The following is a 55175-nucleotide window of genomic DNA, read 5'->3' on the forward strand; positions in this document are numbered from 1 at the left end:
GCGGCGGATCCGAATCCGCATCACCTTGGCGCACGAAAGCGCACCGCGATCAGGGTTCTTTCAAACTCCGGTTGCCTGAAGGCGGTAGGCCGCCACCCTTTACTCAGGGAATGAGGCCGAGAACGACTGCCCCGGTGAACACGAACGCAAGAGCGAAAACGAGATAGGCGAAGGCGCCCGCATAGGCCGGGCGAAAGGCCTGGCCATTGGCCAGCCTCTGGCCGTTGCGATCAGTCTGAGCGTTCTGGATATAGGACATATCGACCTCCGTCTCGCCGGTTAATCTATAAAATCAGTAGACTTTGTCGAGTGCTATTTTTTTGCGATTGTTGGAACGATTTTCTCCAATCGACGGGAAAATTGGTTCCGCTTCGCTGAGCGCGGCGTAATCTGGTTTGATCGGCCAAAGCGTCGACATGCGTCTCTGCGCTTGAATGGCCCTATATCCTCGCCTTTCTGGCCGGTTTCAGGCATTGGCCATGCAATGCTTGACGGGATAGCATCATCGCAATCGGCAATGTGAAACGACCAAACTAGGGCATGGGAGAAAAAGCATGGGCGAAAGACTGGCGGGCAAGGTCGCGATCGTTTCAGGCGGCGCGACGGGAATGGGCGGGGCGGCCTCGGAGCTGTTCGCGGCAGAAGGCGCCAAGGTGGCGATCATCGACCGCAACGGCGAGGCGGCAGCAGCCACCGCCGCCGCGATCCGGGCGCGTGGCCACGTCGCCGAGCATTTCGTCGCCGATGTTTCAGACGAAGCGCAGGTCGAGGCCGCGGTGAAGGGTGCTGGCGAAAAATTCGGCCCGGTCACCGTGCTGTTCAACCATGCCGGAACCATCGTGATAAAGCCCTTCCTGGAGACGACGGTTAAGGAATGGGACTGGCTGCATGCCGTCAATGTGCGCTCGATGTTCCTGATGACGCGCGCCGTGCTGCCCGGCATGATATCAACCGGCGGCGGCTCGATCGTCTGCACCTCGTCGATCTCGGCGGTGGCGGCGACACCGATGGAAGTGCTCTACGACACCACCAAGGGCGCCTGCCACATGTTCGCGCGTGCGATTGCCGTCGAGTTCCGCGACCGCAACATCCGCTGCAACGCGGTCTGCCCCGGCTTCATCCGCACGCCGCACGGGATGCGCGAGGTCGCCGATCTGGGAAAACTCGGCGTCGATGTTTCCGATGCGGCACTCGCCGCGCAGCAGGGCCGCATCGGCGAGCCGGAAGAGGTGGCCAAGGCCGCGCTGTATCTGGCCAGCGACGAGTCGAGCTTCGTCACCGGCGCCCATCTGTTCGTCGACAACGGCTTTACCGCGATGTGAGGTTTCCTAGGTCCAGGTTCTTCGTCCCGGGGACAGCTTGGCGCCCTTCCTCTACCCCGTCGATCGGGGGAGAGGTGTCGAGCGCAGCTCGACGGAGTGGGGGTCGACCCTTGGCGCGGTGCAGGAAGTTTCTTGCGGCTTGGCCCCTTCAACATCCGTTAGCGACGGTTGCCACGTGGTTCCCCACTCCGTCGCTGCTTCGCAGCGCCACCTCTCCCCCCTCCGGAGGGAGAGGAAAGGAACCCAAGCTTTGCTACCGCTCTTCCCGTCGAAACGGCTTGAGCAGCGCTGAAGGCGCCACTGCATTGCGGGACATCACCGCCATTGCGACGATGGTGAAGATGAAGGGCAGCATCAGGAACGCTTCATAGGGGATATGGCCGAGCCCGCTCGCCTGCATGCGCAGTTGCAGGGCGTCGACGAAGGCGAACAGCAGCGCGGCGCCCGCCGAGCGCCACGGGTCCCAGCGGCCGAACACCACCAGCGCGATCGCCACCCAGCCACGCCCGGAGACGACGCCGAAGGTGAAGGCGTTGAACTGCGCCATCGACAGGAAGGCCCCGGCCAGGCCCATCAAGGCGCCGCCGAGAATGACGGCCTGGAAACGCGTGGCAATGACGCCGACGCCGGCCGAATCGGCAGCGCGCGGATTTTCGCCGACCATGCGCACTGACAGGCCCCATGGCGTGCGGTAAAGCACGAAGGCGGCAAGCGGGATGGCGATGATCGCCATGTAGACCAGCGAGAACTGGTTGAACACCGCCGGTCCGAGCACCGGGATGTCCGAGAGAACCGGGATCGGCAGCGTCTGAAAACCCTTGATGCTCGGCGGCACCGACTGCTGGCCGAAGATCAGCCGGTAGAGGAAGTACGCCAAGCCAGAAGAGAACAGCGTCACGCCGATGCCGCAGACATGTTGGCTGAGGCCGAGCGCCACGGTGAACAGCGCATGCAGCGCGCCCATCAGCATGCCTGTCAGCACGGCGACGAGCACGCCGAGCCACAGGCTGCCGCTGAGACTCGTGGCGGTGAAGCCGGTCATCGCCGACAACAGCATGATGCCCTCGATGCCGAGATTGAGCACACCGGCGCGCTCGGAAAACATTTCGCCGAGCGTCGCGAAGGCCAGCGGCGTGGCGATGCGGATGATGGCGGCGAGAAAGCCGACCTGAAAGATCTGTTCGAACAGCGCGCTCATCGGGCAGCTCCGACGCGGCGGAGCCGATAGGCGGTGAACAGCAGCGCCACCAGCATGGCAAGCAGTGCCGTACCCTGGATGACATCGCTGAGGAAGGCCGGCACGCCGGTCGCCCGCGACATCGCCTCGGCCCCGGTCATGACGGCGGCAAGGAAGATCGCCGCCGGCACCACGCCGAGCGGATTGAGTCTCGCCAGCATGGCAACGACGATGCCGGAATAGCCGTAGCCCGGCGAGATGTCGCTCATCACCTGGAAATGCACGCCGCCGACCTCGCCGACCCCGGCCAGCCCGGCCAGCGCACCGGACAGCAGCGCCGTCGAGATCAGCACGCGCTCGACATGGATGCCGCCATAGCGCGCCGCTTCAGGGTTTTCACCGGTAACCCTGATCCGGAAGCCGAGCGTCGTGCGCGCGATCAGGAACCAGATCAAGGGTGCCGCGATCAGCGCCGCCACCACGCCGAGGTGCAGCCGCGTGCCTTCAAGCAGCACCGGGAAGTTCGCCGAATCCTCGATCGGCGGCGAGATCGGATAGCCGCTGAAGCTATCCTTCCACGGCCCTTCGATCAGCGCCATCAAGGCGTAGAAGATGACCGAGTTGAGCAGCAGCGAGCTGACCACATCGTCGACCTTGAATTTCACCCTGAGCGTCGCCGGCACCAGCGCCACCGCGGCGCCGGCAGCGGCCCCTGCCAGCGCCATCAGGAACATGGCGAGCAGCCCCGGCATCGGGATGGCACCGACGGCGCAGCTTGCCACCGCACCGGCCAGTAGTTGCCCTTCAGCACCGATGTTCCAGAATTTTGCGCGGAAGGCGACCGCCACGGCAAGTCCGGTGAAGATCATCGGTGTTGCCCGAACCAGCGTTTCGGTGATGGCATAGCTGTCGCCGAGCGAGGCCGAAAACATCACCCCATAGGCTTCGGCGACGCCGGCGCCGGCCAGCGCAATGAGGCCGCTGCACAGGATGAGTGTCGCCCCGATCGCCAGCAGCGGCAGCGCCAGATTGAACCAGGCGGGCGTCGAGGTGCGGGCTTCGAGGCGAACCATCAGGCCGCCTCCCCTGCCTGCCCGGCCCCGGTCATCAGCAGGCCGAGCCGCGCCACCGTGGCGTCCGCACTGTCCAGCGTGCCGGCGAGGCGGCCCTCATACATCACCGCGATGCGGTCGCAGAGCATCAGCAGTTCCTCGAGATCCTCGCCGATGACAATGATGCCGCAGCCCTTGGCGCGCATGTCCAGGAACTTTTCGTGGATGAAACGGGCGGCACCGATGTCGAGGCCGCGTGTCGGCTGCGACACGATCAGCACTTTCGGATCGAAGGCAAGCTCGCGCGCCAACAGCGCCTTCTGCAGATTGCCGCCGGACAGCGCCCCGGCGCGCGTCATCGGCCCAGGGCAACGAATGTCATACGCTTTGATCTGTTCCTCAGCGAAGGCGCGGATCGCATCGGGCTTAAGCAGCCCCTTGCGGCTGAAGGCCTCGGTGCCGATGCGCGGCAGCACCATCGAATCGGCGAGCGGCAGATTGGTGACCAGCCCGGTCGTCATGCGGTCCTCCGGGATGCGCCCGAGACCGAGCGCCTGCACCTCGCGCGGCGAGAACCGCGTCACTGCTTTGCCGGCTATCGTCATCCGGCCGGTGTCCGGTGCGAGCACGCCTGAGATCACTTCGGCCAGCGCCCGCTGGCCGTTGCCGGAGACACCGGCAATGCCGAGGATCTCGCCTGCGCGGACCGCGAGCGAGACATCGCGCAGCGCCATTCCCGAATGATGCGACGTGGAGACGCCCTGAAGCGTCAGCACCGCCGCACCCGGTGTCGACGGTCCCCGCGCCGGCGGCACGATCTCGTGGCCGCACATAAGCCGCGCCATCTCGGACGACGTCGTGCTGGCCGGTGTATCGACACGCCCCGCGACGCGGCCATGCCGCAGCACCACGCAGCGATGCGTCAGCGCCCGCACCTCGTTGAGCTTGTGCGAGATGAAAATGATGCCGAGCCCTTGCGCGGCCATCGAACGCAGAGCCGCAAACAGCCCGTCGACCTCCGTCGGCGCCAGCACCGCCGTCGGCTCGTCGAGGATCAAGAGCCGCGCGCCACGAAACAGCGCCTTGACGATTTCCAGCCGTTGCTGCTCGCCCACCGACAAAGCCGACACCGGGAGACCGGGATCAAGCGTCAGCCCGTGCTCACGTCCGATTTCGGCCAGCCGCGCCAGCCCGCCGGCGCGATCGATGCGGCCGGACTTGCCGGGAATGCCGATCAACAGGTTCTCCAGCACCGACAACCGCGGCGCCAGGTGAAAATGCTGGTGCACCATGCCGATGCCGGCGGCCAAAGCATCGGCCGAGCTGTTGATCCGCACCGGTTGGCCCTGGATCAGTATCTCGCCGGCATCCGGCGCATAGGCGCCGAACAGCACATTCATCAGTGTCGTCTTGCCGGCACCGTTCTCGCCCAGCAAGCCGAGGATTTCGCCCGGCGCCACACTGAGATCCACGGCCTCGTTCGCCTTAACGGCGCCGAAGCTCTTGGAGATGCCGCGCATTTCGATGAGAGGGGCGGACAAGGGTGCTCCTGAACTGTGGGGGCGTGCCCGTCACGCCCCCCTCTGGCCTGCCGGCCATCTCCCCCTCAAGGGGGGAGATCGGATGTCACGTCGGCTTTCGCCAATCTTAAACCGCGAACAATGTTAGCCAGCGGCGAAGCTGCCAATCTCCCCCCTTGAGGGGGAGATGCCCGGCAGGGCAGAGGGGGGTGCCCAGGCACCAACCCTCAAAGCAAGCACTCAATCCGAAACCGGCGTGTTCTCATCCACGTCGACGCGGAAATTGCCTTCCAGAATCTCGGTCTTCTTCTTTTCGACCAGATCCTTGACCTCCGCCGGCAGCGTCTTGTCGAATTTGTGGTACGGCGCCAAAGAGGAACCGCCCTTGGCCATGCGCGAGAAATCACCATAGTCCTGCGCGGTGAAGACGCCGGCCTTGACCAGCTTGATCGCCTGTTCGACGGTCGGATACATGTTCCAGACCGGCCCGGTGATCACCGTGTCGGGGCCGAGGCTCGACTGGTCGGACATGTTGGAGATGGCGAGGATCTTCTTCTCCACCGCCGCTTCGATGACGCCGAAGCGCTCGGCATAGATCACGTCGACGCCGGCATCGATCTGGGCGATCGCGGCTTCCTTCGCCTTCGGCGGATCGAAGAAGGAACCGATGAAGGCAACCTTCTTCTTGACGTTTGGATTGACCTCCCTGGCGCCGGCAAAGAAGGCGTTGACCAGCCGGTTCACTTCCGGAATGCCCATCGCCGCCACGGCGCCGATCGTGCCCGATTTCGACATCTTGCCGGCAATCAGGCCGGAGAGATAGGCCGGCTCATGGATCCAGTTGTCGAAGACGCCGAAATTGGGTTCCGCCGGCCCGGCGCCCGAGCCGAACAGCCAGGCGGTCTTCGGAAACTGCTTGGCGGTGCGGCGCGATTCACGTTCGGCGGCGAAGGCATCGCCCAGCACCAGCTGGTAGCCGCCTTGCGCATATTCGCGCATGACTCGGCTGAAGTCGGCGGTCTGCACCTTTTCCGACCATTTGTACTCGATGCCGAGCTCTTTCTCGGCTCTCTGCAAGGCGACGTGGATCTGGTTGTCCCATGGCTCCTCGATCGGCGTGGCGAAGATCGCCGCCACCTTCAGCTTCTTGTCCTCGGCGAAGGCTGCACCCGGCAGCATGGCCGCCGCCAGGCCGAGTGCGCCGAGTTCCAGCACGTTACGGCGCGAAAGTCCTTGGATTTTGCTGTTGTCGTCTTTCATGGAAGTGCCCCTCTGGCTGACAGCCGTGTCGAGCCGGCTGTTCTCAGGAATGTCCGACGGGGAACTATGGAACGGTGCCCGACCTTTGTCCACATGGTCAAATTTGCAACGCTGGGTCTGTGGTACCGCCGGGAACCGTTGGCGTGACAGTGCCAGCGTGATCGCACTATCTGGCGGCAGCCTCCCACGAACCGGTCTCGGCAAAGCGCCTCAGCAGCGGCGCCGGCTTGAACACTTCCTTGCCGGTTTGCCCATGCCAATACTCAAGCCGCTCGACGATCTTCCCAGCCCCCTCCAGCCCAGCCCAGAACATCGGCCCGCCCTTGCCGATCGGAAAACCGTAGCCGTTGACCCAGACGACATCGATGTCGGACGCGCGGTCGGCGATCTTTTCCTCGAGGATCTTGGCGCCTTCGTTGACCAGCGGATAGAGCGTGCGTTCGATGATCTCGTCTGCGTCGATCGCGCGCGCCGCGATGCCTTTTTCGGCCGCCTTGGCGCGGATCAGATTCTCGACCTCGGGATCAGGCGACGGGTCACGCGAACCATCCTCATAACGATACCAGCCGCTGCCAGTCTTCTGGCCGAAACGTCCCTGTTCGCAGAGCGTGTCAGCGATAACGGCCGTCAGCCCGCGCGCCTTGCGGTTGCGCCAACCTATGTCGAGGCCGGCGAGATCGCCCATCTGGAACGGGCCTATCGGCCAGCCGAAATCGGTGAACACGCGGTCGATCTGGCTGGGCGTCGCGCCTTCGAGCAGCAGCGCCTCGGATTCCGCGCCCCGCGCCGCCAGCATGCGGTTGCCGACGAAACCATGGCAGACGCCAACGACCACAGGCACCTTGCCGATGCCACGTGCCAATTCGACGACGGTCGCCAGCGCGTCCGGCGCGGTCTTTTCGGCGCGCACGATTTCCAGGAGCTTCATGACATTGGCCGGCGAGAAGAAATGCAGGCCGACGACGTCCTGGGGCCGCGACGTCGAGGCGGCGATGGCATTGACGTCGAGATAGGAAGTGTTGGTGGCCAGGATCGCGCCGGGCTTGGCCACCGCGTCGAGCTTGCCGAACACCTCCTGCTTGACCGCCATCTCCTCGAACACCGCCTCGACGATCAGGTCGCAATCGGCAAGGTCGGCATAGTCGGTGCTGCCCTTGAACAGGCCGAGCCGCTGTTGTCTCGCGGCTTCGGTCAGCGAGCCACGGCCGACCGAAACAGCATAGTTCTTGTCGATGGTCGCCAGGCCGCGTTGCAATGCCTCCTCGTTGGTTTCGAGCAAGGTGACCGGAAAGCCGCCATTGGCGAAGGCCATGGCGATGCCGCCGCCCATCGTGCCGGCGCCGATGATCCCGATGCGGGTGATCTTGCGCCTGGCAACATCCTTGCCGGGACCCCTTGCCGCCTCACGTTCGGCAAAGAACAGATGCCGCTGCGCGCGCGATTGATCACCGGCAACGAGTTTCAGGAACAGTTCGCGCTCCGCCGCCAGCGCTTCGTCGAAGGAGAGCGAAATCGCGTTGCGGACCGCCTGCGCGCAGGCGATCGGGGCTTCGAGGCCCCGCGCCTTCTTGGCAAGCTCGGCCGCTTGTCTGTCGAAGGCGGCGAGATCGGTCTTTCCCAGACGATCGTTGCGGTCGCGCACGGGCAGGAACCGTCCACCTTTAGCGACCATTTCGCTGGCGAAACGAACCGCTTGCGCGACAAGCTCTCCATCGAAGACCGCGTCGACAAGGCCCGCCTCGAGCGCCTCGACAGCACCGATCGGCGCCCCCGAGACGATCATGCCGAGCGCCTTCTCCGCGCCGACGAGGCGCGGCAGCCGCACCGTGCCGCCGCCGCCCGGCAACAGGCCGAGTTTTACTTCCGGCAGGCCGAGTTTCGCCTTGCTGTCGGCAACGCGGAAATGGCAACCGAGCGCCAGTTCCAGCCCGCCGCCGAGCGCGGTGCCGTGAATGGCAGCGACCGTCGGCTTGGCGATGGTCTCCAGCAGCGCGATAACGGCGCGCAACTCCGGTTGCTGCACCGGCTTGCCGAATTCGGTGATGTCGGCGCCGGCGACAAAAGTCCGCCCGGCGCAGGCAATCACGATGGCCGCGACGGAAGGATCGTCGCGCAGTGCGGCCAGCGCCTGGTGAAGAGGCTCGCGCACGTGGAAGCTCATGGCGTTGACCGGCGGATTGTCGATGGTGACGACCGCGACATCGCCGTCGCTTGCAACGCTGACGAAATCGGACAAGACGAACCTCCCGCAAATGCGAACCGCGCCCGCGGGGTTTACAGGGCCGATATCCGGATGGGAACCGGATTTCCGGCAGGGCCGGTATTCTCCCGGCGCTGGATCAGTGGAACCCGCCTGTCCTCAGCGCAGCGCCTTCTGCCCGCCCGCAACCGTGATGACACCGACTATGATCAGTCCGGTCAGCAGCAGGCGGACGCCGGCGCTGACGCCGAAAGTGTTGAGCATGGTGAGCAATAACACCAGGAACAGGGCCGCACCCCACACGCCCGGCACGTTGGCCTTGCCGCCTGCCACCGACGTACCACCGATGACGACGACGGCGATCGAGGCCAAAAGGTACTCATTGCCGATATCGACATTGGCGCCGCGGAAGTAGCCGGCGAGCAGTGCGCCGTCGAGGCCGCCGAGCATGCCCGACAGCGTGTAGGTGAGGAAGCGGACGCGCCCGACATTGACGCCCGCCAGCCAGGCGGCGCGGATGTTCTGGCCGATCGCCAGCACCGAACGGCCATAGATCATGCGCTGCAGCGCGATCGCCGCCCCGACGGTGAACAGTACGGTGAGGATCGCCAGCACCGGGATGCCCAGGATCTGCCAGTTGGTGAAATCGGCGAAGCCTGGCGGCGGCTTGATCTGCAGCCCGCGCCCGTAGCTGATGTCGATCGACTGGATGATGAAGCTGGCCGACAGCGTGGCGATGATCGGCGGAATGCGCAGCGCCCAGATCAAGAGATAGTTGGCGGCACCGACAGCCATGCCGCAGGCGAGCGCCGCCAGCAGCCCGACGACGATCATCGCATCATTGCCGTCCATCACCTTCATGGCCACCGCGCTGGCAAGGCCGATATTGGCCGGCAGCGACAGGTCGACATTGCCTGGCCCGAGCGTGATGACGAACATCTGGCCGACGCCGACGATGACGGTGAAGACGGCGAGCGACAGGGCGGCCGTGATCATGCCGCCGCCGCCATAACCGCCAGTGAAGGCGACCGTCGCCAGCCACACCAGCAACGCCCCGAGGAAGGACCATATCCAGGGCTTGGCGATGAGCGTCTGCAACGAGGCCATGGCTCATTTCTCCCGACGGCTGATCAGCACGCGGGCCGCCAGCACGATGATGAGGATGGCGCCATTGGCGGCCACCTGCCAGTCGGGCGGGATGTGCATGAAGGTGAGCAGCGGCGAGGCGGCGAGCGCCAGCGTCAGCGCGCCGAGCACCGCGCCGATCGGCGACACCCGGCCGCCGACGAACTCGCCGCCGCCGAGGATGACGCCGGCGATCGCAAGCAGCGTATAGCCATTGCCGATATTGGCATCGGCCGATGTTGTGATGCCGATCAGCGCCATGCCGGACAGCACGCCGAACAGGCCGGTCAGCGCGAACAGCACGATCTTGGTTTTGAGCAGCGACCATCCGGCGCGCTTGAGTGCTGCCGCGTTGCCGCCCGAGCCACGCAGGATGACGCCGTAGGAGGTGCGCATCAGGCCGAAATGCACGACCGCCGCGATCAGCAGCGCGGCGATGATCGGGAAGGGGATAAAAGGCGGCTTGAACGCCATGAGCGACAGCAGCCAGTCGGGCGCCTTGCCGCCGGGCTTGGGCAGGATGAGGATGGCAAGCCCCTGCCAGACGAAGCTCATGCCGAGCGTCACCACGATCGACGGCAGATTGCGCAGATGGATCAGTGCGCCGAGCAGCGCGTAGACGCCGATCGAGCCGGCAAGCACGACGATTCCGAGCAATGGCGCATCCTTCAGCCATGTCGCGGTGACGCAGCCGACGAAGCCGACAAAGGTGCCGATCGACAGATCAAGCTCGTTGCCGGCGATGACGAACATCTGCGCGATCGTCGCCAGGGTGATCGGGATCGCCAGGTTCAGCATCAGGCTGAAGCCGAAATAGCTGATGGCGCGCGGGTTGAGCCAGGCGATGGCCAAAAGCACAAGCGCCAGCGACAGCGCCGGCAAAAGGCTGCGCAGCATGCGCGCCCGCGCCGCCGCGTTGCGCGTCGAAGCGCCCTTGAGCTGGTTTTCGATGGCCGCCGCTGTCATCTCAGGCCGCATCACCGAACGAGGACTGGATGATCTTTTCCTCCGTCAGCTCGTCGCGCCTCAGATTGGCGACGATCCGGCCGTTCTTGAACACATAGACATGGTCGCAATTGTCGAGCTCTTCGGTTTCTGTTGTGTACCAGAGGAAGGTGCGGCCCTTGCGCGCTTCCTCGCGCACGAGGTCGTAGACTTCGAGCTTGGTGCCGATGTCGACGCCGCGCATCGGATCGTCCATGAGCACGATTCTTGCGTCGGAGCCCAGCGCCCGCGCGAACAGAGCCTTCTGCTGGTTGCCGCCGGACAGCGAGAAGATGTTGTTGGTCATGTCGGGCGTGCGGATGCCGATCTTCTTTTGCCAGAAATCGGCGAGTTCGGCCTCGCGTTGCGGCGAGATCAAGAACCCGCTGCGCAGCCGCGCCAGCGAACGGATGCCGATGTTCTCCGAAATCGACCATTGCGGAAAGATGCCGTCCGACTGGCGGTCGCCGGCCACCAGCGCCACCGGCGCGGTCACCTCGATGCCGGCCTTGGCGCGCCCCGCGGCGTTGAAGATCGCCAGCAGCAGATCCGTCTGCCCATGACCGGCAAGCCCAGCCAGGCCGATGATCTCGCCGGCATGCGCGACAAGCTCCTTGCCGTCCTGCTGCCGCGTGGGGCGTGCGCGGACCCGCAATGGGCCGGCCACGGTCTTAGCGGTCTCGGTCGCTGCCTTCTGATGTCCCTCGGCGCCGCCCATGGCGGTGACCAGCCTGTCGCGGTCGAAGGACTTTGCCGCGTCTGCGGCGACGACCTTGCCGTCGCGCATCACCACGATGCGGTCGGCATTCTGCAGCACCTCGCCCAGCACATGCGAGATCAGGATGCAGCTGCCGCCGCCGGCAACGAAGCGCCGCACGAAGGCAAGCAACTGCCCGGCCGTATGCGCGTCGAGCGAGGAGGTCGGCTCGTCGAGGATGACCAGGTCGAGCGGATCCTGCGTCAGCGTGAAGGCACGCGCCACCTCCACCATCTGCCGCCGCCCGATGGAAAGGTCGCCGGCGATGTCGAAGGCGGATATGCCATGGTCCGGGAAAATCTCATCCAATTTGGCGGCGATCAGGTCGGCCGCCTTGCGTCGCCAGCCGAAGCCGGTGAGCGACGAGTGGTTGATGCGCGTGTTCTCGGCAACGCTGAGGTTCGGACAGAGCGACAGCTCCTGGAACACGCAGCGTATGCCGAGTTGCTGCGCGCGCGGCACCGAAAAGTTGTCCTCGGTGACCCCGCGCACCACGATCTTGCCGCTGTCGGGCACCAGCGTGCCCGCCACCATATGCATGAGCGTCGACTTGCCGGCGCCGTTGTGGCCGACGAGACCGACGCATTCGCCGGCGCCGACATGGAAGTCGACGCCGCTGAGTGCCCGGACGGCGCCGAAATGCTTTTCGGCACCGTCCAGTCTGATGATGTCCACATTGACGGCGCCGAAATGTTTTTCGGCGCCGTCCAGTCTGATGATGTCCGCGTTTGCCTGAGGCATCCTCAACGATATCCGGTTGGCGATGCGGCTGGCAACAATCGCAACAGACTCACTTTATGTTGGCTTTGATCGCGGCAATGGCGTCTTCCTGGGTGTATTCGTGGGTAGCGACCCCGCCCTCCTTGATCTTCGGCAGCGCCGCTTCGAAATCGTCCTGGGTAAAGGCCAGATAGGGCACCAGCAGGTCGTGCGGGATGTCGGTGCGGCCGTCGAGCACCTGCTGCGCCACCCAGAAGGCGAGCGAGGAGACACCGGGCGCGATCGAAGCCGACCAGGTCTGGTAGCCGTCCTTGTCCTTCTGTTCCTTCCACCACTTCAGCTCATCCTGGCGGTTGCCCATGATGATGGTCGGACGTGGCTTGCCGGCGGCGGCGAAGGCTTGGGCTGCGCCATAGCCGTCACCGCCCTGGTCGACGATGCCGACGATGTCGGGCAGCGACGGCAGGATGGTCGCGACGGCCTTCTGCGCCGTGGTCTGGTCCCAGTCGCCGGTAACCGAGCCGACGATCTTGAACTCGGGATGGGCGGCGACGCCCTCCAGAATACCGGCATGGATGGCATCGTCGATCGACGTGCCGGCCAGGCCGCGGATTTCCAGCAGATTGCCGCCCTTGGGCTGGAATTTGGCCATCTGCTCGACTTCCTGCCTGCCCATGTCCTTGAAGTCGACGACGACGCGGTAGGCGCAGGGTTCGGTGACGATGCCATCGAAGGACACGACGACGATGCCGGCGTCGCAGGCCTGCTTGATGGCGCCGTTGAGCGCATCTGGCGAGGCGGAATTGATGACGATGGCGTCATAACCCTGCAGGATCAGGTTCTGCACCTGGGCGGCTTGGGTCGGCACTTCCTTGTCGGCCGTGGTGAAGATGTCTGCGGCTGCGACCACCTTGTCCTCGACCGCCTTCTTGGTGACGATGCCGTAGCTGTCGAGCATCGCCTGGCGCCACGAATTGCCGGCATAGTTGTTGGAGAAGGCGATCTTCTTGCCGCTTGTGTCGGCCAGCGCCGTGCTCGAGGCGAGCATTGCCGCCAGAACGCTCAGGACGAGTAGTTTCTTCATCTCAAAAATCCTCCCAGATGTTGTTGACTGCTGCAATTCCTGCCGGATCGCGTCCGGCACACCTCCATGTCACGATGCCTCGGCATCGCTGCCGCCGGACCTTGGATCGGCGGCCATCCCGAATTGAGCGCCAACGCGCTCAAAACAGCCTCAGTCCCGGCACGCGAACCCTTAGCCGGTAAAGCGAAGTCGACGCGGCGATGTAGAGGCTCCTCAGATCCTCGTCGCCGAAAGTGAAGTTGGCGCAGTATTCCGGCGTGCGTATGACACCCAGAAGGTCGCCCGACGCATCGAAGACATGGATGCCGCCCGGGCCTGTGCAATAGAGATTGCCGCGGCTGTCGATCTTCATCCCGTCTGGCGAACCGGGCTCGCTGCCCTCGGTCACGGCCCAAACGGCGCCGCCATTCAGGTCGCCATTCGCTTCCACGCCGAACACCCTGATATGGCCGCGCTCGGTATCGTTGATGAACAGGCGCGACTCGTCCAGCGAAAAGCACAGCCCGTTCGGCTGCACGAAATCGTCGGCAAGCAGCGTCAGCCGGGCGCCGTCGCCGTCGATGCGGTAGACGCCCTGGAAGGCCAGCTCCTGGCGGCGCGGCACGCCGTAGAATTCCACCCGCCCGAAGCTCGGATCGGTGAAGTAGATCGCCCCGCCCGTGGCGACGACAACATCGTTCGGGCTGTTGAGCTCCCTGTCGCCATGATGCGTTGCCAGCACGCTCACGCCGCCATTCGGCTCGGCGCGGGTGACGCGGCTTGTCGCATGCTCGCAGGTGACCAGCCGCCCCTGGCGATCGAGCGTATTGCCGTTGGCCTTGTGGCTCGGATCGCGGAACGGCTCGATCTCACCCGAGGCCAGACGCCGGTACATGCGGCTTTCCGGAATGTCGGAAAACACCAGCCATTTCTCATAGGGATGCCATACCGGCCCCTCGGTGAAGCTGAAACCGGTCGCCAGCCGTTCCATGGCGGCGTTGCCGACGACATCGCCGAAGCCGGAATGGCGGGCTTTCGCCGATATCGGCATTATTGGCTCTTCGGCTTTCCGACGGCCGTGCCGCCGACGAACCAGTCGCTGGCCGCGACGTCCTCGAACACCACCCAGATCGCTTCCCTGGGCAGTTCCACGACCTCGCTGATTGCATCGGTGACGCGGCGCGAGATCTCGTCCTTGCGCTTTTGCGAATGGCCCTCGAGTATCCGTATGTTGACGAACGGCATGAGCGCTTCCCGATATTTTCTTCTTGTGGGGCGAGCCTAGTCACGGCCTTGGTGGCGCGATACCGGTCAAAGCGCAACACTGACTGTGCGTTTGCACAGTCGCCTACTCCTGCGGCGGCGGCGCATGCGCCAGCCAGGCGTCGAGTCGGTCCTGCTCGCGGCGCAGCGCGTCGATGTTGATCAGGCCGCGCGCCATGGCAAGATAGATCGCCCGCGTGCGCGAGTTGAAGACGGAGGCCTCGCTGGCGCCCTCCTCCGGCGGCAGGATGCCGAGCTTGTCGTAGACGTGCTTGATGCGGCTCTGCGCGCCACGGATCGACAGGCCCCGCCGCGCCGCAATGGCCCGATCGGTGAGACCCAGCGCGATGTCGATCAGGCTTTCATACTCACCATCGGTGATGCCCTCGAAGCGGTCCTGCACGCGGTGCTGGATGCCGCGGATCTCGCGGTCGATGATGCAGTGGCCTTCGCGGAACACGCCGCGCAGCGCTGAGCGCATGCCCTCTTCCGTCGCCGATTTCAGCACATAGCCATAGACCGAACCCGGCGGCACGATACGCGCCACGCCCCTGACATAGGCCTCGTCGGCGAAGTTCGACCAGAACAGGATGTGCGTGCCGGCGCGGCGGCTCCAGATCGCACGCGCCACCTCGATGCCTGTGGCCTTCGGCAGCTGTAGATCGAGCACGACATGCGGCGGCTCGCGCTCGGCCGCAAGGCTGATTGCGTCCGCGCCGTCGCCGGCTTCGATCACTTCGACGTCGCCCGGCCATAGCTGCTCGACGGTGCGGCGCGCGAAGGTGCGGTGAAGCCCGTCATTCTCGGCAATCATCACCAGCATCACACCACCTCCGGCACGGCCTGTTCCCCGGGCATTGCGGCAGGCGTTGCCTGGGCTTTGCCCAAGGCGGGCTCGCGGTCGACCTCGATGACCACCCGCGTTCCGCCCTTGCGGCTCGCCGGCTCAAAACGCAGCTGCGCCCCGACAAGGGCGGCGCGCGTATGCATGTGGCCGATGCCGCCCTGGGCGGCCGGATCGACCGCGCCGCAGCCATGGCCATCGTCGGTGACGATGACCCGAAACACGCTTTCGGTCGATGTCAAAAGCACCTCGATGCGGCCAGGGGCTGCATGGCGCACCGCATTGTTGATCGCTTCCTGGACGATCCGGTAGAGCGCCGTGCGCATCGTTTCCGACAGGCCGTCGGCGCTGCCGTCGCTGGTGTCGGCGATGCGCACCGCGATCGGCGGCTTGGCCCTGGCGACACTGCGATTGAGATGCGCCTCGACGGCGTCGCGCAGACCGAACAGCTCGAGCACGCTCGGCCGCATGTCGTCGACGATGTGGCGCAGTTCGGTCAGGCAGCTTGCGATCTCCTGCTCGAGATCGGCAAGCTGGGCGGTTCGCGCCACGCCCTGGCTGCGAAACGCCGAGACCTGGCGCGCGATGCGGGCAAGGTCGCCAAGCGTCTGGTCGTGCAGGTCCATGGCCATGCGGCGGCGCTCGCGCTCCATGCCCTCGGTGAGCTGCGAGGCACCGACCCGCAAAAGCTCGGCACGGTTGCGCGCCTCGCTCTCGGCCAGCATGGCGCGCCGCGCCTCGTCGGTCTGGATCAGCGCGAAGATGTAGGGCGCGATCAGATCAGCGCATTGCTGGGCGACCGCGACGTCCGCCAGCGTGTAGCAGCCGACCTCGTGCCGGCTGATATTGAGGGCGCCGATGATGCTGCCTCGCGCCCTGAGTGGCACGATGATGCGGCTGCGCAGCTCGGCGGCGAAGATCGGCTCGTCGAACGCGCCAGCGAAGTGGAAGCGTGGGTCGACAACCGCGTTGTCCGACAACAGGTAGGGCGTCTCGCCCCACAGCACGCGCCGGATCGGGCTGCCTTCCACCGGATGCTGCGCCAGTTCGCTCCAGCTGGTGTGAAAGCCGGCTTCGTAGCAGGCATGCAGGCGCCCGCCCTGCAACAGCACCGCCAGATCGATGTGATCGTGCGGAATGAGCGTACCGATTTCGATGGCTGTTGCCCGAAACGCCGAACCGGTATCGATATGGCCGGCCAGCGCCCGCGAAATGGCCACCAACCGGTCGATCAACTGGGGAGATACGTCCGACATGGTTCCTCCCTGCCATCACTGCAAATCGACCGGGCGCCGCGACGCCATTGCCAGCGCACGGCCGATACCTGGTTTGCCTGCAGTCCTCCCTGCAGCGAAATAGTGGACGCTTGCCGATGCCGCTGTCAACGACGCCTCCCGTTGCGGCAGGCGATCAACTTCAGGTGCGACGATTGAAAAAGCTTCGGCTCCTGGTTTAGGAACGGCGGCAGGAGACCAATGCATGGCAGCGACGCCGACTGTTGCTCAGGGCGCCCCGGGGATACCGGCGCGTTGGACGTCAAGCGCCAAGAGCGGCGTCGGCACCGCACTTTCAGCGGCCAGCCGCGTCTGGTTCACCATCAGCCACGGCATTTTGAACGAGATCTACTATCCGCGCCTCGACAGTGCCTGCACCCGCGACTTCGGTCTGATCGTCACCGGCCCCGACGGCGCTTTCTCCGAAGAAAAGCGCGATGCCAGGCATGAGATCGCGCCGTTCGAGGATGGCGTGGCCGGCTACAGCCTGATCAACACCGCCGCCGACGGAACATGGCGGGTCGAAAAGCGCATCGTTACGGACCCGAAATGCCCTGCTCTGCTGCAGGAGATAACCTTCACGCCGCTGAAAGGTTCGGCTGCCGATTGCCGCGTCTACGCGCTGCTGGCGCCGCATTTGGTCAATGCCGGCATGGGCAATACCGCCTGGGTGGGCGAGCACAAGGGCAAGCCTGTCCTGTTCGCCTCCGGGCGCGGCGTCTCGCTGGCGCTCGCCTCCTCGCTGCCCTGGGGCTCCTGTTCGGCCGGCTATGTCGGCTTTTCCGACGGCTGGCAGCAACTCCGGAGGGATGGCCGCCTCGACCCGGCCTGCCAAAGGGCCGAAGACGGCAACGTGGCGCTGACCGGCGAGATCGGCTTTTCCGCCAAGGCAACCAAGGCCCTGCTGGCGCTCGGCTTCGGCGCGACGCCGGAGGAAGCGGCCGACAATGCTTATGCCGGCCTGAAGCGAGGCTTCGAGCCGGTGGCGAATTCTTATCTCCAGAGATGGCGCCAATGGCAGGACGGCCTGCTGCCGCTGGACCGCCATGCGGCGTCCGGCCTCAACACCTACCGCGTCAGCACCGCGGTCCTGGCCACGCACCGTTCGTTCGCCGTGCCTGGCGCGGCGGTTGCCAGCCTGTCGATCCCCTGGGGGTTCAGCAAGGGCGACGACGATCTCGGCGGCTACCATCTCGTCTGGCCGCGCGACCTGGTCGAGACGGCGGGCGGCTTTCTGGCCGCAGGCGACGCCGGTGAGGCGCTGCGCATCCTCGCCTATCTCCGCTCGATCCAGCAGCCGGACGGCCATTGGCCGCAGAACGTTTGGCTCGACGGCTCGGCCTACTGGCCGGGCATCCAGATGGATGAATGCGCCTTTCCGCTGCTGCTCGCCGACGCGCTGCGCCGCGCCGGCCACCTCTCGGGCACCGCGCTGTCCGCCTTCATGCCGATGATCGAGAGCGCGGCGTCCTATGTCGTGCGCAATGGCCCGGTCACCGGTGAGGACCGGTGGGAGGAAGATGCCGGCTATAGCCCGTTCACGCTTGCCGTCGAGATATCAGCTTTGCTCGCGGCGGCGGACATGTTCGACGTCTCGGGAAAAACGGAGCCGGCAAACTATCTGCGCGAAACCGCCGATTGCTGGAACGACCAGATCGAGCGCTGGACCTATGTTACTGGCACGAACCTATGCACGGACGCCGGCGTCAAAGGCTACTATGTCCGCATCGCGCCGCCGGACGCTTCAGGGGTAGCGTCGCCGAAGGACGGCTTTGTCCCCATCAAGAACCGGCCGCCCGGCGATACGAACCGTCCGGCCGAAGCGATCGTCAGCCCTGATGCTCTGGCATTGGTCCGCTTCGGACTTAGGGCGGCGGACGATCCGCGCATCCTCGATACGCTGAAGGTGATCGACGCCACGCTGTGCTGCGACCTGCCGCAAGGGCCGCTCTGGTATCGCTATACGGGCGACGGCTATGGCGAACATGAGGACGGCGCGCCCTTCGACGGAACCGGCCAAGGCCGGCCCTGGCCGCTGCTGGCAGGTGAACGCGCCCATTACGAACTGGCGGCTGGGCGAAAGGACAAAGCGGAAGAGCTGCTCGAAACCTTCGAAGCCTCGGCCGGAGAGGGCGGCCTGCTGCCCGAGCAGGTCTGGGATGGCCCCGACGTGCCGGAGCGCGAATTGCGGCGTGGCGCACCGTCGGGCAGTGCCATGCCGCTGGTCTGGGCGCATTCCGAGCACATAAAACTGCTGCGTTCGCTGCGCGACGGCGCCGTGTTCGACATGCCGCCGCAAGGCGCAAAACGCTACATCGAGCACAAGACCGTCTCGCCGCTCAGGATATGGCGCTTCAACAACAAGATCCGCACAGTCCCGGCCGGCAAGGTGCTGCGCGTGGAACTCTCGGCACGTGGCGTGGTGCACTGGACGACAGACAAATGGCTGACCGTGCAGGACAGCAAGACTGCAGAGAATGCCTTCGGCGTCCATCTGGTGGACCTGCCGGTTAACGAGATGCCGCCGGGCAACACCATCGTCTTCACTTTTTTCTGGCCCGACACCGCCCGTTGGGAGAATGTCGACTTCTCCGTCGGCATCGATGAGCCGGACTAGAGCATGATCCCGAACCGAAGGTCAGCGCAGCAAAAAGTGGAAACCGTTTTTCGGAAAAGATCATGCTTAACTAGCAGAGCCAGTAGAATTTCGATTCCTCAAACGACCAGGACAAGACCATGCAGATCGGAATGATGGGACTGGGCAGGATGGGCGCCAACATGGTGCGCCGCCTCATGCGCGACGGCCACCAATGCGTCGTCTACGACATCAACCCGGCGAGCGTCGCCGCCTTGGTCAAGGACGGCGCCATCGGGGCCGCCTCCATGGAGGAGTTCGTCGGCAAGCTCACCAAGCCGCGCAGCGCCTGGCTGATGCTGCCGGCGGCGATCACCGGCAAGATCGCCGACCAGGTGGCGGCACTGATGGAGCCCGGCGACATCGTCATCGACGGCGGCAATTCCTACTACCACGACGCCGTCGACCAGGCCGCGGAGCTCGCGGCCAAGGGCATCAATTACGTCGATGTCGGCACCAGCGGCGGCGTCTGGGGCCTGGAGCGCGGCTACTGCCTGATGATCGGCGGCCCCGACGAGGCGGTGCGCCATCTCGATCCGATCTTCGCCACGCTGGCGCCCGGCGCCGACGCCGGCGCCAATCCGGCCAAGGACGGCGGGACCGCCCCCTTCGGCTATCTGCATTGCGGGCCGAGCGGCGCAGGCCATTTCGTCAAGATGGTCCATAACGGCATCGAATACGGCGTCATGGCAGCCTATGCCGAAGGCATGAACATCCTGAAGTCGGCCAATGCCGGCAAGCGGCAGCGCACGGCGGACGCCGAGACCAGCCCGCTGGAAAACCCTCAATATTACCAGTTCGACATCGACCTGGCCCAGGTCGCCGAAGTCTGGCGCCACGGCAGCGTCATCGGTTCCTGGCTGCTCGACCTGACCGCCGGCGCCCTGAAGTCCGATTCGGCACTGACCCAGTTCGGCGGCCGGGTTTCGGATTCCGGCGAAGGACGCTGGACGCTGAAAGCGGCGATCGACACCGGCGTGCCGGCGCCGGTGCTGTCCTCGGCGCTATTCGACCGCTTCTCCTCGCAAGGCGAGTCCGAGTTCGCCGACAAGCTCTTGTCCGCCATGCGCTATGCCTTCGGCGGCCATGTCGAGAAGCCGAAGGCCGGCTCGTGACGGGCGAAGTGAGGAGACACCGATGAGCCAGGAACGGTCCGACACGCTGGTGCTCTTCGGGGCGACCGGCGACCTCGCCCACAAGAAGATATTTCCCGCCCTCTACCAGATGGTCGCCAAGGGGACGCTGACCGAGCCGGTAATCGGCGTCGCCTTCGACCCCTGGGACATCGGCAAGCTGCAGACGCGCGCCCACGACGGCATCCTCAATGCGCTGGGTAGCATCGACGAAGAGGTCTTCGCCAGGCTCGCCTCGCAATTGCGCTATGTCAGCGGCGATTATCGCGATGGGGCGACCTTCGAGAAGCTGAAGACGGCACTCGGATCGGCACAGCGGCCGCTGCACTACATGGCGGTGCCGCCGACCATGTTCGAAACCGTGGTCCAGGGGCTGGAACAGTCGGGCACCGCGCATGGCGCGCGGCTGATGGTGGAAAAGCCGTTCGGCCACGATCTGCAATCGGCGCGCTGGCTGAACCGCGTGCTTCACTTGGTGTTCGACGAACAGTCGATCTTCCGCATCGACCACTATCTCGGCAAGGAAGCGATACAGAACCTGCTCTATTTCCGTTTCGCCAATTCCTTCCTCGAGCCGATCTGGAACCGCAACTTCGTCGAGAGCGTGCAGATCACCATGGCTGAGGATTTCGGCATCGAGGGGCGCGGCCGCTTCTATGACGATGTCGGCTGCATCCGCGACGTCATCGAAAACCATCTGCTCAACATATTGCTGCTGCTCGCCATGGAGCCGCCGGTCGGCCGCTCCGCCGACGATCTGATCGACGAGAAGGTGCAGGTGCTGAGGGCAATCCGCACGCTGACCAAGGACGACGTCGTGCGCGGCCAGTTCACGGGTTATCTCACCGAGCCCGGCGTGGCGCCGAACTCGCCGGTCGAGACCTTCGCCGCGGTGCGCTTTTTCGTCGACACATGGCGCTGGCAGGACGTGCCCTTCTTCATTCGTGCCGGCAAGAACATGCCGGTGCACGCCACCGAGGTGATCGTGCGGCTGAAACGGCCGCCGCTCGACGTCTTCGATCCGATCGAGCCGGGCGACGCCAACCACGTGCGCTTCCGCATCAATCCGCAAGTGGCGATCTCGATCGGGGCACAGCGCAAACAGGCCGGCGACGACATGGTCGGCGAGCAGGTCGAACTCACCGCCCTCGACGACAGCAAGGACGAGATGCCGCCCTATGAGCGGTTGATCGGCGATGCCATGAACGGCAATCGCCAGCTGTTCACCCGCCAGGACGCCAGCGAACTCGCCTGGCGCATCGTCGGGCCGGTGCTTGGCAACACCACGCCGCCGCATATCTACGAGCCGAAAACCTGGGGCCCCGCCGAAGCGATGAACGGCTTCGGCCCGCCGAACGGCTGGATCAATCCGTCGAAATAATCTCCCGGAGGCAAAGCGATGGCCAAGACGGCAAAACCGGCCGCGGCAGACAGCGAGCAGATCGTGCTCTCGATCGACATCGGCGGCTCGCACGTCAAGATCCTGACCAGCGCCGGCGGCAAGGAGCGCCGCGCCGATTCCGGACCTGGGCTCACGCCGCAGCAAATGATCGCGGCGGTGAAGACGCTGACCGAGGGCCTGCCCTATGACGTGGTCGCGATGGGTTATCCCGGCCCGGTGACCCACAACCGGCCGATGATCGACCCCGCCAATCTCGGCAAAGGCTGGGCCGGCTATGATTTCGCCGCCGCCTTCGGCAAGCCGGTGAAAGTCGTCAACGACGCGCTGATGCAGGCCATCGGCAGCTACGAGGGCGGCCGCATGCTTTTCCTTGGCCTGGGAACCGGCCTGGGTGCCGCGATGATCGTCGACAATGTCGCCCAGCCGATGGAGTTGGCGCACCTTCCTTACAAGAAGGGCGGCAGCTTCGAGGATTATGTCGGCGAGCGCGGCCTTGAAAAACGCGGCAAGAAGAAATGGCGCAAATACGTCTTCGATATTGTCGACCGGCTTCGCGCCGCCATGCAGCCCGACTATGTGGTCATCGGTGGCGGCAATGTCGACAAGCTCGACGAATTGCCTGCCGATTCGCGGCGCGGCGACAATACGCGCGCCTTCGAAGGCGGATTTCGACTGTGGCGCGACAAGGCGCTGATCGTCTGATAGTATTACGATTCAGTATAGTTGTTCAAAATTACGTGTGATGTGGCACGAAGTCATTGCGCCGGGCAGATTTGCCGACTAGGGAGTGCCACCACCCCCCACCGACGGAGAGATAAATTGGCCGACGACAGCAATAACGCTCGCAAAGACATCGACCTGCTCGAGCTCACCGCCCACATCGTGTCCGCCTACGTCGAGAAGAACCGCTTGCCCGCTTCCGGCCTCAGCGACCTCATCGCCAGCGTCAGCGCCTCGATCAGCGGCCTCGGCCAACCGGTCGTTCCCGAGGCAGCGCCGCTGGTACCCGCGGTCAATCCCAGACGGTCGGTAACGCCGGACTACATCATCTGCCTCGAGGACGGCAAGAAGTTCAAATCGCTGAAGCGCCATCTCGGCGTTCATTTCGGCCTGAGCCCGGAGGCCTATCGCACCAAATGGGGCCTGCCGTCCGACTATCCGATGGTCGCTCCCAACTACGCGGCCTCGCGCTCCGAGCTGGCGAAGTCGATCGGCCTTGGCCGCAAGGCCGCCGCGCCGGAGCCGGTCAAGGCGAAGGGCAGGAAAGCCAAAGCCGCGGCTTGAACAACCGATGCTCGGCGCGGTCGGCGCTGAGCCAATTGTTTAAACGACTGGAACAGAAGCCTGCCGGCGAATCCGCCTTGGCAGGCTTCATGCTTTTATGGCTTGGATACACCAAACAGGCCGTTTGGGGGGAAGCCATGAACTACGCCAGGATGGTGATCGAGAAAGAGGCGCCGGAGGAATACGGCTACGATCGTATCCGCTACAATCTTTCCGAAAGCTCGATCGCCGACCAGAAGCTCTCCGATATCGGCCTGTCGCTGCCCGACCTGACGCTGTTCTATGGCGAGCATCGCGGCGACAAGGAATTGCGGGCGCTGATCGCCATGCAGGATAAGGGGATTTCGCCCGACGACGTGCTGGTCACGGCGGGCGCCGCCGGCGCGCTGTTCATCATCTCGACCTCGCTCCTGTCCGGGCGCGACCATCTCGTCGTCGTCAGGCCGAACTACGCCACCAACATCGAGACGCCCAAGGCAATCGGCTGCACCATCGCCTATGTCGATCTCGATTTCGATGAAGGCTTCGCCATCGATGTCGCCCGCGTGGCCGCGGCGATCCGACCTGACACCCGTTTGATCAGCGTCACCTGCCCGCACAACCCGACCGGGACGATGATGAGCCAAGCCGATCTCGATGCGCTTGTGGCGCTCGCCGAACGCAGCAGCTGCCACCTGCCTGTCGACGAGACCTACCGCGACCTTTCCTACGGAAAGCGCCTGCCGTCGGCGGCATCATTGAGCCCCAGGGCGATCAGTGTTTCGTCGCTGTCGAAAGCCTTCGGCATTCCCGGCATCCGCATCGGCTGGCTGGTCACCCGCGACGCCGCGCTGCAGGAAAAATTCCTCGCCGCCAAGGAGCAGATCGGCATTTGCGGCAGCGTCATCGACGAAGGCATCGCGCGCGGCATGCTCGAGCGGCGCAACGCCTTCCTGTCGGCGCTGCTGCCGGAGATGGCAAAGCGCCGCGACATCGTCCAGGCCTGGATCGACCGCGAACCGCTGGTCGACTGGGTGCGGCCCGAGGGCGGCGTTGTCGGCTTTCCCAGACTGAATGTTGGCCCCGAATTCGATCTCGACCGGTTCTATGTGAACCTACTGGAGAACCACGGTACCTATGTCGGGCCGGGCCACTGGTTCGACATGCCGAAGCGCTTCTTCCGCGTCGGCTTCGGTTGGCCGAAGGAGGCCGACTTGCGCGGCGGCCTCGACGCCATCTCCGCCGCGCTGAGGGCGTAACTCCGGCCCTATCTGGCGGACAGGCCGGAAATCCCTTGATCCAGCGCCAATTCTGGCGCACATGCCGCAGCGAACTTTGCTAAAAGTTCCTTGGCCGGAACAGCGCCCACCGTGGAAGTGCCCCGCCGGCCGATGTCTTCGCAACGGGGCCCTAACTCCATGACTGCAGAACAGATATCGCCGGACCAGCGCTATGCCGCCTTCCGGCACAAAGCCTTCCTCAGCTACTGGACGGCGCGCTTCCTCGGCACATTCGCGACCATGATCGTCTCCGTCGCGGTCGGCTGGCAGATCTACGACCTGACGCGCGATCCGTTCGATCTTGGCATTGTCGGCATCGTCCAGTTCCTGCCGTCGCTGCTCCTGGTGCTGGTAACCGGCGCCGTTGCCGATCGCTTTGGCCGCCGTCTGATCATGGCGCTGTCCACCCTGATCGAGGCAGGTTGTGCACTCGCTCTCCTGGCCTTGACGTTGCACGGTCTCGTCAGCCCGCTGCCGATCTTCGCGGTGCTCGCGCTGTTCGGCGTCGCGCGCGCCTTTTTCGGGCCGGCTTCGTCCTCGCTGTTCGCCAATCTGGTGCCGCCGGAGGATTTCGCCAACGCGATCGCCTGGAACTCATCCGCCTGGCAGACAGCGACCATCGTCGGCCCGGTCGCCGGCGGCCTGCTCTATGGCCTCTCGGCGGAGATTGCCTACGCCACCGCCGCCATCCTTATGGCGGTGGCCGCCCTGCTGATCTTCACCATTCCGAAGCCGGCCCAACAGAGCGCCACCGACAAGCCGACCATGGAGACGCTGTTTGGCGGCTTCCGCTACATCTGGAGCGAGAAGATCGTGCTCGGCGCCATCTCGCTCGACCTGTTTGCCGTGCTCCTGTCCGGCGCCTCGGCACTGCTGCCGGTCTATGCGCGCGATATTCTGGAGCTCGGTCCCTGGGGGCTTGGCCTGCTGCGCTCGGCGCCCAGCGTCGGCGCCATTTGCGTCGCCATCTGGCTGGCCGGCCATCCAATCCGCAACCACGCCGGCGTGATCATGCTCGGCGCGGCCGCGTCATTCGGCGCCTGCACCGTGCTGTTCGGCCTGTCGACCATCACCTGGCTGTCGATCGTGGCTCTCGCCTTGCTCGGCGCCACCGACATGTTCAGTGTCTACATCAGGGAGACGCTGATCCAGCTGTGGACGCCGGACGATTTGCGCGGCCGCGTCAACGCCGTCAACCAGGTGTTCGTCGGTGCCTCCAACGAGGTCGGCGAGTTCCGCGCCGGCACCATGGCGGCGCTGATCGGCACCGTACCGGCGGTGGTGGTCGGCGGTGTCGGCGCCATCGCGGTTGTCGGCCTGTGGGCCTACCTGTTTCCGGCGCTGCGGAAGGTCCGCCACCTGAACGGACGGAACTGAAATCTACCGAACAGCCGGCCTGCCGAAAATCAGTTGCAAAAATTCGCCGAGCCAGCGCTTCAGGTGCATGTCCCAGATCAGCCGGCCGCCGAGATGGTCGCGGCCGGGCTGGGCGCCGGGCAATTCGAAGCGATGCGCGCCGCGCACCACCCAGCGCTGCATCATCACTCGGGTCAATTCGCCATGGAACTGGATGCCCCAGGCATTGACGCCATAGCGGAAGGCCTGGTTCGGGTAGGTCTCTGAGGTTGCCAGCAGCGTCGCATCCCTGGGCAGGGAAAACCCCTCGCGGTGAAACTGGTAGACCATCTCCGGCCAGTGCATCAGCTTCTTGCCGGCTTCGGTGGCTTTCAGCGGATACCAGCCGATCTCGACCAATCCCTCGCCATGACCCTCGACCTTGCCGCCGAGATGGTTGACCAGCATCTGCGCGCCGAGGCAGATGCCGAGCAAAGGCCGGTTCTCCTTCAGCGGAACGTTGAGCCAGTTGGTCTCGCGGCGGACGAACTCGTCCTCGTCATTGGCACTCATCGGCCCGCCGAACACCACCGCCCCGGCATGGAAGTCCAGCGTGCCGGGCAATTCATCGCCGAGCGGCGGCCGGCGAATGTCGAGCTCGAACCCCTCTTCCAGCAGCATATGGCCGACGCGGCCGGGGCTCGAATTCTCCTGATGCAGCACGATCAGGATTCTTGGCTTCGAACTCTGCTTGGGCGGCATCGGCGGGCAGGACCCTATTCGTCGCTTGAGGTTCCGCTGGCGCCCGGCGCTTGTGCCGCCGCCTTGCGGCGCGCCTCGACACGGTCGCGGCGCTCGACGCCGATCAGTTCGGCGACGCGCCAGACCGTGTTGTCCTCCAGCTCGTGCAGCTCGCCGTCGGCATAGACGATCTCCCACATCAGGCCGATGAAGGCCTTGCGCGCCTCGGCGTCGAGATGGCGCTTCAGCACGCTGGTGAAGGCATAGAGATCGATCGCCTCATTGTCGGCGTGCTCGCCGGCGGCGGCCAGTGCGTCGAGTTCTTTGCCGCTGATCGAATAACTTTGCGCCAGCACCTGCTTGAACCGCTCCCACTCGATGTCCTGGCGCACGCCGTCGGCACTCATGACATGGTAGAGCAGCGCCGACGCGGCAATGCGCGGATCATCCGCGTTGGCGCGGGTTCCGGTACCGCCCGGCAAATCCTTAAGAAACGACAAGACGCGTTCGAACATCACTTCATTCCCAATCGGCCAAAGCCTGGCAGAGCCCTCAAAACAAACGGAACCGGCGCGGCGACTTTTCCGCTTCCTCATCGGGGTCAACGCCAGGATCGTCGGGCAGCCTGGCCAGCTCCTCCGCCGGATCGACCGCCTCGGAATCGGCCGGCACGGCGGCAAAGGCGGCGGCGGTGACCGGCGTGACCCGGTCCTCGTCGCTTTCCGCCACGGCCCCGGCCGCGGCCGTCGTCTTGCCGGCGGAAACAGCCGGGTGATCGATCACGTCGGCAGGCTTTTCCTTGACCGACACGACTGGCGCGGAAATAGCCGGCACGACAGCCTCCGGCAAATCCTCGTGGCTGTCGATCAGTTGGCCAAGCCGCTCCATCGGTGCGCGCCATTCGAAGGCGTCAAGTTTGCCGGTGACCGGCGACACCGGCGCCCAACGTTCCGAGATGACGCCGTCGGCGACCCATGCCGGATCGCGCGGTGCCCTGACCGCCTTGGACAGCAATTGCCGCACCTTGCCCTGGTCACCCGTCTCGGCTTCCTCGATGTCGGCGAGCAGCAGATAGGCACCTTCGCGGCGATCCATGCGGATCGCGGCCTCGGCCTCGCGCCGCGCCGTGGCGAAATCCTGCGCGTCGAGCGCGGCGCGCGCCACCGTCAGCGAGGATTCGGCATGGTTCTTCTTCATCTCCTGCAGCTTCTTTGCCCGGTTCAGCCGGTCGAGCACCGCGTCGCCCGGCCTGGCATGGGTGTAGAGCCCGGCGATCTCCGGATGCGGCTCGGCACGCCAGGCCGTCTCAAGGATTTTTGAACCCTTGCGCACATCGTTCTGCTTCAACAAAAGGCTTGCCGCGACGACCGCGGCCGGTGCGAAGTCCGGCTGCAATTTGTTGGCCTCGAGCGCAGCGGTCCTCGCGGCATTGGGGTCGCTGTCGATCAGCGCTTGCGCCTTGGCGGTGAGCAACACGGCGCGGCGCCGGTTGGCGGCATCACGCTCGATCTGCCGCGTCGATTTCTGCGCCTCGACCAGCTTCAGCGCGCCGTCCCAGTCGCCGCGCCCGGTCAATTCTTCCAGCGTCGATTCGGCGGCCCAGGCGAGTTGCGGCGCCATCACCGCGGCGCGGCCGGCATAATGCCTGGCGGCGTTGCGGTCGCCGAGGCGCTCGGCTTCGAGATAGAGCCCGCGCAGGCCGAGCAGCCGCATTTCCGGATCGTCGAGCATGCTCTCGAATTTCTCGCGCGCCCCCTCATGATCGCCTTCGAGCAGCGAAGCTTGCGCCTCCAGCAGATGGATCAGCGGCTCCTGGTCGGAGCGGATCAGCTTCGCCGCTTCCTTGGTCTTCTTGCGGGCCAGCGCGCCATCGCCGGCGCCGGCGGCGATCATGCCGGTCGACAGCGCCTGGTAGCCGCGGTCGCGACGGCGCACGCGGAAATAGCGCGAGATGGTATAGGGGCTGTTCCACAGCGACTTGATCAGCCACCAGAAGATCATCACCGCGGCGACCACGGCAACCACCGCCACCGCCGCCACCATCAGCGTGACCTGGTACTGGTAGCCATTGAAGGTGATGAGCATCTCGCCGGGCCGATCGGCCAGCCAGGCGAAGCCGAGGCCGAGCGCGAAGACGACGGCGAGGAAAAACAGGATGCGGATCATCGGATTTTCCTCACGCCTTCATCGCACCGGCAATCAGCGAATCGATCTGCTTTTCGACCTCGAGTCGCGCCTTCAGTTTGCCGGCAAACGCGGCACCGGCCGTTTTCACCGCTGCGGGCAAGGTCTCGTATTCGGTGAGCGCCTTGGCGTAGTCGCCCTGGTTGACCGCGACCTCCATGCGGGCCACCGTCTCGGGGGCGCCTGCGCCTTCGACGGCGCCGATCGGCCTGACCTTGACCAGCGATTCGGCGCTCGTCATCAGGTTCTGCAGGAAGCTCGCATTCTGGTCGACGGGCGTGGCGGCGGCAACCATGGCGCTGGCCGCGGCGTCGGCCTCGGCCGCGATCTCGGTTCGGGTCGAAACCCCCTTCTCGGCATAGGCGCGCAGCGTCGCGATCTCCGGCGCGTCGGGCGAAATCGCCGCGAAGGTCTCGAGTTCGGCGGCGAACGGCGCACCACGGTCGAGTGCCGCCTTCAGCGCCGAGGCGGCGATGGCCAAAGCGATCTTCGGCTGAGAAGCCTGCGCCTCGACCTTGCCGGAAAGCTGCGACACCGACTGTTCCAGCGCGGCGAGCCGGCCTTCCTGAGTCGTCGCCGCCTCGCCGGCCGATTTCACCAGCGCGTCGAGCCCGGCGAGCTTTTCATTGAGCGGCCCGAGATCGACCGGCGCCGTGTTGCCCGCCTTGCCGAGTTCGGCAACCGCCGTCTCGACCTGCTTGACCTTGTCGCCAAGCGCCGCCAGCCCGGCATTGTCACCGGCACCGCCCTGCTCGACCGCCGATTTCAGCGCCGCGACATCGGTCTTGACCTGATCCAGGGCCGTCGACAGGCCGTCGACCTTGGCTGAGGCGTCGCCGTTGCCGCCCGCTTCCTTCAAGCCGGCAATCTCGCTTTTCAGCGTGGCAATCTCGCCATTGACGCCATCGAGCGACACGTTGCCGGCGCCCGACCCGGGCGCGCCGAGCAGGCCGGCGAACTGCAGCCCGCCGGCGCCGGCCAGCGCGATGACGCCGCCGATGATGCCGGCGGCAATGCCGTTGATGCCGCTGCGCTTCGGTGGCGCCACGTACTCGTTCCGGGCCTGGCTCGTCCCCGGCTTCTCTTCGGTTGGCTTGGCCGATGCGTCCTCGAAATTGTAGTCGGAGGTTTTTGGCTGTTCCGGCACTGCCTGCGTGGATCCGGGATAGGCGGCTTCCGGTTCGCCGGACCCCTTCATGGAAGCATCCGCCTTCTGTTCCGTGCCGGACTGCGCCGCGCCGTCGGTGTGCTCCCACGGCTCGAGGTCGGTCTGGTCGGCATGGACGGGCTCTTCCGGTGTCTTCGGCGGTGTCTCCGGCGGTGCCTCCGGCTGCGACGCGTCGACGGCATCCTCCGCTTTCGCCTCGGCCGCGGCCTTCGCCGCATCCTCGTCGACGATGCGCGACACGGCGCCGGGCTCGAGCTCGATCGTCACCGGCTCGCGGCGGCTTTTCGAATGTCGCATCTTCGGCGTCTTGACCATGCTTGGGCTCCGCAAAATTGGCTTGGGATGGTTCAAAGGGTGTCGAGCTAAGGATGCTCTAGCACATCACCAAGCGGTGAAAAGGGGCGGTGTGATGACGCGGGTTCAGCGCCAAGCTCGCAACAGCTCGAGCAACGCCTCCTCCTGCGGTTCCGGCGCGATCTCGATCCTTGACCCGGCGATGCTTTCGCAGGCTGCGGCGATACGTCCCGACAGAGCGAAAAATGTGGTCTTTTCAAAAAGATCACGCAAAGCGGGCCGCCGGATCAGGGTCTCCGTCGCCGCTGCCGCCTTGGCCGAATAGAGCAGAACGGCTTCGACCGGCCGGCCGGACAGGCGCACAAGCAGGTCCGTGTCGGAATAATCCAGCGCAAGCGTGTCGTAGGTCTCGATGGCGCGGACCCTGACGCCAGCTGCCATGAGCCGCTCCTCAAAGGTCGGAAAGCGCACGCGCCCGGTGAGATAGGCGATCGTCCCTGCCGAGTAGCCGGCAACGATCGCGTCGGCCAGTGCGGCAGCATCGCCCGGACCTTCGCCGACCGACAGGAAACCCGCCTTGCGCGCCGCTTCCGCCGTCCTGTTGCCGACGGCATGACAGGGCAACCCGGCGAGCGCCGCGATGAGTTCCTTTGGCGCATGACGCACAGCGTTGGCGCTGGTGACCGCGACGGCCGCCGCATCCATTGCGGCGCCGGCGGCGACCGGCAGCGGCACGGTCTCGGTCAATGGCAGCAGGATCGGCTGAAAACCCATGTCCTCCAGCCGCCGCATCGTGCGCGAGGCGCCCGGTTCCGGCCTCGTTACCAGGACGCGGACCATGTCAGGCCCAGCCGTCGAAGAATGTTTCGCCGGCCTTGGTCCGCACCGTCCTGGCGGCGTCCGCGCCGATCCGCGCAGCGTCTTTCGCCGGTCCGTCCAGCTCGACCTCATGCGAGGTGGTGCCGTCAGGCGAGATGATCAGTCCGGCGAAGGAGAGCGTTTCGCCTGATATCGTCGCATGGCCGGCGATCGGCGTGCGGCAGGAGCCGTCGAGCGCCGCGAGAAAGGCGCGCTCGCAGGCCAGCGCCTGTCCGGTCGGCACATCATGGATGGCCATCAGCATCTTTTCCACGTCACGGTCGCCGATGCGGCTTTCGATGCAGATCGCGCCTTGCCCCGGCGCCGGCCGGAAGATGTCCAGCGGCATCAAATCGGTGACGACGTGTTCGAGCCCGAGCCGTTTCAGCCCGGCATAGGCCAGAATGGTGCCGTCGGCGACGCCCTCGTCCAGCTTGCGAAGCCGCGTCTGCACGTTGCCGCGGAACATCACCACGTCGAGATCAGGCCGCATGCGGCGGATCAGCGCCTGACGCCGGAGCGAGGACGACCCAACCTTCGCGCCTTGCGGCAGGTCGGCAATCCTCTTCGCCGCCTTGCCGACAAAGGCATCGCGCGCGTCCTCGCGCGGCAGGAAGGCGGACAGCTCCAGCCCCTCCGGCAACAGCGTCGGCATGTCCTTCGACGAATGCACGGCGATGTCGATGCGGCGCGCCAAAAGCGCTTCCTCGATCTCTTTGGTGAACAGGCCCTTGCCGCCAGCTTCCGACAGCGGCCGGTCCTGGATGCGGTCGCCGCTGGTCGAAATGACGACCACCTCGAACGCTGCCTCCTGCAGGCCGTGCGCCGCCATCAGCCGCGCCCGCGTTTCATGCGCCTGGGCCAGCGCCAGCGGGCTGCCGCGTGTTCCGATTTTCAAGGTTGTTTGCATGGCGCGCGGTCCGTGATAACCCCCCGGCAAGCGAGGTCTTGCCGGGTTTTCTCCTAACGGGGAACGCCTGGCGATACAATCTTCGAGGACCGTGACGAATTGATCCGCGTTCTGGGCATTGAGACGAGTTGCGACGAGACCGCCGCCAGCGTGGTGGCGCTCGACGGCACGTCCGCGCCCGAAATCCTGTCCAACATCGTGCTCAGCCAGATCGAGGAGCATGCCGCCTTCGGCGGCGTCGTCCCGGAGATCGCCGCGCGTGCCCATGTCGAGGCCCTCGACGGCATCATCGAGGCCGCCCTTGCCGATTCGGGCATGGCGCTCGGCGATATCGATGCGATCGCTGCCACCGCCGGCCCCGGCCTCGTCGGCGGGCTGATCGTCGGTTTGATGACCGCCAAGGCGATTGCCGCAGCCGGGAACAAGCCGCTGATTGCCATCAACCATCTCGAGGGCCATGCGCTGACGGCACGGCTGACCGACGGGCTCGACTTTCCCTATCTGCTGTTGCTGGTTTCCGGCGGCCATACGCAGATCGTCGCCGTGCGCGGCGTCGGCGACTACCAGCGCTGGGCGACGACCATCGACGATGCGCTGGGCGAGGCCTTCGACAAGACCGCCAAGATGCTCGGCCTGCCCTATCCCGGCGGCCCCAATGTCGAGAAGGCGGCGGCGTCAGGCAATGCCGCACGCTTTGCCTTTCCGCGCCCGATGAAAGGCTCGGCGCAGCCCGACTTTTCCTTCTCCGGCCTCAAGACCGCCGTGCGCCAGGCGGCGACGGCCATTGCACCGCTGAGCGATGAGGATGTCGCCGACATCTGCGCCTCGTTCCAGGCAGCGGTGGCGGACGCACTGGGCGATCGTGTTGGTCGGGCACTGAACCGGTTCCGGCAGGAATTCCCGGGCAAGGCGGACCCGGCGCTGGTCGTTGCCGGCGGCGTCGCCGCCAACCGCACGATCAAGGCGACGCTGGAGGCCCTATGCGTACAAGCCGGCTTCACCTTTGTCGCGCCGCCGCTGAAGCTTTGCACGGATAATGCGGCAATGATCGCCTGGGCCGGCATCGAACGGCTGCGCGCCGGCATGGCTGAGGAAAACGCCGCCGATTTCGTGCCACGCTCGCGCTGGCCGCTGGACAGCATCTCGGCGCCGATGGTCGGCTCGGGCCGGCGCGGGGCAAAGGCATGATCGAGGGGGGGCATGACCGGCGGCGAGGATAGGGCGCCAAGCGGCTGGCGCGTTGCCGTGCTCGGCGGCGGTGCCTGGGGTACCGCGCTGGCGCTGGCAATGCTGCGCGCCGGCCATTTCGTCCGCCTTTATGCGCGCGACCCGGAGACCGTCGCCGCGATCGACCATGGCGAAAATCCGCGCTATCTGCCGGGTATTGCGATCGAGCCCGGCATCGTGGCGACCAGCGACATCAGGGCCGCGCTCGACGGCGCCGACTGCGTGCTGGCGGTGGCCCCGGCTCAGGCGCTGCGCAGCATGCTCGCTGCCGCAAAGGACCATGTGCCGAAGAGCATCCCGTTGGTTCTCTGCGCCAAGGGCATCGAACGCGACACCGGTGCGCTGCTGTCGACGATCGTCGAGAACATCCTTCCTGAGAATCCGGTTGCCGCTCTTTCCGGCCCGAGTTTTGCCACTGACGTCGCGCGTGGACTGCCAACGGCCGTGGTGGTCGCGGCCCGCGACGCTGATTTGGCCGCCGACCTTGCCGCCCGCTTTTCGGCCGAGAACCTGCGCTGCTATTCGAGCGACGACCTTGTCGGCGTCGAGATCGGCGGCGCACTGAAGAATGTCTTTGCCATTGCCGCCGGCGCTGTCACCGGCGCCAAACTGGGCGCCAGCGCCCAGGCCGCCATGGTGACGCGCGGCTTCGTCGAACTGCGCCGCATCGGTGCCGCCTTCGGCGCCAGGCCGGAGACGCTGATGGGACTATCCGGCCTCGGCGACCTCTTGCTGACCTGCTCATCGGCGCAGTCGCGCAATTTCGCCTATGGGCTGGCGCTCGGCCAAGGCAAGCCGCTTGCCGGCCTGCCGCTGGCCGAGGGCGTGCCGACAGCGGCGATTGCCGCCCGCATCGCCATCGAGCGCCAGATCGATGCGCCGATCATCACCGCCATCGCCGCCATACTGGAAGGCACGGTTACAGTCCGACAGGCTGTGTCGGCGCTGATGACGCGGCCGCTGAAGACCGAAACCGACTTATAAGTCTCGAACAAACCGGAGCTGAAAAAGATGCTGTTTGCGTTGATTTGCAAGGACAAGCCGGGCAGCCTGCAGGTGCGCCTCGATACGCGGCCCGAACATATCGCCTTCCTGGAAGGGCTGAACGGCGACAAGAAGCTCGCCTTCGCCGGCCCGTTCCTCGATGCCGACGGCAAGCCGAACGGCAGCCTCGTCGTCGTCGAAGCCACGGATCTGGCCGGCGCCGAGAAGCTGTCGGCGGCGGACCCCTATGCCAAGGCCGGCCTGTTCGAGAGCGTCGAAATCCACCAGTGGAACTGGACCTTCAACAAGCCGGCGGCTAGTTGATTGCAGGCCGAACGGAGGAGCAAAAGCATGAACTACTGGCTGTTCAAATCCGAGCCCTCGGTGTTCTCCTTCGAGGCGCTGAAGGCCAAGGGCAAGGCCGGCACGCAGTGGGACGGCGTGCGCAACTACGCGGCGCGCAACAACATGAAGGCGATGCAGATCGGCGATCTCGGCTTCTTCTACCATTCCAATGAGGGGCTCAACATCGTTGGCATCGCCGAGGTCTGCGCCTTGGCACATCCGGACAGCACCACCGACGATCCGCGTTGGGAATGCGTCGACATCCGCGCCGTCAGGGACGTGCCGAACCCGCCGACGCTGGAAGAGGTCAAGGCCAATCCCAAGCTCGCCGAAATGGCGCTGGTCCGGCTCGGGCGGCTTTCCGTGCAGCCGGTGACGCCGGCCGAATGGAAAGAGGTCTGCCGCATGGGCGGGCTGACGCCCGCTCCGTGACGATACTCACGCCGAACAGCGCCACAAGATTCATCCTCGACAATACGGCGCTGATGGCGCCGCCGCATGTGCCCGAAGTCTTGTTGCATCTGGCCGACGAAGCGCATGATCTGTGGCTACGCACCGAGGACGAGCTTGCCGCGATCGGCCTGCCGCCACCCTTCTGGGCCTTCGCCTGGGCCGGCGGCCAGGGTCTCGCCCGCTACGTGCTTGACCATCCGGCCACGGTACGCGGCAAGCGCGTGCTCGATTTCGCCTCCGGCTCCGGCCTTGTCGCTATCGCGGCTGCGAAGGCCGGCGCGACCGAGGTGATCGCCGCCGACGTCGACCCGTTCTGCGCGACGGCGATTGCCCTCAATACAGAAGCCAATCAGGTCGAGGTGGAATTCTTCGGCACGGACTGCATCGGCACTGATGAAGGCTGGGATGTGGTTGTTGCCGGCGACGTCTTCTACGACAAGCCCTTCGCCGACAGGCTGATGCCATGGTTCGCGGCGCTGAAGGCGCGCGGCGCGGAAATCCTGATCGGTGATCCCGGCCGCTCCTATCTGCCGAAGGCGGGACTGGAGCCGCTCGGCGTCTACGAAGTGCCGGTGACGCGCGCGCTGGAGGATGCCGAGGTCAAGCGCACGACCGTCTGGCGCCTTGCTTGACGCCGCCGCCGAACAGGCGTTCCATCGCGCATCAAAGAATATGCATGTCGTTGTCCCGAAGCAGCTGCGCACTTTTGGGCGACCTGCATACGGAGGGGGAACCATGGATTTTTCGGCAGTGAACTGGCTGGCGGTGATCGTCGCCGCCGTGGTGGCGTGGCTGTTCGGCGCGGCCTGGTACATGGGCTTGAGCAAGCCGTGGCTGAAGGCTGCCAAGCTCGACCCGGCGACGATGAATCGCTCGCTGCTGCCCTTCATCATCTCCTTCATCGCCGAACTGATCATGGCTCTGGTCATGGCACTGGTCGTCGGCGCGATGACCGGCGGCGAACCGACCCTGGTCGCTGGGCTGGTCTTCGGCTTCGTCCTGTGGCTGGGCTTCGTCGCAACGACGCTGTCGGTCAACCACCGCTATGAAGGATTTGGCTGGGACCTGACCCTCATCGACACCGGTCACTGGCTCGGCGTGCTGCTTCTCATCGGCGCGGTGATCGGCTGGTTCGGTGCGCCGGTCGTTGCCGGCTGAGTGCACCCCGCCGACCGCATGGCGGCTAAAGCTCGTCCCAACTCCGGCGTGTCGGGTCCGGCTGCGGCTTGTGGACCTCGTTCAGGATCCAGTCCTTGAAGGCCACGATCCTGGCGTCATTCGCGGATCCGACCGGATAGACCAGGAAGTAGGCGAATTCGGGCGCGACCTTGATGCCCAGTGCGAACGGCCGCACCAGCCGGCCTTCCGACAGATCATTGGCCACCATGGCGAAATCGGCGAGCGCCACCGCATTGCCGTCGAGCGCTGCCTGCACCGCATCCGATGAGCTGCCGAAAACGATGGTCCGGCTGTCGTCGAAATCATCGACGCCCGCCGCCGCCATCCACATGCGCCAGTTCGGCCAGGTGACGCCCTGGCGCGACCATACGATATGGGCGAGCGTGTGCTGGAACAGGTCGCGCGGCTCCTTGAGCGGCGGCCCGGAGCGCAGCAGGGCCGGGCTGCAGACCGGAGTGATGATGTTGTCGAACAGGCGGTCGGCGCATAGCCCCGGATATTTGCCGGTGCCGAAGCGGATGCCGATATCGACGTCGTCGCGGTCGAAGTCGCGCACTTCATAGGAGATGTCGAAGCGCAGCTCGATGCCAGGCCGCTGCCGGCGAAAATCATCGACGCGCCGCATCAGCCATTTCGTCGCGAATTGCGCGTCCAGCGTAATCTTCAGCAGCGCCGTTCCGCGCGCCGTCTTCTGCGCCCGCGAAACCGCCCGGCCCAGCAGGTCGAGCGCGTCGGTCGCGGCGTCGGAAAGCACCGTACCTGCTTCCGTCAGCCGGATGGTGCGGCTGGTGCGCGTGAACAGGACCAGTCCGAGCTGGTCCTCGATCTCCTTTATCTGATGGCTGACCGCGGCCGGCGTCAGCCCGAGCTCATCGGCGGCGCGGGTGAAATTGAGGTGCCTTGCCGCCGCCTCCAGCGTTCTCAAGGCACGAGTTCCCGGCAGCAGGCGGGCCATCAGGGCGAGACCTGGTCAAATGGGATTATGGCGCTTCGATCCTCAAAGAAAACTTGATGATGAGACAAGAACTACTCGTTTCCCCCCTAGATTTCAATCCGGCATGATGTGACCACCGAAACACCATCAAACCGGATTTGACATTCCGAGAATGGATCACACCATGTCACACATCGCCTTGAGATCACCAGCCGCCCGGCCGACCTGGCTCGGTGCCACGCTTGACTGGTTCCGCCATGCCAGGATTGCCATACGCCTCGCCCACCAGGAAATCGCCCACCAGGATGTCGAGGATCTCTCCGATCGCCAGCTGCGCGACATCGGCGCCGAACGCAAGGACGTCGCCCGCGCCATGGACCGCGAACTCGGCCGCCTCGGCCTGCTCGACACAGGCTGGCAGCCGCCACGCCGTCCGAACCATTGATACGCTCGAAGGGCTGTTGAGATTCAGGTCGGGCCGAGTCGGAGTCGAAGACGGACGCGAAGCGGCCAAACAAGATGGCTTCCGAGAACCGGAGCGGAGCGTACTAAAGTACCTGAGCACCGGAAGCGCGGGAAACCATCGTTTGCAGGCCGGCTGAATATCAATGGCCCTTAACGAACCACCCTCACCACCGTCCTATCCGACAGCAGCGGCAAAAGTCGCGCCATGGTTTGCGCCGTCACCGCCACGCAGCCTTGCGTCGGCGTGAAGCCGGGCCGTGCCAGATGGAAGAAGATGGCGCTGCCGCGCCCGCGGCGGCGTGGGGCAATGTTCCAGTCGAGCACCAGACAGGCATCATAGAGCCTATCGGAACGCCGCATCCGCTCGTGGCTGGCGCCATAGGGGATTTTCACCGGGCGATTGTAGTTGCGGTCGTCCGGCACCTCGCACCAGCCGAGATCGGGGCCGATCGGCGTCATCGCCAGCCGCGTCCTGCGGCCATTGGAAAACTGATCCCCACGAAAATACCCCGACAGGATCCGCATCGCTGCGAGCGGCGTGGCGCCATCGCCTTCGCGCTTGTTGGCCGAAATGCCGCCGCGCCCCAGGGCGCAGGCAAACACCAGGCGGCCGGCCTGCAAAAACCCCTGGCTGGGGTTGCCTGGCCTGGCGCGCACGCTGAGCACGCGCAACCCTTTTGGCAAAAATGCGCCGGCTGCATTGCATGGACGTTTTTTCTTGTATGATCGTGTCACGGAACAAATCACTGTGATCGGCTGTTCTGTCGGTCAGCTTCAGCATAAACGGGGGGCGGTCAACTGAATTTTCTTTTCAAAACAACGGATTGATCCATGACCTCACGCACAATTCTGATCGTTGACGACGATGACGACCTGCGCGGCACGCTCGTCGAGCAACTGGCCCTCTACGAGGAATTCGACGTCCAGCAGGAAGCAACGGCCGCAAAAGGCGTCGCTGCGGCCCGCGGCGGCCTTGTCGACCTGCTCATTATGGATGTCGGCCTGCCCGACATGGACGGCCGCGAGGCCGTGAAAATCCTGCGCAAGGGCGGCTACAAGGCGCCCATCATCATGCTGACCGGGCATGATACCGATTCCGACACGATTCTTGGACTCGAGGCTGGCGCCAACGACTATGTGACCAAGCCGTTCCGCTTCGCGGTGCTGCTTGCCCGCGTCCGTGCCCAGCTGCGCCAGCACGAGCAGAGCGAGGACGCCACCTTCTCGGTCGGCCCCTACACTTTCAAGCCGAGCCAGAAGCTCCTGATCGACCAGCGCGGCGCCAAGGTGCGGCTGACCGAAAAGGAGGCCTCGATCATCAAATATCTCTACCGCGCCGACCAGAAGGTGGTAACGCGCGACGTGCTGCTGGAAGAGGTCTGGGGCTACAATTCCGGCGTCACCACGCACACGCTGGAAACCCATGTCTACCGTCTGCGTCAGAAGATCGAGCGCGATCCTTCCAATGCCGAAATTCTTGTGACAGAAAGCGGCGGCTACAAGCTGGTTCCTTAAACTTTTCATGATCCAATGAGCGGTCGGGCGGGGCCGCTTTCGGGTGCGATCCTGATACTGGAGGGTGGTAGGATCGACTCCGAAACGCATCGGCCAAAGATCGGAATCGATTTTTGGAAAGCATGGTGCGTAGATTCAGGATGTTAGAGCATCCTTTGCGCATCCAATGGGATGCGGCGCTCTAAGGGAGGGATTGGACTGACCGCTCGGGGACATAGCTAGATGGCGCTGGATGACGACATCCGCATCCTGTCCGCCGTGAGGCTCTTCGAGGGCTTCACGCAGGAACAGCTGCGCCTGCTCGCCTTCGGCGCCGAAACCACTCTGCTGCAGGCGAACCACAAGCTCTACCGCGAGGACGACGTGGCCGATTCGGCCTACATCGTCGTCAGCGGCCGCATCGTGCTCTATCGCGAGCAGAATGGCGACCGCATCCCCATCAACACGGTCGGTCCGGGCACCATCTTGAGCGAGCTGGCGCTGATTGCCGACACCAACCGGTTGACCAGCGCCTCCGCCGAGATCGATTCGGAGGTGCTGCGCTTGAGCCGCAAGATGTTCCGCCGCATCCTGGAAGAATATCCCGAGATCGCGGTGAACCTGCACCAGCGCATCCTGGAGGATTTTCAGGCGTTGATCCGTCGCATCGAGGAGCTGGCGCCGCGCTTTACGGGGTAGGTTCGACTACGCGCCGACCACGCCTACTCTAAATCAAATCGCGCAATGACCGGCACATGGTCCGACGGCCGTTCCCAGCCGCGCGCCGGGCGCAGAATTTCATAGCCGGCAAAATTCGTGACCAGGTTCGGCGACGACCAGACATGGTCGAGCCGGCGGCCGCGGTCCGAGGCCTCCCAGTCCTGCGCGCGATAGCTCCACCAAGTGTAGAGTTTCTGTTCCTGCGGCACGTTGAGCCGCATCAAGTCGACCCAGTTGCCGGCGCGCCGCATCGCCTCGAAGCTTTCCGTCTCGACCGGCGTGTGGCTGACGACTTTGAGCAACTGCTTGTGCGACCAGACATCGTGCTCGAGCGGCGCGATATTGAGGTCGCCGACCAGGATCGAGCCGGACACCTCGTCGTGCTCGGCGCGGATGGCGTTCATCTCGGCGACAAAATCGAGCTTGTGCCTGAACTTGCGGTTGATCTCCGGGTCGGGTTCGTCACCGCCGGCAGGCACATAGAAATTGTGCAGCAGGATCGCCTTGCCGCCGGCCCGCACCGTGACCGACAGATGCCGGCTGTCATCGATCTCGCAGAAGCGCCGCTTCTCGACCACTTCGATCGGCCGCCGCGCCACCGTCGCGACGCCGTGGTAGCCCTTCTGGCCGTGGAAAGCGATGTGCTCGTAGCCAAGCTTGCGGAAGGCCTTCTCGGGAAACAACTCGTCGGGAACTTTCGTCTCCTGCAGGCAGAGCACGTCGGGGGCCTGCTCAATAAGCAGGCGCTCGACGATCGGCATGCGCAAGCGAACGGAGTTGATGTTCCAGGTGGCGACGGAAAAGGGCATGCGACAGGGTCCGGCAAAAGATCACCGATCTACTGCCAGTCGCACGCCGCAAAAACAAGCTGGGTGATAATCGGCAAGGTCGGCGCTGCCCCTCATTGCCCTGCCGGGCATTTCTCCCCGTAAACGGGGAGAAAGAAAGCTGGCCGCGGCCTTGCGCTCATTCTGCAACGCTGGCGATTGGCGAAACCTTCGATGGCAGCGTCCTTCTCCCGTTTACGGGGAGAAGGTGGCGGCAGCCAGATGAGGGGCAGCGCAAACGCCGGAAGGTTCCGCACGACAGCGGACCTTAGCGCGTCTTGGTGTTCAGCTCGCGGTTGGCCGTGTAATCGATGGCGAAGGTGTCGGGGGCGAAGCTGACGCCTTCCTTGACGTTGAAGATCATCACCGTCGTGTCCTTGCCCTGCGCGTCGGTGATGGTCCACTGGCGCAGTTCGTAGGATTTCGGATCGAACATCATGGTGATCCTCGCATTGCCGAACACCGATTTGTCGGAGAGCTGGATCGTGGTGAGGTCGTCCTCTTCCTTGACGCTTTTGACGCGGTTGCCGGAGAGGTCGATCCTGTCGTCGAGCAACAGCTTCAGCGGCGTCTTCGACAGCGGATAGAGGTCTGACGTCTTCAGCTTCTTGTTGAGGATGACCACCGATTTGCCGTCGGAAATCACCCGGAAATTCGACGATCCGTCATAGTTGAAGCGGATCTTGCCTGGACGTTCCAGGAAGAACTTGCCGCCGGTCTGCTCGCCCTTCGGCCCGAACTGCACGAATTCGCCGGACATCGATTTGACGGACGAAAAATGGTCGGCGATCTTCTGCGCCGCCGGCGGAACAGCCGCTTGCGCCGACGCCAGCAGCTGGAAACCGGGCACGACGTTTATGGCCGCGGCACCCGCAATGACCATGCCAAGGCCAAGCACCTGACGGCGGGTTGGGGCAAAATCGCTGTTGGCGAAAATCAAGTTTTTCATGCCGGTCACTTTCGTCTGTTGCGTATGGTGTAGCAGTCCGTGGACCCCCAGTTAGGCTTAAGTTTGGCGGGTCGGACAGCGCTCAGTCGCTTCAACGCGCCAGAAGGTTCAAAGGTTGCCGGACGGCGCTTCGCAGCGCCCTGCCGGGCGCATCAGAACTTGTCGTCCTCCGTCGGCACCAGGATCTCGCGCTTGCCGGCGTGGTTGGCCGGACCGACAATGCCCTCCTTCTCCATCTTCTCGATGATCGAGGCGGCGCGGTTGTAGCCGATGCCGAGCCGGCGCTGGATGTAGCTGGTCGAGGCCTTGCCGTCGCGCAGCACCACGGCCACCGCCTGGTCGTAGGGATCGTCGGAATCCTCGAAATTGCCGCCACCGCCGCCACTGGACCCGCCCTTGCCGGACGGCTCGTCGTCGTCGTCCTCGCCATCGTCCTCGGTGATGGCGTCGAGATATTCAGGCACGCCCTGCAGCTTCAGATGGGCGACGATCCTCTCGACCTCGTCGTCCGAGACGAAGGGCCCGTGCACGCGCTGGATGCGGCCGCCGCCGGCCATGTAGAGCATGTCGCCCATGCCGAGCAGCTGCTCGGCGCCCTGCTCGCCCAGAATGGTGCGGCTGTCGATCTTCGACGTCACCTGGAAGGAGATGCGGGTCGGGAAGTTGGCCTTGATCGTGCCGGTGATGACGTCGACAGATGGGCGCTGCGTGGCCATGATGACATGGATGCCGGCGGCACGCGCCATCTGCGCCAGGCGCTGCACGGCGCCTTCGATGTCCTTGCCGGCGACCATCATCAGGTCGGCCATCTCGTCGATGATGACGACGATGTAGGGCATCGGCTCGAGATCGAGGTTCTCGGTCTCGTAGATCGCCTCGCCGGTCTGGCGGTCGAAGCCGGTCTGCACGGTGCGCGAGATTTTCTCGCCCTTTTTCTCCGCCTGTTGGACGCGTGCGTTGAAACCGTCGATGTTGCGCACGCCAACCTTCGACATCTTGCGGTACCGGTCCTCCATCTCGCGCACGGTCCATTTCAGCGCCACTACCGCCTTCTTCGGATCGGTGACGACCGGCGTCAAAAGATGCGGGATGCCATCATAGACCGAAAGTTCCAGCATCTTGGGGTCGATCATGATCAACCGGCAGTCCTGCGGCGTCAGCCGGTAGAGCAGCGACAGGATCATGGTGTTGATGGCGACCGACTTGCCGGAGCCGGTGGTGCCGGCGACCAGCACGTGCGGCATCTTGGCGATGTCGACGATGACCGCCTCGCCATTGATGGTCTTGCCGAGCGCCAGCGCCAGCTTCGCCTTGGTGGTCTCGAAATCGCGACTGGCCATGATTTCGCGCAGATAGACCGTCTCGCGCTTGGCGTTCGGCAGTTCGATGCCGATGGCGTTGCGGCCGGGCACGACGGCGACGCGGCAGGCAATCGCGCTCATCGAGCGGGCGATGTCGTCGGACAGGCCGATGACGCGCGAGGATTTGATACCGGGCGCGGGTTCAAGCTCGTAGAGCGTGACGACCGGGCCGGGACGGACATGGATGATCTCGCCCTTGACGCCGAAATCCTCCAGCACGCCCTCGAGCAGGCGAGCATTCTGCTCCAGCGCGTCCTTCGACAGGCTCGCGTCGCGCACGACGTTCTTCGGTTCGGACAGGAAATGCAGTGACGGCATTTCGAACGTTTCCGAGCCGATCAGCGAGGTCTGCGCCTCGCGCTGGACACGGGCGCCGGGAGCCGGACGCGGCGCCGGTGCCTCGACGCGGGTCGCCGCGTCGGAGCGGAAGTTCTGCACCTTGGCGGTCGGCGCGGCGCGGCGCTGGACCGGCTCGTCGGCGGCGAAGTCCATATCGGCATCGTCGTCATTGTCGAAGACGTCGTCATCGTCCGGGTCGACGGAAACGCTGCGGTCGTTGACCATGGCGGCGAAGAATTCCGGCTCGACGCGGGCGCGGCCGCCCGGGCTCATCCGCGCCTCGGCATATTCAGCCGATTCGACGCGTTCGGCGGCACGGCGCCAGGCAGTGGAGCGCTGCTCCATCTCCGGCTCGAACTCGTCCCGCTCCTGCTGGCGGCGCACGGCGCGGCGATGCATCCACGCGCGCAGCGACAGCCACCAATGGGTGATGGCGCCGAGCGCCAATATGCCTTCGTCGCCCTCATCCTCGTCATTGTCGAAGAGCAGGTCGTCCTCTCGCGGATCGGGCGCGGCAGCCGGCTCGAGCACGGCGAAGCCGTTCTTGCGTGCGATCAGCGCCGAGCCATAGGCGAACAGCCACAGCGCCGGCGCGGCAAGCAGCACGGCGAGCACACTGGCGAAGAGACCGGTCGGATAGCCGCCGATGACCAGGCCGGGGATCTTCAGCACCATGTCGCCGAACACGCCGCCGAGCCCGGTCGGCAGCGGCCAGGTCTTGGGCGGCGTCACGCAGCCGACGATCGCCGCCGCGAGCAGCGCGAAGCCGAACCAGGTGAGCCCCCGCTTCGGTAGCCTGTCGACGCCGCGCGCGGAAAACAGCAGGTAGCCCCAGATCACCGCCGGCACCAGGGCAGCAACGGCGGCAAGACCGAAGAACTGCATGGCAAGGTCGGAAAAGACCGCGCCCGTATAGCCCATGGCGTTGGTGACGATGTTGGCCGTGGCGTGGGAAAAACTCGGATCGGCGACGTTCCAGGTGGCGAGGCTGGCGATGCCGAAGGCAACGAACACGAACAGGGCGACGCCGACCAGCCGGCCGACCTGGCGCCGTGCGAATGCCTGGATGCCGTGCCCCGTATCGGTCAGCGCGAGCGGTGCTGAAGCCCCTGAACGCATGCCTCGTTCCCCGTCTGTCATGGACTGGCCGGGCGCAACACGCACTCCGGCAGATTCGGATGCCAGACTATCTGTGGGAAGGTTAAGGCCGCATTAACTATAAGAAGTTGAGACGGCCAAAACCCGATACCATGAGTTGCGGACGCCTGCCGACGCCCGCTTTTCCGAGCCGGACGGGTCGACGCAAAAAAGCCTCGCGAGCCGGAGCCAGCGAGGCCTTTCTTGAGGAGGGCGAAAGTGGGATTTGGCCCTCCGCTGATCCGGGGGTGGGATCGAGGCGCAAGCTAGCCGACAAACGATGCGCCTGTGGAATCACTCTAAATCACATTCGCTTGATGCTTGGCGGGCCGGATCCCTACCAACAAAAATGGCGGACCCATCGCTTGCTCGGAAAGATCAGGTTCGCGTGGGCCTGATCCATGTCATCTCAGTTGGCGCCGCCGAGCGCCTGCAAATTGGCGCAGAATTCGGCATACGGCTTGCTCATCGCCGCATCCTGGCATTCCTTCATCATCGCTTCCTGCTTGTCCTTGGTCATCGAGTCCCAGGCCGCCTTGAACTCGGCCTTTGGCTTCATGGTCTTCATGCTGCTGTCGGTGAAGAACGGCGCCATGTTGTCCGGTGAGTCGAGAGCGCCGGCGAACGACACACCACTGACCATGGAAAGAGCAAGCGCTCCAAGGCAGATATTCCTGATATTCATGAGATGGTTTCCTTCCCTGTAGTTCGCGGGCGCCCAAGCGACGATCGCCACCCCAGTTCGGAACCGGCATGCCGGATGTTTCAGGCCGGAAGCCCGAAGACGCGCCCGATCAACTGATAGTGATCGGGCCGCCGGGATGGCCGCGCACGCACTTCCGGACAAAAAAGAGGCCCGGAACAGGTCCGGGCCTCAATGCGTGAGCCCTTTTCGGGAGCGTCACGACGGGATGGGAGGATGCGGGGCGGCGCAGGCCGCCCGGCACTGGCGAGGCTTACGAGTGATAGGCCGCTTCGCCATGCGAGGTGAGATCGAGGCCTTCGCGCTCTGCGTCGGCCGACGGACGCAGACCGACGATCAAGTCGACGATCTTGTAGAGGATGGCGCTGCCGATGCCCGACCAGAGCACGGTCACCAGCACGCCTTTGCCCTGCGCCAGCAACTGGGTGGCCGTGCCGGCATAGCCGGCGGCGAAATCGGCCGTCGAATAGTCGACGATACCGGCACCGCCGAGGGCAGGGTTGACCAGGATGCCGGTGCCGAGCGCGCCGATGATGCCGCCGACGCAGTGGACGCCGAAGACATCGAGGCTGTCGTCATAGTCGAACGTGTTCTTCACCACCGAGACGAAGAAGTAGCAGACGAAGGTGGCGACGATGCCGAGCACGATGGCACCCATCGGCCCGGCAAAGCCGGCAGCCGGCGTGACGGCGACGAGGCCGGTCACCGCGCCGGAAGCTATGCCCAGCATGGACGCTTTGCCGCGCAGCAGCGATTCAAGCACGGTCCAGGTCACAGCCGCCGCCGCCGTGGCGACGAAGGTGTTGATCATGGCGAGCACCGCGTAGGCGTTCGCCTCGAGGTTCGAACCGGCGTTGAAGCCGAACCAGCCGACCCACAGCAGCGAAGCACCAACCATGGTCAGCGTCATCGAGTGCGGCGCCATGATGTCCTTCTTGTAGCCGATGCGCTTGCCGATCATCAGCGCGCCGACGAGGCCGGCGATGCCCGCATTGATGTGAACGACCGTGCCGCCGGCGAAGTCGATGGCGCCGAAGCTGAAGATCAGCCCGGACGGATCGGAATAGGCGCTCGGACCACCCCAGAACCAGACCATGTGCGCGATCGGGAAGTAGACGAACGTCACCCAGAGGATGACGAAAAGGATCACGGCCGAGAATTTGACGCGTTCGGCGAAGGCGCCGACGATCAGCGCGGGCGTGATGCAGGCGAAGGTCATCTGGAAGACGACGAACACCAGCTCAGGAATGGCGACGCCCTTGGTGAAGGTTTCCGAGAGCGTCGATACGCTGACACCGGAGAGAAACGCTTTGGACAGGCCGCCGATGAAGGCGTTGCCTGCGGTGAAGGCGAGGCTGTAGCCGTAGAAGACCCAGATGATCATGACCACGCTGGTGATGGTGAAGACCTGCATCAGCACCGACAGCATGTTCTTGGTGCGAACCAGGCCGCCGTAGAAAAGGGCAAGGCCGGGAATGGTCATCAACAGCACCAGCACGGTGGAAATCATCATCCAGGTGGTGTCGCCCTTGTCGACGGTGAAAGCGGGGGCTGCCGGCGCGGCCGCGGCGACGGCGGGGGCCGCTTCCTGCGCCAGCGCGGCGACGGTGCCCAATGCTCCGAGCGCGAACGAGCCCAGCAGCGCGGAGCGCGCCGCTGACTTCAAGGTGGAAGGTATGTTCATTGAACTCTCCATTGGAATGCGTGCTCGCTGCTCAAAGCGCGTCTGTGTCTGTTTCGCCGGTGCGGATGCGCACGGCCTGGTCGATGCCGAAAACGAAGATCTTGCCGTCACCGATCTGGCCGGTCTTGGCCGCCGCCGTGATGGCTTCGACAGCCTTGTCGACCATGTCGAGAGCGACCGCGACTTCGATCTTGATCTTCGGCAGGAAGCTGACCGCGTATTCCGCGCCGCGATAGATTTCCGTATGTCCCTTTTGACGCCCGTAGCCTTTGACTTCGGTGACGGTCAGGCCCTGGATGCCGACTGCGGTGAGCGCCTCGCGCACCTCGTCGAGCTTGAACGGCTTGATGATAGCCATCACGATTTTCATAAGGTTTCACCCTTTGCTGTTGCGGGTCCCCCGCGTTTGCACGACTTCGCCGATCCCAATGAGAGCCGGAGAGTGCCCGCTAGGATTCAAGCTCCGTGCCAATTGCCGAAGCAGCCAGTTAACCTGTTGTAAACAAAGAGATTGGAGGCCGCCGGACGGCGGGCTGTGCACAGTCACGGCATTGTCACTGATTAAAAAATAGGCAATTTTTCGAAAATGCCTATTCGACAGGCCGAAGCGGCATACGACCGCTTCCTGTCCTGCTCAACGCTTGAGCCGGATCAGCCCTTCCTGGGCAACCGAGGCGATCAGCGTGCCGTCGCGGGCAAACAGCGAGCCGCGCGTAAAGCCGCGCGAGCCTTGAGTCGACGGACTGTCCTGCGTGTAGAGGATCCAGTCGTCGAGCGGATGGCTGCGGTGGAACCACATGGCGTGGTCGAGGCTGGCCGCCTGGATGTCGCGGTCGAAGATGGCGCGGCCATGCGCGAAGGTCGAGGTATCGAGCAGCGTCATGTCGGAGAGATAGGCGAGCACCGCCGCCTGCGTGGCGCGGTCGGCCGGCACCGGCCCGGTGGTGCGAATCCAGATGTTCTGCTCCGGCTCCAGCTTTTCCCGGCTCGTATAGTGCTTCAGCATCACCGGCTTCATCTCGATCGGCCGGTCGCGGTCCCAATAGCGTTTGATGCCTTCCGGAACCGCCTCGCCGAACTTGCCGAGCAATTCGCGCTGCGACAGCAGGCTGTCTGGCGCCGGCACGTCCTGTGGCATCGGCACCTGGTGCTCGAGGCCGACCTCGTCCTGCTGGAACGAGGCTTCCAGCGAGAAAATCGCCTGGCCGTGCTGGATTGCGACCACGCGGCGCGTGGTGAAGGAGCCGCCGTCACGGATGCGGTCGACCTCGTAGACGATCGGCACCGTGGTGTCGCCCGGCCGCATGAAATAGCCGTGCAGCGAATGCACATGGCGCTCGGGCTCGACCGTGCGCTGGGCGGCGACCAGCGCCTGGGCGATGGTCTGGCCGCCGAAGACGCGCTGCCAGTCGAGCTTGGGGCTGCGACCACGGTACAGGTTGTGTTCCAGCTGCTCGAGGTCGAGAATGCCGAGAAGCTCGTCCATGGCCGCTGTCATGTTTCGCGCTCCATCCGCGGAAGTGTTATGGCGGTTTCCGACAGGAATGACGGGCAGTCAAGGCCGAATGGCCGGACATGGCCGGCAAGGGCCAGGGCCACGAAAGGAATTTGTCATGGTTGACCGCAAGGCGGATGCGAAAACCCGGGCCTCGCTCGACGTGCTGGTCGCCGGCGCCGGCTATGTCGGCCTGGCCAGCGCCGTGGCGCTGAAACAGGCACGTCCCAGCCTCGCCGTCGCCGTGGTCGACGCCGCGCCCGCCGGCGTCTGGCAAAGAGACGGCCGCGCCTCGGCGATCGCGGCGGCCGCCTGCCGCATGCTGGAACAGCTTCAGGTCTGGAAGGAAATCGCGCCGGAGGCGCAGGCGATCACCGACATGATCATCACCGATTCGCGCGCATCCGATCCGGTGCGTCCGGTGTTTCTCACCTTCGACGGCGAGGTGGCGCCCGGCGAGCCTTTCGCGCATATGGTCGCCAACAAGGATTTGAACGGCGCCTTGCGCCGGCGCGCCGAAAAACTCGGCATCGACGTCATCGAGGGTCTCGCCGTCAGCGCCTTCGACACCGACGGCGCCGGCATCACCGTGCATCTGGCCGATGGCGCGACACTGAAGGCGCGCCTACTGGTCGCCGCCGACGGCGTCAATTCGAAGCTGCGCGACATGGCCGGCATCAAGACGGTGACATGGGAGTATGGCCAGTCCGGCATCGTCTGCACCGTCGCGCATGAGCGCCCGCACAATGGCCGCGCCGAGGAACATTTCCTGCCCGCCGGCCCCTTCGCCACATTGCCGCTCAAGCCGGACGGCAGCGGCACCAACCGCTCGTCGATCGTCTGGGTCGAACGCTCGGAGGATGCGCAAAAACTGGTCGACGGCGACGACCTCGTCTTCGAGCACGAGCTCGAACAGCGTTTCGGCCTCAAGCTCGGCGCGATCCACGTCGCCGACAAGCCGCGCGCCTGGCCGCTTGGCCTGACGCTCGCCCGCGCCTTCGTCGCGCCGCGCATCGCTTTAGCCGGCGATGCCGCCCACGGCATCCACCCGATCGCCGGCCAGGGCCTCAACCTCGGCTTCAAGGATGTGGCCGCGCTTGCCGAAGTGGTGGTCGAGGCCGACCGCCTCGGACAGGACATCGGCGCACTCGACGTGCTCGAACGCTACCAGCAGTGGCGGCGCTTCGACACCGTGCAGATGGGCATCACCACCGATGTGCTGAATCGGCTGTTTTCGAACGACATCGGCCCGCTGCGCACTGTCCGCGACATCGGCCTCGGCCTCGTCGAACGCATGCCCAAGCTGAAGGACTTCTTCATCCGCCAGGCATCGGGGCTTTCAGGCGACACGCCACGCTTGTTGAAAGGCGAGGCGATCTGAGCGTCGCTCAGTTGACCTCGAAGCCGAGCTTCTGCCGCAGGCGCAGAATGCGCTGGTCGGCTATCTCCAGTTTTTTCTCGCCGCCCTGGGCGGCGCGGTTCACCATCTGCAGCAGATCGTTTCGCTCGGCCACGTCGAGACGTTCGCGCAGGAACGGCGCCAGCTTGTCGATGACGATCGTGGTGTCGTCGATCTGTGCCGCCGCCCATTTGGCATAGACCACGGCCTCATCGGTCTTCTTCTTGTCGGCGATCTCCGAGATCACCAAGCGGATGACGGCTTCGCGCTGCGGCAGCACGGGGCCGTTCTCGGAGACGATGGCGGTGATCAGCGTGGCGGCGGCCACCACCGGATCGTCGATAGCCGTCAGCGGCGACAGTGCGGCCTGCTTGCGCAGCTTCTTGCGCCGGATGTTGCCTTGCACCCGCCCGACAACATCCGCGACGTCCCGCGCGGCCTCGTTCATGGCTTTCATCCGATACCACCAGAACGCGGCCGCTCCCAACACGCCAAGGATAGCAAGCAGGAAAGGCATGTCGAAATCCCCCAAAACCGTGGCGAGGATACGAGAAGTATTCCCTTGCTTCAACACTGCGGAGTTGCGGCTGGCGAAGAAATCCGAAGTGTCCCATTCAGGCATTTTAGATACCGCAATCGGAGTCAGCGGTTTCAAGTCACCCGTCGCAACGGTGGGAGCAGGATGCTGGGCTATGACCCCGGCACGTTGTAGATCGCGCGGACTTCGATCGTGCCGAGTTCAGCCAGCGGGATGTTGCCGGCGATCTCCAGCGCCTCGTCGAGATCCTTCGCTTCGATCATGACGAAACCGAGCAATTGCTCCTTGGTCTCAGTGAAGGGGCCGTCGGTGACCAGCCGCTTGCCCTTGCGCCGCCGCACCGACTTCGACGTCTTCACCGATTGCAGCGCCTGCGCGATGATCAGCTTGCCTTGCTGGTCCAACGACCTGTCATAGGCCAGCGAATCGGCGTCGAGCTTGGCTGACCGCTCGGCGGTGAGCGCATGGAGGTCTTTTTCCTCGCCATAGACCAGGCAGACATATTTCATTTCCGGCTCCCTTGCAGTGACGAACCATAGGATGCGGCGGCGACGCTGTCAGCGGCGCCTTTGACTGCCGCCGCGTGATCGAGAAGGCACGCCGCGACCGCGATGATCGCGACCGCCGCCAGCAGCCGGCCGAAACCGGAAGGCGGCGGATGCAGCCAGAAATCTTCCGGTCGCTCGGCCTTGCGGCCTGGCCTCTTCCATAGGGCGAAAAACAGGTTGTCCATCTTGAGCCTCCATCCGGCCACGAACCCATGGCCGCCCGCAGGACGAGCGAGGCGAATGGAAGTCGACATTTTTGCACGCGCATTTTCTCAGAATAATTTCGCCGCCCGACAATGCATGACGGCTCGCGGTGGTCTTCCGGCGCGCCGGCGCTATAGTCAGGAGGAACGCCGCCGCCCGGCCGGCGCAACCACGACAATCAAGGAGGACTCCATGGACCGCACAGCAAACGCCGTCTGGCAAGGCAATCTGAAAGAGGGCAAAGGCACGCTCGACGCGCAGAGCGGGGCGCTCAAGGGCACGCCCTATTCGTTCAAGGCGCGCTTCGAAGACGAGAGCGGCAAATCCGGCACCAATCCGGAAGAGTTGATCGCCGCGGCTCATGCCGGCTGCTTCGCCATGCAGTTCTCGCATTTCCTGGCCGAGAACGGCACGCCCGCCGACCGAGTCGACGCCAAGGCGGTGGTAACGCTGGTTCCCGGTACGGGGATCACCGGTAGCGCTCTTACGGTGGTCGGCAAGGTGCCGGGCATCGATGCCGCGAAATTCCAGGAATTGGCCGAGAAGGCCAAGGCCGGCTGCCCGGTGTCGAAGGCGCTCGGCGCCATCAACGTATCGCTCGACGCCAAGCTCGGCTGAGACGAAGCCATCCCAAATCCGGCGCGCATGGTCGGTCGCGCCGGGTTTTCCGTCCTAAGCGCCCAGCGCGTCGAGCCGGGCGCGAAGTGCTGCGACTTCCTGCTCCAATGCCTCCAGTCTCGCTTCCAGATCGGACGCAGGCATGGCCGGTGCGCTGCGCTGCGCCGTTAGGACTGCAATGTCTACCGGCCCGCCGAGCAGATGCACGTAGCGGTCCTCGCGCTGGCCTGGCCCGCGCGGGATTTCTTGGATCAGCGGCGGCCGGCGGCCGATCAGCATGTCGAGTTCACCGCGCAAATCCTCGATCGACGAAAACCGCGCCATGCGCTCGCTTCGCGCCAACAGCTCATATGCGGTCTGCGGCCCGCGCAGCAAGAGCAGGCCGACCAAGGCGGCCTGCGGCGTGGTCAGCGAGAACCGCTGCGCCATCTGATGCTCATAGCGCTCCACGCGCGAACCGAACATCTGCCGCACCAGTCCCTTTTGCTCAAGCAGCTTCAGGGCCCGGTGCACCTCGGTCTGTTCGAGCGCCATCACCGGCTCGCGCGCCGTCTTCTGGTTGGCGGCGGCAAGTGCTGCATTGAGCGTCAGCGGATAGACATCCGGCGTCAGCTCCTTCTTTTCGATCAGGCAACCGAGCACGCGGGCCTCGGCGGGATTGAGGATGGGAAGGTCGGTGTCGGTCATGGGGTTGGCTACTTGCTGCTGGTTCTCGGCGCGGTGATTTTGACAGACATCAGAGCGCCGCGACAGGGCCGACCTCTCAAAGTCGGCAGGGCAGAGGGGGCGCGAAGGATCGCCGCTTACGAGAGGAGGGGCCGAAAACCTAAACCCGTCTCTCCACCATCATCTTCTTGATCTCGGCGATCGCCTTGGCCGGGTTCAGCCCCTTGGGGCAGGTCTGGGCGCAGTTCATGATGGTGTGGCAGCGATAGAGGCGGAACGGATCCTCGAGATTGTCGAGCCGGTCGCCCTTGGCCTCGTCGCGGCTATCGATCAGCCAGCGATAGGCCTGCAGCAGCGTCGCCGGACCGAGATAGCGCTCGCCGTTCCACCAGTAGCTCGGGCACGAGGTCGAGCAGCAGGCGCACAATATGCATTCGTAGAGCCCGTCGAGCTTCTCGCGATCCTCATGGCTCTGCAGCCATTCCTTGGCCGGCTGTGGCGACACCGTCTTCAGCCACGGCTCGATCGAGGCGTGCTGGGCGTAGAAATTGGTGAGGTCGGGCACCAGGTCCTTGACCACCTGCATATGCGGCAGCGGGTAGACCTTGACCGCACCGGAAATGTCGTCGCAGCCCTTGGTGCAGGCCAGCGTGTTCGAGCCGTCGATGTTCATGGCGCAGGAGCCGCAAATGCCCTCGCGGCAGGAGCGGCGCAGCGTCAGCGTCGGATCGATCTTGTTCTTGATCCAAAGCAGCGCGTCGAGCACCATCGGCCCGCAATCGTCCATGTCGACGAAGTAGGTGTCGATGCGCGGGTTCTCGTCATCGTCCGGCGACCAGCGGTAGATCCGGTACTCGCGCAGATTGGTGGCGCCCTCCGGCTTCGGCCAGGTCTTGCCCTGCTGGATCTTCGAGTTCTTCGGGAGCGTGAGTTCGACCATTACCTGCGGTCCTTTCGGATGACGAGCTTCAGCCCGGACCAGATCTCGTTGACGGCGGCGACCTTGACGTCGACGAGGTCGCGCTTCAGTGCCTCGGCGCGAATGACGTCCTCGGTGACATCGGTCGGCACCTTCGATGCCTTCTTCGGCCACGAGACCCACACCATGCCGTCGCGCTTGATCGCCGTTTCGACATCGCCGAGCCGATCCTCGATCTCGGCGCGCTGCCGGGTGAAGGCGTGGACGGCGTCATACTTCAGGCTGCCCGAGATCGCCGACCATTCGGCCAGCCGGTCAACCTGGGCGAAATTGACGGCATCGGCCAATTCGTCGAGTTCCGGCGGCAGCGCGATGAAAGCGGCGACCATCCCGTCCTTCAGGCCGAGCTTGGCCGGAAGGGGCGTGTCGGAATATCCCGCTGCCGCCAGCGCCATGGTCAGTACACCCTGGCCTTTGGCGCGATCTTGGCGAGGTTGATGCCGCCGTCCTTTTCCGCCAGCAGCGGTTCGGTATGCACCGGCCGATAGGAAAGCGTCACGTTGCCGTCTTCGCTTAGCCTCGAAAGCGTATGCTTGCGCCAGGTTGCATCGTCGCGCGCCGAGAAATCCTCGCGCGCATGCGCCCCGCGGCTCTCCTTGCGCGCCTCGGCGCCGTAGACCGTGGTGATGGCGTTGGCCATCAAATTCTCCAGCTCCAGCGTCTCGACCAGATCGGAGTTCCAGATCATCGAGCGGTCGTACACCTTGATGTCCTTCAGCTCGCCCCAGATCTGCGAAATGCGCTTGCAGCCGTTCTCGAGCGACTCCTGGGTGCGGAACACCGCCGCGTCGTCCTGCATCGCTTTCTGCATCTTCTCGCGCAACACCGCCGTCGGCGTCGAGCCGTTGGCGTGGCGCAGCCGGTCGAAGCGGCCCATGATCTTCTCGACCGAGGCTTCGTTGGGCGCAGAGATCGCCGCCTTGCGGTCGATGACCTGGCCGGCGCGGATCGCCGCCGCGCGGCCGAACACCACCAGGTCGATCAGCGAGTTGGAGCCCAGCCGGTTGGCGCCGTGCACCGAGGCGCAGCCTGCCTCGCCGACCGCCATCAGGCCGGGCGACACCTTGTCCGGGCTCGTCGCCGTCGGATTGAGCACCTCGCCCCAGTAATTGGTCGGCACGCCGCCCATATTGTAGTGCACCGTCGGCAGCACCGGGATCGGCTCCTTGGTCAGGTCGACGCCGGCAAAGATCTTGGCCGATTCCGAAATGCCGGGCAGCCGCTCATGCAGCACCGCCGGATCGAGATGGTCGAGATGCAGGAAGATGTGGTCCTTGTTCTTGCCGACGCCGCGCCCTTCGCGGATCTCCAGCGTCATGCAGCGCGAAACCACGTCGCGCGAGGCAAGGTCCTTGGCCGACGGCGCGTAACGCTCCATGAAGCGCTCGCCCTCGGAGTTGACGAGATAGCCGCCCTCACCGCGCGCGCCTTCTGTGATCAGGCAGCCGGCGCCGTAGATGCCGGTCGGGTGGAACTGCACGAACTCCATGTCCTGCAATGGCAGGCCTGCACGTGCGGCCATGCCGCCGCCGTCGCCGGTGCAGGTATGCGCCGACGTCGCCGAGAAATAGGCGCGGCCATAGCCGCCGGTTGCCAGCACCACCATCTTCGCTGAAAAGCGATGGATGGTGCCGTCGTCGAGGTTCCAGGCGACAACGCCGGTGCAGGTGCCGTCCGGCTCCATGATCAGGTCGAGCGCGAAATACTCGATGAAGAACTGCGCGTTGTTCTTCAGCGACTGACCGTAGAGCGTGTGCAGGATGGCGTGGCCGGTGCGGTCGGCGGCGGCACAGGTGCGCTGCACCGGCGGGCCCTCGCCGAAATTCATCATGTGGCCGCCGAACGGCCGCTGGTAGATCTTGCCCTCTTCGGTACGCGAAAACGGCACGCCGTAATGCTCGAGTTCGTAGACGGCGGCCGGTGCTTCGCGCACCAGATATTCCATGGCGTCCACATCGCCCAGCCAGTCCGATCCTTTGACGGTGTCGTACATGTGCCACTGCCAGGAGTCCGGCCCCATGTTGGACAGCGATGCGGCGATGCCGCCTTGCGCTGCCACTGTGTGCGAGCGGGTCGGGAACACCTTGGTGATGCAGGCGGTGCGCAGCCCCTGCTCGGCCATGCCGAGCGTGGCGCGCAGGCCGGCACCGCCGGCGCCGACGA

General features: G+C 64.9%; 56 protein-coding genes (1 of these 56 running past the window's edge). 19 read left to right on the top strand and 37 right to left on the bottom strand.

The features are described from left to right. Positions 1 to 103: 103 nt before the first annotated feature. Positions 104 to 259 carry a hypothetical protein gene (locus tag A6B35_RS34200; RefSeq protein WP_006201172.1) on the bottom strand — a complete coding sequence of 52 codons (156 nt, stop codon included), beginning with the start codon at positions 257 to 259 and terminating at the stop codon, positions 104 to 106. 33 nt (positions 260 to 292) lie between these two features. Continuing rightward, positions 293 to 418 (bottom strand): hypothetical protein, encoded by a 126-nt coding sequence (locus A6B35_RS37125; RefSeq protein ID WP_006201171.1) that lies wholly within the window; start codon positions 416 to 418, stop codon positions 293 to 295. 136 nt (positions 419 to 554) lie between these two features. Here A6B35_RS37125 and A6B35_RS02905 point away from each other — a divergent pair, with 136 nt between their 5' ends. Beyond that, positions 555 to 1322 carry an SDR family NAD(P)-dependent oxidoreductase gene (locus tag A6B35_RS02905; protein WP_006201170.1) on the top strand — a complete coding sequence of 256 codons (768 nt, stop codon included), beginning with the start codon at positions 555 to 557 and terminating at the stop codon, positions 1320 to 1322. Positions 1323 to 1575: 253 nt separating this feature from the next. Here A6B35_RS02905 and A6B35_RS02910 read toward each other — a convergent pair whose 3' ends face one another. From A6B35_RS02910 to A6B35_RS02970, 13 genes are all read right to left on the bottom strand, one after another. Next, positions 1576 to 2520, bottom strand: coding sequence for an ABC transporter permease (locus A6B35_RS02910; protein WP_006201169.1), 945 nt, complete (start codon positions 2518 to 2520; stop codon positions 1576 to 1578). Beyond that, on the bottom strand, positions 2517 to 3572 hold the full coding sequence (locus tag A6B35_RS02915; protein ID WP_006201168.1) for an ABC transporter permease: 1056 nt from the start codon (positions 3570 to 3572) through the stop codon (positions 2517 to 2519). The genes A6B35_RS02910 and A6B35_RS02915 overlap by 4 nt, the downstream gene beginning before the upstream one ends. After that, positions 3572 to 5092 (bottom strand): ABC transporter ATP-binding protein, encoded by a 1521-nt coding sequence (locus A6B35_RS02920; protein WP_006201167.1) that lies wholly within the window; start codon positions 5090 to 5092, stop codon positions 3572 to 3574. The genes A6B35_RS02915 and A6B35_RS02920 overlap by 1 nt, the downstream gene beginning before the upstream one ends. Before the next feature lie 219 nt (positions 5093 to 5311). Then, on the bottom strand, positions 5312 to 6331 hold the full coding sequence (locus tag A6B35_RS02925; protein WP_006201166.1) for a BMP family protein: 1020 nt from the start codon (positions 6329 to 6331) through the stop codon (positions 5312 to 5314). Positions 6332 to 6497: 166 nt separating this feature from the next. Continuing rightward, positions 6498 to 8567 (bottom strand): 3-hydroxyacyl-CoA dehydrogenase NAD-binding domain-containing protein, encoded by a 2070-nt coding sequence (locus A6B35_RS02930; protein WP_006201165.1) that lies wholly within the window; start codon positions 8565 to 8567, stop codon positions 6498 to 6500. A 123-nt stretch (positions 8568 to 8690) separates the two neighbouring features. Next, positions 8691 to 9638: an ABC transporter permease gene (locus A6B35_RS02935; RefSeq protein ID WP_006201164.1), complete on the bottom strand. Its 948-nt coding sequence runs from the start codon at positions 9636 to 9638 to the stop codon at positions 8691 to 8693. A 3-nt stretch (positions 9639 to 9641) separates the two neighbouring features. Then, a complete protein-coding gene (locus tag A6B35_RS02940; protein ID WP_040582429.1) occupies positions 9642 to 10622 on the bottom strand; it encodes an ABC transporter permease in 981 nt (326 codons plus the stop codon). Between the two features lies 1 nt (position 10623). After that, positions 10624 to 12138 (bottom strand): sugar ABC transporter ATP-binding protein, encoded by a 1515-nt coding sequence (locus tag A6B35_RS02945; RefSeq protein WP_006201162.1) that lies wholly within the window; start codon positions 12136 to 12138, stop codon positions 10624 to 10626. Positions 12139 to 12187: 49 nt separating this feature from the next. After that, complete coding sequence (locus A6B35_RS02950) at positions 12188 to 13201, bottom strand: ABC transporter substrate-binding protein (RefSeq protein WP_006201161.1); 1014 nt, start codon at positions 13199 to 13201, stop codon at positions 12188 to 12190. 139 nt (positions 13202 to 13340) lie between these two features. After that, positions 13341 to 14231, bottom strand: a complete 891-nt coding sequence (locus A6B35_RS02955) for an SMP-30/gluconolactonase/LRE family protein (protein WP_006201160.1) — start codon at positions 14229 to 14231, stop codon at positions 13341 to 13343. Continuing rightward, positions 14231 to 14425: a tautomerase family protein gene (locus tag A6B35_RS02960; protein WP_006201159.1), complete on the bottom strand. Its 195-nt coding sequence runs from the start codon at positions 14423 to 14425 to the stop codon at positions 14231 to 14233. Before A6B35_RS02960 ends, A6B35_RS02955 begins: the two co-directional genes overlap by 1 nt. Positions 14426 to 14528: 103 nt before the next feature. Next, positions 14529 to 15266, bottom strand: coding sequence for a response regulator transcription factor (locus tag A6B35_RS02965; protein ID WP_006201158.1), 738 nt, complete (start codon positions 15264 to 15266; stop codon positions 14529 to 14531). After that, complete coding sequence (locus tag A6B35_RS02970) at positions 15266 to 16543, bottom strand: sensor histidine kinase (RefSeq protein ID WP_006201157.1); 1278 nt, start codon at positions 16541 to 16543, stop codon at positions 15266 to 15268. Before A6B35_RS02970 ends, A6B35_RS02965 begins: the two co-directional genes overlap by 1 nt. Positions 16544 to 16766: 223 nt before the next feature. On the opposite strand from A6B35_RS02970, the gene A6B35_RS02975 reads away from it, so the two are divergent. The 7 genes from A6B35_RS02975 to A6B35_RS03005 all read left to right on the top strand — a co-directional run bounded on the left by A6B35_RS02975 (position 16767) and on the right by A6B35_RS03005 (position 25651). Next, positions 16767 to 19178, top strand: coding sequence for a glucan 1,4-alpha-glucosidase (locus A6B35_RS02975; protein WP_006201156.1), 2412 nt, complete (start codon positions 16767 to 16769; stop codon positions 19176 to 19178). Positions 19179 to 19297: 119 nt separating this feature from the next. Next, positions 19298 to 20311 (top strand): phosphogluconate dehydrogenase (NAD(+)-dependent, decarboxylating), encoded by a 1014-nt coding sequence (gnd, locus tag A6B35_RS02980; RefSeq protein WP_006201155.1) that lies wholly within the window; start codon positions 19298 to 19300, stop codon positions 20309 to 20311. Positions 20312 to 20333: 22 nt separating this feature from the next. Next, the gene (zwf, locus tag A6B35_RS02985; RefSeq protein ID WP_006201154.1) at positions 20334 to 21710 is read left to right on the top strand and encodes a glucose-6-phosphate dehydrogenase; all 1377 of its coding nucleotides are present in this window, start codon (positions 20334 to 20336) and stop codon (positions 21708 to 21710) included. Between the two features lie 18 nt (positions 21711 to 21728). Further along, positions 21729 to 22433, top strand: a complete 705-nt coding sequence (locus A6B35_RS02990; protein WP_006201153.1) for an ROK family protein — start codon at positions 21729 to 21731, stop codon at positions 22431 to 22433. Between the two features lie 117 nt (positions 22434 to 22550). Further along, the gene (locus A6B35_RS02995) at positions 22551 to 23015 is read left to right on the top strand and encodes a Ros/MucR family transcriptional regulator (RefSeq protein ID WP_006201152.1); all 465 of its coding nucleotides are present in this window, start codon (positions 22551 to 22553) and stop codon (positions 23013 to 23015) included. 137 nt (positions 23016 to 23152) lie between these two features. Further along, positions 23153 to 24253 (top strand): aminotransferase class I/II-fold pyridoxal phosphate-dependent enzyme, encoded by a 1101-nt coding sequence (locus tag A6B35_RS03000; RefSeq protein WP_040582427.1) that lies wholly within the window; start codon positions 23153 to 23155, stop codon positions 24251 to 24253. A 159-nt stretch (positions 24254 to 24412) separates the two neighbouring features. Continuing rightward, positions 24413 to 25651: an MFS transporter gene (locus A6B35_RS03005; protein ID WP_006201150.1), complete on the top strand. Its 1239-nt coding sequence runs from the start codon at positions 24413 to 24415 to the stop codon at positions 25649 to 25651. Positions 25652 to 25654: 3 nt separating this feature from the next. Here the strand turns inward: A6B35_RS03005 and A6B35_RS03010 are convergent, their stop codons facing one another. The 6 genes from A6B35_RS03010 to hemC form a co-directional block, all read right to left on the bottom strand. Beyond that, the gene (locus A6B35_RS03010; RefSeq protein WP_006201149.1) at positions 25655 to 26371 is read right to left on the bottom strand and encodes a glutamine amidotransferase; all 717 of its coding nucleotides are present in this window, start codon (positions 26369 to 26371) and stop codon (positions 25655 to 25657) included. A 14-nt stretch (positions 26372 to 26385) separates the two neighbouring features. Beyond that, positions 26386 to 26865, bottom strand: a complete 480-nt coding sequence (locus tag A6B35_RS03015; protein WP_006201148.1) for a tellurite resistance TerB family protein — start codon at positions 26863 to 26865, stop codon at positions 26386 to 26388. Between the two features lie 37 nt (positions 26866 to 26902). Further along, complete coding sequence (locus A6B35_RS03020; RefSeq protein ID WP_006201147.1) at positions 26903 to 28516, bottom strand: heme biosynthesis protein HemY; 1614 nt, start codon at positions 28514 to 28516, stop codon at positions 26903 to 26905. Positions 28517 to 28526: 10 nt separating this feature from the next. Continuing rightward, positions 28527 to 30017 carry a COG4223 family protein gene (locus A6B35_RS03025; RefSeq protein WP_006201146.1) on the bottom strand — a complete coding sequence of 497 codons (1491 nt, stop codon included), beginning with the start codon at positions 30015 to 30017 and terminating at the stop codon, positions 28527 to 28529. A gap of 105 nt (positions 30018 to 30122) precedes the next feature. Then, the gene (locus tag A6B35_RS03030; protein ID WP_040582420.1) at positions 30123 to 30836 is read right to left on the bottom strand and encodes a uroporphyrinogen-III synthase; all 714 of its coding nucleotides are present in this window, start codon (positions 30834 to 30836) and stop codon (positions 30123 to 30125) included. Between the two features lies 1 nt (position 30837). After that, the gene (gene hemC, locus A6B35_RS03035) at positions 30838 to 31764 is read right to left on the bottom strand and encodes a hydroxymethylbilane synthase (protein WP_006201144.1); all 927 of its coding nucleotides are present in this window, start codon (positions 31762 to 31764) and stop codon (positions 30838 to 30840) included. Between the two features lie 102 nt (positions 31765 to 31866). On the opposite strand from hemC, the gene tsaD reads away from it, so the two are divergent. From tsaD to A6B35_RS03065, 6 genes are all read left to right on the top strand, one after another. Beyond that, on the top strand, positions 31867 to 32952 hold the full coding sequence (tsaD, locus tag A6B35_RS03040; protein ID WP_193364553.1) for a tRNA (adenosine(37)-N6)-threonylcarbamoyltransferase complex transferase subunit TsaD: 1086 nt from the start codon (positions 31867 to 31869) through the stop codon (positions 32950 to 32952). A 12-nt stretch (positions 32953 to 32964) separates the two neighbouring features. Then, positions 32965 to 33975 (top strand): NAD(P)H-dependent glycerol-3-phosphate dehydrogenase, encoded by a 1011-nt coding sequence (locus A6B35_RS03045; RefSeq protein ID WP_006201142.1) that lies wholly within the window; start codon positions 32965 to 32967, stop codon positions 33973 to 33975. A 27-nt stretch (positions 33976 to 34002) separates the two neighbouring features. After that, a complete protein-coding gene (locus tag A6B35_RS03050) occupies positions 34003 to 34299 on the top strand; it encodes a YciI-like protein (RefSeq protein WP_006201141.1) in 297 nt (98 codons plus the stop codon). 27 nt (positions 34300 to 34326) lie between these two features. After that, positions 34327 to 34752 (top strand): EVE domain-containing protein, encoded by a 426-nt coding sequence (locus A6B35_RS03055; protein ID WP_006201140.1) that lies wholly within the window; start codon positions 34327 to 34329, stop codon positions 34750 to 34752. Continuing rightward, positions 34707 to 35405, top strand: coding sequence for a class I SAM-dependent methyltransferase (locus tag A6B35_RS03060; RefSeq protein ID WP_193364552.1), 699 nt, complete (start codon positions 34707 to 34709; stop codon positions 35403 to 35405). Before A6B35_RS03055 ends, A6B35_RS03060 begins: the two co-directional genes overlap by 46 nt. 103 nt (positions 35406 to 35508) lie before the next feature. Beyond that, entirely contained in the window at positions 35509 to 35931 is a 423-nt protein-coding gene (locus tag A6B35_RS03065) for a DUF1761 domain-containing protein (protein ID WP_006201138.1), read from the top strand. A gap of 25 nt (positions 35932 to 35956) precedes the next feature. Here the strand turns inward: A6B35_RS03065 and gcvA are convergent, their stop codons facing one another. Beyond that, positions 35957 to 36907, bottom strand: coding sequence for a transcriptional regulator GcvA (gene gcvA / locus A6B35_RS03070; protein ID WP_040582419.1), 951 nt, complete (start codon positions 36905 to 36907; stop codon positions 35957 to 35959). Positions 36908 to 37070: 163 nt separating this feature from the next. Here gcvA and A6B35_RS03075 point away from each other — a divergent pair, with 163 nt between their 5' ends. Continuing rightward, positions 37071 to 37331: a hypothetical protein gene (locus A6B35_RS03075; protein WP_006201136.1), complete on the top strand. Its 261-nt coding sequence runs from the start codon at positions 37071 to 37073 to the stop codon at positions 37329 to 37331. 170 nt (positions 37332 to 37501) lie between these two features. On the opposite strand, the gene A6B35_RS03080 is transcribed toward A6B35_RS03075, so the two are convergent. After that, positions 37502 to 38035, bottom strand: a complete 534-nt coding sequence (locus tag A6B35_RS03080; protein WP_193364551.1) for a L,D-transpeptidase family protein — start codon at positions 38033 to 38035, stop codon at positions 37502 to 37504. A gap of 147 nt (positions 38036 to 38182) precedes the next feature. Here A6B35_RS03080 and A6B35_RS03085 point away from each other — a divergent pair, with 147 nt between their 5' ends. Together A6B35_RS03085 and A6B35_RS03090 are read left to right on the top strand one after the other, a co-directional pair. Next, positions 38183 to 38866 carry a response regulator transcription factor gene (locus A6B35_RS03085; RefSeq protein ID WP_006201134.1) on the top strand — a complete coding sequence of 228 codons (684 nt, stop codon included), beginning with the start codon at positions 38183 to 38185 and terminating at the stop codon, positions 38864 to 38866. Positions 38867 to 39088: 222 nt separating this feature from the next. After that, positions 39089 to 39544, top strand: a complete 456-nt coding sequence (locus A6B35_RS03090) for a cyclic nucleotide-binding domain-containing protein (RefSeq protein ID WP_006201133.1) — start codon at positions 39089 to 39091, stop codon at positions 39542 to 39544. A gap of 23 nt (positions 39545 to 39567) precedes the next feature. Here the strand turns inward: A6B35_RS03090 and A6B35_RS03095 are convergent, their stop codons facing one another. From A6B35_RS03095 to tesB, 7 genes are all read right to left on the bottom strand, one after another. Next, positions 39568 to 40374, bottom strand: a complete 807-nt coding sequence (locus A6B35_RS03095) for an exodeoxyribonuclease III (RefSeq protein WP_006201132.1) — start codon at positions 40372 to 40374, stop codon at positions 39568 to 39570. A gap of 286 nt (positions 40375 to 40660) precedes the next feature. Continuing rightward, positions 40661 to 41341, bottom strand: coding sequence for an outer membrane lipoprotein carrier protein LolA (locus A6B35_RS03100; RefSeq protein WP_006201130.1), 681 nt, complete (start codon positions 41339 to 41341; stop codon positions 40661 to 40663). A 152-nt stretch (positions 41342 to 41493) separates the two neighbouring features. Beyond that, positions 41494 to 44160: an FtsK/SpoIIIE family DNA translocase gene (locus A6B35_RS03105; protein ID WP_006201129.1), complete on the bottom strand. Its 2667-nt coding sequence runs from the start codon at positions 44158 to 44160 to the stop codon at positions 41494 to 41496. 427 nt (positions 44161 to 44587) lie between these two features. Then, positions 44588 to 44863: a hypothetical protein gene (locus A6B35_RS03110; RefSeq protein WP_006201127.1), complete on the bottom strand. Its 276-nt coding sequence runs from the start codon at positions 44861 to 44863 to the stop codon at positions 44588 to 44590. 271 nt (positions 44864 to 45134) lie between these two features. After that, positions 45135 to 46565, bottom strand: coding sequence for an ammonium transporter (locus tag A6B35_RS03115; RefSeq protein ID WP_006201126.1), 1431 nt, complete (start codon positions 46563 to 46565; stop codon positions 45135 to 45137). Positions 46566 to 46596: 31 nt separating this feature from the next. Continuing rightward, positions 46597 to 46935: a P-II family nitrogen regulator gene (locus A6B35_RS03120; RefSeq protein WP_006201125.1), complete on the bottom strand. Its 339-nt coding sequence runs from the start codon at positions 46933 to 46935 to the stop codon at positions 46597 to 46599. A 264-nt stretch (positions 46936 to 47199) separates the two neighbouring features. Beyond that, on the bottom strand, positions 47200 to 48063 hold the full coding sequence (gene tesB / locus A6B35_RS03125; RefSeq protein WP_006206119.1) for an acyl-CoA thioesterase II: 864 nt from the start codon (positions 48061 to 48063) through the stop codon (positions 47200 to 47202). A 115-nt stretch (positions 48064 to 48178) separates the two neighbouring features. Between tesB and A6B35_RS03130 the strand changes: the two genes are divergently transcribed. Then, positions 48179 to 49441, top strand: a complete 1263-nt coding sequence (locus A6B35_RS03130; RefSeq protein ID WP_065518146.1) for a ubiquinone biosynthesis hydroxylase — start codon at positions 48179 to 48181, stop codon at positions 49439 to 49441. Between the two features lie 7 nt (positions 49442 to 49448). Here the strand turns inward: A6B35_RS03130 and A6B35_RS03135 are convergent, their stop codons facing one another. The 3 genes from A6B35_RS03135 to A6B35_RS03145 all read right to left on the bottom strand — a co-directional run bounded on the left by A6B35_RS03135 (position 49449) and on the right by A6B35_RS03145 (position 50730). Continuing rightward, entirely contained in the window at positions 49449 to 49976 is a 528-nt protein-coding gene (locus A6B35_RS03135; RefSeq protein ID WP_040584111.1) for a hypothetical protein, read from the bottom strand. 173 nt (positions 49977 to 50149) lie between these two features. After that, entirely contained in the window at positions 50150 to 50506 is a 357-nt protein-coding gene (locus tag A6B35_RS03140; RefSeq protein WP_006206115.1) for a YciI family protein, read from the bottom strand. Beyond that, the gene (locus A6B35_RS03145) at positions 50503 to 50730 is read right to left on the bottom strand and encodes a hypothetical protein (protein WP_006206116.1); all 228 of its coding nucleotides are present in this window, start codon (positions 50728 to 50730) and stop codon (positions 50503 to 50505) included. Before A6B35_RS03145 ends, A6B35_RS03140 begins: the two co-directional genes overlap by 4 nt. A gap of 211 nt (positions 50731 to 50941) precedes the next feature. Here A6B35_RS03145 and A6B35_RS03150 point away from each other — a divergent pair, with 211 nt between their 5' ends. Beyond that, entirely contained in the window at positions 50942 to 51367 is a 426-nt protein-coding gene (locus A6B35_RS03150; protein ID WP_040584113.1) for an OsmC family protein, read from the top strand. 54 nt (positions 51368 to 51421) lie between these two features. On the opposite strand, the gene A6B35_RS03155 is transcribed toward A6B35_RS03150, so the two are convergent. From A6B35_RS03155 to sdhA, 4 genes are all read right to left on the bottom strand, one after another. Next, positions 51422 to 52054: a YceH family protein gene (locus A6B35_RS03155; RefSeq protein ID WP_065518147.1), complete on the bottom strand. Its 633-nt coding sequence runs from the start codon at positions 52052 to 52054 to the stop codon at positions 51422 to 51424. Between the two features lie 139 nt (positions 52055 to 52193). Continuing rightward, positions 52194 to 52973 carry a succinate dehydrogenase iron-sulfur subunit gene (locus A6B35_RS03160; RefSeq protein WP_006202216.1) on the bottom strand — a complete coding sequence of 260 codons (780 nt, stop codon included), beginning with the start codon at positions 52971 to 52973 and terminating at the stop codon, positions 52194 to 52196. Then, entirely contained in the window at positions 52973 to 53407 is a 435-nt protein-coding gene (locus A6B35_RS03165) for a DUF3052 family protein (protein ID WP_006202215.1), read from the bottom strand. Before A6B35_RS03165 ends, A6B35_RS03160 begins: the two co-directional genes overlap by 1 nt. A 2-nt stretch (positions 53408 to 53409) precedes the next feature. Next, positions 53410 to 55175: the 3' portion of a succinate dehydrogenase flavoprotein subunit gene (sdhA, locus tag A6B35_RS03170; RefSeq protein WP_006202214.1), read on the bottom strand. Its footprint extends 73 nt past the window's final position; only the last 1766 of its 1839 coding nucleotides appear in the window; its start codon lies beyond the right edge, outside the window — the gene reads right to left on this strand; the stop codon is at positions 53410 to 53412.

The organism is Mesorhizobium amorphae CCNWGS0123, assembly GCF_001686985.1.
GTDB classification, from domain to species: domain Bacteria; phylum Pseudomonadota; class Alphaproteobacteria; order Rhizobiales; family Rhizobiaceae; genus Mesorhizobium; species Mesorhizobium amorphae.

Bases quoted from the DNA above. Each gene is read 5' to 3' on its own strand.
- gcvA (WP_040582419.1), bottom strand. From the start codon at position 36,907: ATGGCCCGCCTGCTGCCGGGAACTCGTGCCTTGAGAACGCTGGAGGCG.
- A6B35_RS02935 (WP_006201164.1), bottom strand. From the start codon at position 9,638: ATGGCCTCGTTGCAGACGCTCATCGCCAAGCCCTGGATATGGTCCTTC.
- A6B35_RS03090 (WP_006201133.1), top strand. From the start codon at position 39,089: ATGGCGCTGGATGACGACATCCGCATCCTGTCCGCCGTGAGGCTCTTC.
- A6B35_RS34200 (WP_006201172.1), bottom strand. From the start codon at position 259: ATGTCCTATATCCAGAACGCTCAGACTGATCGCAACGGCCAGAGGCTG.
- A6B35_RS03120 (WP_006201125.1), bottom strand. From the start codon at position 46,935: ATGAAAATCGTGATGGCTATCATCAAGCCGTTCAAGCTCGACGAGGTG.
- A6B35_RS03055 (WP_006201140.1), top strand. From the start codon at position 34,327: ATGAACTACTGGCTGTTCAAATCCGAGCCCTCGGTGTTCTCCTTCGAG.
- A6B35_RS03020 (WP_006201147.1), bottom strand. From the start codon at position 28,516: ATGATCCGCATCCTGTTTTTCCTCGCCGTCGTCTTCGCGCTCGGCCTC.
- A6B35_RS02950 (WP_006201161.1), bottom strand. From the start codon at position 13,201: ATGAAGAAACTACTCGTCCTGAGCGTTCTGGCGGCAATGCTCGCCTCG.
- A6B35_RS02925 (WP_006201166.1), bottom strand. From the start codon at position 6,331: ATGAAAGACGACAACAGCAAAATCCAAGGACTTTCGCGCCGTAACGTG.
- A6B35_RS02970 (WP_006201157.1), bottom strand. From the start codon at position 16,543: ATGTCGGACGTATCTCCCCAGTTGATCGACCGGTTGGTGGCCATTTCG.
- A6B35_RS03085 (WP_006201134.1), top strand. From the start codon at position 38,183: ATGACCTCACGCACAATTCTGATCGTTGACGACGATGACGACCTGCGC.
- A6B35_RS03045 (WP_006201142.1), top strand. From the start codon at position 32,965: ATGACCGGCGGCGAGGATAGGGCGCCAAGCGGCTGGCGCGTTGCCGTG.
- A6B35_RS03155 (WP_065518147.1), bottom strand. From the start codon at position 52,054: ATGACCGACACCGACCTTCCCATCCTCAATCCCGCCGAGGCCCGCGTG.
- gnd (WP_006201155.1), top strand. From the start codon at position 19,298: ATGCAGATCGGAATGATGGGACTGGGCAGGATGGGCGCCAACATGGTG.
- A6B35_RS03160 (WP_006202216.1), bottom strand. From the start codon at position 52,973: ATGGTCGAACTCACGCTCCCGAAGAACTCGAAGATCCAGCAGGGCAAG.
- A6B35_RS03135 (WP_040584111.1), bottom strand. From the start codon at position 49,976: ATGCCTTTCCTGCTTGCTATCCTTGGCGTGTTGGGAGCGGCCGCGTTC.
- A6B35_RS03145 (WP_006206116.1), bottom strand. From the start codon at position 50,730: ATGGACAACCTGTTTTTCGCCCTATGGAAGAGGCCAGGCCGCAAGGCC.
- A6B35_RS03050 (WP_006201141.1), top strand. From the start codon at position 34,003: ATGCTGTTTGCGTTGATTTGCAAGGACAAGCCGGGCAGCCTGCAGGTG.
- A6B35_RS03150 (WP_040584113.1), top strand. From the start codon at position 50,942: ATGGACCGCACAGCAAACGCCGTCTGGCAAGGCAATCTGAAAGAGGGC.
- A6B35_RS03015 (WP_006201148.1), bottom strand. From the start codon at position 26,865: ATGTTCGAACGCGTCTTGTCGTTTCTTAAGGATTTGCCGGGCGGTACC.
- A6B35_RS03140 (WP_006206115.1), bottom strand. From the start codon at position 50,506: ATGAAATATGTCTGCCTGGTCTATGGCGAGGAAAAAGACCTCCATGCG.
- A6B35_RS02910 (WP_006201169.1), bottom strand. From the start codon at position 2,520: ATGAGCGCGCTGTTCGAACAGATCTTTCAGGTCGGCTTTCTCGCCGCC.
- A6B35_RS03060 (WP_193364552.1), top strand. From the start codon at position 34,707: ATGGAAAGAGGTCTGCCGCATGGGCGGGCTGACGCCCGCTCCGTGACG.
- A6B35_RS03065 (WP_006201138.1), top strand. From the start codon at position 35,509: ATGGATTTTTCGGCAGTGAACTGGCTGGCGGTGATCGTCGCCGCCGTG.
- A6B35_RS03005 (WP_006201150.1), top strand. From the start codon at position 24,413: ATGACTGCAGAACAGATATCGCCGGACCAGCGCTATGCCGCCTTCCGG.
- A6B35_RS02945 (WP_006201162.1), bottom strand. From the start codon at position 12,138: ATGCCTCAGGCAAACGCGGACATCATCAGACTGGACGGCGCCGAAAAA.
- A6B35_RS03115 (WP_006201126.1), bottom strand. From the start codon at position 46,565: ATGAACATACCTTCCACCTTGAAGTCAGCGGCGCGCTCCGCGCTGCTG.
- A6B35_RS03105 (WP_006201129.1), bottom strand. From the start codon at position 44,160: ATGCGTTCAGGGGCTTCAGCACCGCTCGCGCTGACCGATACGGGGCAC.
- A6B35_RS02955 (WP_006201160.1), bottom strand. From the start codon at position 14,231: ATGCCGATATCGGCGAAAGCCCGCCATTCCGGCTTCGGCGATGTCGTC.
- hemC (WP_006201144.1), bottom strand. From the start codon at position 31,764: ATGCAAACAACCTTGAAAATCGGAACACGCGGCAGCCCGCTGGCGCTG.
- A6B35_RS02990 (WP_006201153.1), top strand. From the start codon at position 21,729: ATGGCCAAGACGGCAAAACCGGCCGCGGCAGACAGCGAGCAGATCGTG.
- A6B35_RS03025 (WP_006201146.1), bottom strand. From the start codon at position 30,017: ATGGTCAAGACGCCGAAGATGCGACATTCGAAAAGCCGCCGCGAGCCG.
- A6B35_RS03075 (WP_006201136.1), top strand. From the start codon at position 37,071: ATGTCACACATCGCCTTGAGATCACCAGCCGCCCGGCCGACCTGGCTC.
- A6B35_RS03030 (WP_040582420.1), bottom strand. From the start codon at position 30,836: ATGGTCCGCGTCCTGGTAACGAGGCCGGAACCGGGCGCCTCGCGCACG.
- tesB (WP_006206119.1), bottom strand. From the start codon at position 48,063: ATGACAGCGGCCATGGACGAGCTTCTCGGCATTCTCGACCTCGAGCAG.
- A6B35_RS02905 (WP_006201170.1), top strand. From the start codon at position 555: ATGGGCGAAAGACTGGCGGGCAAGGTCGCGATCGTTTCAGGCGGCGCG.
- A6B35_RS37125 (WP_006201171.1), bottom strand. From the start codon at position 418: ATGTCGACGCTTTGGCCGATCAAACCAGATTACGCCGCGCTCAGCGAA.
- A6B35_RS03165 (WP_006202215.1), bottom strand. From the start codon at position 53,407: ATGGCGCTGGCGGCAGCGGGATATTCCGACACGCCCCTTCCGGCCAAG.
- A6B35_RS03130 (WP_065518146.1), top strand. From the start codon at position 48,179: ATGGTTGACCGCAAGGCGGATGCGAAAACCCGGGCCTCGCTCGACGTG.
- A6B35_RS03110 (WP_006201127.1), bottom strand. From the start codon at position 44,863: ATGAATATCAGGAATATCTGCCTTGGAGCGCTTGCTCTTTCCATGGTC.
- A6B35_RS03010 (WP_006201149.1), bottom strand. From the start codon at position 26,371: ATGCCGCCCAAGCAGAGTTCGAAGCCAAGAATCCTGATCGTGCTGCAT.
- A6B35_RS03100 (WP_006201130.1), bottom strand. From the start codon at position 41,341: ATGAAAAACTTGATTTTCGCCAACAGCGATTTTGCCCCAACCCGCCGT.
- zwf (WP_006201154.1), top strand. From the start codon at position 20,334: ATGAGCCAGGAACGGTCCGACACGCTGGTGCTCTTCGGGGCGACCGGC.
- A6B35_RS02975 (WP_006201156.1), top strand. From the start codon at position 16,767: ATGGCAGCGACGCCGACTGTTGCTCAGGGCGCCCCGGGGATACCGGCG.
- A6B35_RS02960 (WP_006201159.1), bottom strand. From the start codon at position 14,425: ATGCCGTTCGTCAACATACGGATACTCGAGGGCCATTCGCAAAAGCGC.
- A6B35_RS03095 (WP_006201132.1), bottom strand. From the start codon at position 40,374: ATGCCCTTTTCCGTCGCCACCTGGAACATCAACTCCGTTCGCTTGCGC.
- A6B35_RS03000 (WP_040582427.1), top strand. From the start codon at position 23,153: ATGAACTACGCCAGGATGGTGATCGAGAAAGAGGCGCCGGAGGAATAC.
- A6B35_RS02965 (WP_006201158.1), bottom strand. From the start codon at position 15,266: ATGCTGGTGATGATTGCCGAGAATGACGGGCTTCACCGCACCTTCGCG.
- A6B35_RS02940 (WP_040582429.1), bottom strand. From the start codon at position 10,622: ATGACAGCGGCGGCCATCGAAAACCAGCTCAAGGGCGCTTCGACGCGC.
- A6B35_RS02915 (WP_006201168.1), bottom strand. From the start codon at position 3,572: ATGGTTCGCCTCGAAGCCCGCACCTCGACGCCCGCCTGGTTCAATCTG.